Genomic DNA, 57,671 nt, shown 5'->3' on the forward strand with positions numbered 1-57,671 from the left:
ACGAGAAACAACGAGAAACACGCCCTATCCGCCCCTCTTGCTCGGCTGCCAACATTTCCCTCTGATAGTAAGCACCTTGAACCGCTGTAAGATAAGCCCCTTCCCATATATGCTTATAAGTCTCGGGGCGGTTTCTCAAATCATCAAGCCGTGCTTCATTTAAGATCTTGGGAAACTTCGGATTGTCTAACCAATTGATCTCTACACGCTTAATGGCTTCATTGTCTGAAAAGCGAAACCGCCTTTCAACCGGTGCATTATCGCGCAACGGGTTCCATGTGACCCATAACTCTGCTCTCCACCCCTCTCCCTCTTCACGTAAAGTCGGTATAAGCGTCTGCCAAGCTGTCTCAGTAACGGGCTCTGCCTCATCAACCCAACAAAGCAAAATACGCCCCATCGATTTGATACTTGCAATATTGCGGTCCAGTCCAGAAAACTGAAACGCTATACGACCATCATTTGACTTAATTGAAGCCTCCCCTACCTTGTAATAGCTCTTTAAAAAGTCATGGGCTTCAATCGCGCGCTTAATCTCCTCCAATGAACTTTCTGCTAGCGAATTTTGAAACTGACGCGCACAAAGAATAGTCCCTGATATTCCTTGCATACCAAATTGATAGCCTTTTAAAGCAGCCATCAAGGCAAATGATCTTGTCTTCCCAGACCCTCGTCCACCCCAAGCCGCTCGTACCAAAGCATCTCCTGTAAAAATCGGTATAAGTTTTGGTACAATCTTAATCTGTCTTGTCGTCATTCATTGTTAAAGGAGCAATTTCTACACGCCCTATGATCTTAATCGCCCCCCCATCTTCCCCTGTCACTTGCAAAGGCAAGATCTTGCCAAGCAACGCTAAATAAGCCGCGGGGCATCTTATTGCCTGCTTTTCCAGATAAGAGATTAGTCCTTCCTTGCCATACTTATTGCCTGCTAATTCAGCGGCTTTAAGAATTGCTTCTTTCAAAAGGCGTGTATTCTTATTTGGGACACCTTTGACACGCCCTTGACCTGCTTTTGGTGGTCTATATTTTTTCTTTGTTTGAGAAACCTGTTCTGTATTTTGTGATGTCATAAAATACACCCTCCAGATAATAAAAAACCCCGCAAATGCGGGGATTTTCGACTGTACATTTCCCTCTCTAGACACAATACGCCTAAGTACAGTAAGGTCATTAAATACGATTTGCTACACTTTGTCAACATAAAAATAACACATATTGATAATTTTGAAGGGAATCGGTTAGACAAATAAGGTGTAAATTAAAGGTAAAAAAATAATGTTTATAAAAAAATCTTTATTTAGAAGCGTACTAATTGTAGCACTTTTTACAACGTCTCTTATATCCCCTTCAAACGGATATGCTAATCCAAACGAGTTATTCTGTTCGAAAGAAATTATAGAACGAGAGAGCGCGCTCCGTAATTACATGTTTCATGTAGATAACTGGTGGGAAAGTACTTTCCGCAACACTTTATGGTTCGCGAATACCTCACGTTTGTCAAAGCATAAGATTGAACAACACGCCAGCATGATGCAACAATGGCATGATATAATCATAGAACGAATGAGAAAATCTCGTCAATTAATTGAATATATGGCAAATGAAATAACTGAAATAGAAAATTTAAATAAAGCAAAACAATCTAAAAACCATGCGGAGGTAACAGAAATTCTAGAACGCCTTTCCGGAATTCAAAATTTGATAGCTCAAACTAAGAAAGAAGTTGAGAAACAAGATTATAAAATGGAGATATTATATAAGCTTCTCAGAGATATTCGTCAATAATTACATAATTTTATGCAAAATGTTTCTGAAGCGTATTAAGAGCAACGCGTAATGAATTCACAAGATGCGGTAGCATTTGATCTTCTATCACGAGATACTGTAGCGCAGCATAAAGACTGTACTGTCTATAAAGGCATTGGGCTTCTTTTAGTGCCTCTTGCATGTTGATAAACTGCTCTGTTGCAAATGCTACCCACTTATCTCTTGCCTTATCATCAGATGATGACGGCATTTCGTCATAAATCGCATTAGGCAAGCCCTTTGCACAAAGGTAGTTATTTCTTATCTGTAAATACTGTTGCGCGGCGTCATATTGCTCTTGTGTAAGCACGCCTTGTAAACAAAGCCGACCTATATAAGACCCAGAAAGTGGATTTTTTGCCTCGTGTAGGGTTAAACCGAAGCGCTTTGCACGTATCTCTATTGCCAATTGATCAGCAGCTTCACGAAGTGTTTTAGAGCGCGATATACGCCCATTGGCTTCTCTTATTTGCCCTATGATTTTAGGGCGTCCCCTCTTTTTGTTTTTTTTCACAACACCGCCTTCGTTTAAAAAGGAACATCATCATTCATAACGATATGGGGTGTATCAAGAGGTCTGTAAATGCTTCTGTCATAAGCAGATGATGACGGCTCTTGATTATCATCATTTTTACCATCTAAGAGCTTTAAGTCGCCTTTGTACTTAGGCAAAATGACTTCTGTTACGAACCGTTCAATACCGTTTTTATCTTGCCATTTACGCGTTTGAAGCTGCCCCTCGATATAAACTTTGCTGCCTTTATTGAGATATTGAAGCGCTATTTTTGCTAAATGTGGATTAAACACCACAACGGAATGCCATTCTGTTTTGTCTACTTTCTTATTGGTAGCCTTATCTGTATAGCTCTCAGACGTTGCTATACGAAAATTGACCACCTCGGCGCCAGATGACATTGTTTTACTTTCTGGATTTGCACCTAAATGACCAATTAAAATCACTTTATTAAGCATATTTGTAAATTCCATTAAACGATGGAAAGATCATAACATACTTTAAGTATTTTTACAATATTTTCAATGATTAAAAAAGATATTTTCACATAAAAGATTAGAATTGACATTGTTTATTTTGTTGTTTATAAGCTACGTATGTTTATTATTAAGAAAACGATATACTTCACTAAATGGTTAAACTCTTTAAGAGACAAACAAGCGCAAAAGAAGATTGCTATGCGCATTTTGCGTCTTGAATATGGACTTTTGGGTGATGTTAAGTTCTTCAATGGCATAGGTGAATTACGCATCCATTATGGGGCTGGTTACAGAATTTATTTTGTAAAAAGAGAGAAAGAGATTATTTTATTATTAAACGCAGGCGATAAATCGACCCAACAAAAGGATATCGAAAGAGCCCTTCAATTAGTAAAAGAGATTAACAATGAAAATAACACCATTTGATGCTAGCGAATTTTTTAAAACCACTGAAGATTTTAAAGAATTATTACAAGATGCTTTAGAAACTAAAAACAGTGGGTATGTTTCATATGTGTTAGGAATTATTGCACGTAAACAGGGAATGACTGCAATTTCTCATGAGACAGGGTTAAATCGTGAATCTCTTTATCGCTCTTTAAGTAAAAAAGGTGATCCACGGCTTTCTACTTTCTTTAGTGTTTTAGACGCTTTAAATTTACAAATCAGTTTAAAACAAACCCATAATAATTGTGAAAAAACAACAGCTTTAGAGAAGCTTTAAAAGCGACTTTTCTCTTGCGTTTTGATATAAAACTATCTAATAGTTTTATTGATTTTGATAAGAATCCTCTATTATCATTACTCTATTGTGGGTTTGTATTAAAAGCCGCGTCTTTAAAGACACGGCTTTTTTTAATTATTGCATATTTCCGTAAATTTGCTCTCTTAAGCAAGCCAATCCTTTAGATGTAATCTTTGTTGACGGTACGGTTTTTTCTGTACCATCGTTTTTTTGAATAGTAATGGCTGTGCAATCCATTAATCCCTTTTGGATTTTATCTTGATATGGTAATAAAGGACTGCTTGGCATTCTTCTGTAAACCCAACCATATCTTCGCAAATAATCTGTTAAATCCTTAGGTCTTACTTCCAATATTTTTGCTGCCTCTGTAATACCAAACAAGCCGTCGGAACGCTTTAAACCATCAAGAGCTATTGCTTTTGGTTTTAACTCTGCAATTATGATGTCTTTACGCTCATTTTCGTTTTTTAGATGAGTTAATACACCTAACATTACCTGCGGACTTGAGTAATCGATTTGCTGTGATGTTACTGCCTGCTTTGCACGCCGCTCACACTCGATAAAGTATAAACGGGCTTGTTTTCCTTTTTCATTACGCTCTACCATGGCAAGCTCTTTTGCCATGTCTAATGTGAGCTGATAATTAATTGCAATAACAGCTCTAGATTTTGCGCTCCCCGATTTTGGGGACCGCAAATCTTGTGTTTTTATGAAATCTTTGCCCTCTTCAAATGCATACTGATTAATACGATCTTTAATCCAAGTAGAAAAATCTTTACCTACCTCTAAAAACGCGTGCAAATCACGAGCATTTACAGTTTGAACTAATTCACCATCGATTTGAGTTTGATTTATGTTAATTAAATATTGCGACATCTTTTTTTCCTTAAAAATTTAATAAAATTTAAAAAGAAGGCGCCCCCGCCGCGCCCGCGCGTCATTTAAGCAGCCTCATTTAGGCTATGCACATTATTCAAATCGGGACTATAAGCTTTCAAAAGAGAAGCTATTGATTTAATTGGTTCAGAATGACCAAACTCTGTAATGATTGCTAAAATTCTTGTAAAATTAGGAATTTCGTTTTGTAATTTAAAAACCAAGACCTTTTCAAGATCTGCCATAAGTTCCACTAAAGAAACATGATATCCATCTTCACAATCAATATTTTCACTATTAGCTTCTTTAAACACTGCCATCCACAAATCACATAAGAAATCAGTGGTTATTTTGATGTCGTTTTTTTCTTTAGAATGCATTTTAACACCTATTGGTTGGAGTTTTGATTGACAACCCATAAGGGCGCCGGGCGCTCAAAACACGGCCAATAGTCCGTTGCTACGCTTTTCCCATAGGGGTATTTTATGGCGTAACTACACCCGACATAATCGTTATATGCCAATGACAGCATAAAAGAAAGTCAGTATTTTAAAGAAATGGGAGAAACCTTTTCGTGGTTTATCCGCTATTGGTCAGTGTTTTGATCACTTGCCAACCTTAATAAACGACCTTTTCTTTAAAGTCAATACGTATTTTTTATTTTTTTCACTTTTTTTCATTTTGATATCTACACAATTGAATATCAAGTGCTTTTTCTAACTCACTGTCTATATCATCATAAGTTTTCACTGCTTTCACTGTACGTTTTTTGATTTTCGAATTCACCTCATCTATCAATGCCTCATAACTCAATACGCTTTTTGGTAAATCACCTCCGTATATCCACGCTTTCACTTGAGCCTTGGTACTGTAATCAACTTTGTCAGGCATCTTATGATCATGATACTGTCCACCATCAAATTCCTCATATTCTCTCTCTCCATCTTCGTATTCGTAAAGATTATAAAAATACTCTGCTACCCTCGTTCCCCATGGTGCATGCCCCACCGCCGTTGCTACAAACTTCTTTTGAATAGGCTGTTTACGTTTTTTTAAAAACATCTGATTTAATATCCCCTTGCTTAAATCCATAACTTTACCAATGGGTTTATTTGCCTCAAAATGGACCGTGCAGAAGCGTTTTAAATTTCAATATGGTTTTCATCATAAAATCTTTAAATCGCTTTGTACGGTACCTTTTTGACGATTTAAACGCATATCTATTCTCAAAACTATCAGCTCTTTTCACTATTTTGCTGTTTTTCGAATGCGATTAAATACGATTCCATTATTTAAGTGTCTTTAAGCATAGATTGCTGTTGGAAGTATGCTAAATCTTTTTGACTGTTTGTTTTCAAAGATGTTTGACAGTGGTTTATAGCATGCGTTTTCATATGATACTTTCACTTCTAATGCTTCTTTCAATTCTAATTCTACGTGTTTCTTAGTTGCCAATCCATATTTTGGATGCGTAATCCAATTATCCCAAGCAATTTGCCAATTGCGTTCATGTGCATTTCGACATGGATGGGCTTTTGAAAAGCGTACAAATTTTTTAAACTCTGATAACGCTTCATCATGCGTTAATCCTAGATCAATTGCGTATTGAAAATCGGGTTTGAAATCTTCTAGTATTCTTTCAACTTCTTGTTTTTCCCTCGTTTTCTTTGTTTCTTCAAAAAATTTTGCTTTCTCTGGAAAACAAGCAGGCATCACCTTGTCAAGGATTTCTGAAAGTTGTTTACCAACCTTTTTACTTTTTCGTGAAGGCAATTTCTCAATCATCGCTTCGTTAAGTTGCCATCGGTTGTTAGCTTCGTTTGAAAGATTGATATTTTGCTCGTGAACGATTGGTTGTTTGGTTTCTATCGTTTTGATTTGTTCTAATTGAACATCATCACTCTCGATTGCTTTTTCAACCAAATCGTTTGTTTCTAAATTTTCAAAATCAATTTCTTTTTTTGATAAAATAATATTTTTATCTTTTTTGTTATTGTTAATATTATTGTTAATGTGAATGTTATTGTTATATATATAGGCATCATTAAGCATCGATTTAGCATCATGCTTAGCATGCTTAGCATCATTAAGCATACCACAAGCATCATGCTTAGCATGCTTAGCATCGTTTTTATTAGTATTTTCAATAACTTGAGCATCATCACAAGCATCACAAGCATCATTTGCATGTTTATCCCATCTTGCCTGCGCTGCTTTCTTTGCTCTCTCCGATAATCTCTTTGACCGTGATGTTTTTGATGCCTTTTCTAAACTCTCATGAGAGTTAGTAAGCTCTTCCTCAACATCTAAATTCCACAAACGACCGTTTGCTAAACGAACAAGGTATCCTTCTTCAAGCAAAACATTTAACGCTGCTTCAAACTTCTTCACTGAATAACCAGTGTAATGAGATAAAACTTTAATATTATAAAAAAGAGGTTCACCAGTACGCAACATACGTAACCGTAATCGCATATAAATATTGCCCTCTACAGCAGGCAAATAATCAACAACCATTGCCCACTTATCTGCAAAAAACCTTGTCCATGGTAATTTACTGGACATACCCCAATTCCCTTTCTTTAACTAAATGTAAAATTGCTAAAGCATCTGCTTCATTGTCATCACAAGGCGCGTGACCCTTTGCACGCATTGCCTTAATCATTTCTTCTTTTGACGCATTCCCCTTCCCCGCCGTCGCTTTCTTAATCGTACTTACTGGAATGCCCTCATAAGGTATCTGATGATGTTCACACCACGCCGTTAATGTTGCTAATAAACCACCGTAAACGTGCGCTGCATCAGTTCCAACATGACGCCTCACTTCTTCAAAATACACCGCGTCAATATCACCTGCTGTATGCTTTATCTCATTAAGCCATTGCTTAAAGCGTAAATAACGCATTCCCCCGCCTTCAAAACGACGGGGTTGTAAACTCATCGTACCACTGAATATATGACCATTTCCCCCTCGTATCGCCCACCCCATCTTCGTACCTAGATCAAAACAAAGAATCGTGTTAATCACCGCACCGCTCCATACATAATGTGTTTTATAAGATTGTTTTTTCCTAAAAGCGGGTAAAGAAAGATGTTGAAGCGTGCAAACGTATATAAATACGGGAGTATATTCCTTACATTAATTGGAATAGTGATTATGTTCCTTAATTGGAAGGTATGCTTAAATTGGATAGAACAACACCCTACCCTTTTTTCTGCACTTTCTTCGGTTGGTGCTTTATTATCCGCAATTTTTTCTTTTCGTTCTATTAAACAGACATTGAATTTAAGAAATGAAGATCGAATAGAAGCTGCAAAATTGAGAAGAGAAGATCGAATAGAAGCTGCAAAATTGAGAAGAGAAGATCGAATAGAAGCTGCAAAGTTTAGAAGAGAAGACCGAGAAAAATTTGAAACAGAATTAGCCAATGCCGTGGACATAGCTAAATCAACTAAACAACAAGCAATATCAATGGAAAAGCTTGCCACAGTTCTGGAAAAACAATTAGAGATTTTAGAAGAAAAAAAGCTCCGTGTTACCACACACAGTTCATGGATAAGTGATAATCCTAATGATATCTTTCCAGTAATATATGTATCTTTAATCATTACAAACCCCACAAAACAAACAATTAAAATCAACTCTATCAGCATACAGGATAATAGCCTTTTTATCTTTATGTCCGCATGCTATCGCGAACTTTCGCCACAATCATTAGGAACACTACATTACATCCATCCTCAACAGGAAAAACACTTATGCTTAAAGAAACCTCGAGTCGATCCACCCATACATAGCGATATTGATCCATTTAGCCTCAAACCTTCTGGTCTATTAGGACTAATTATTCGTGTTTTTCCTATAGACAGAAACTCAGAAATTCCTTTAATATTGACTATGGAGCACACTGCCGTAAATCCTTTAAATCCACCAGAAAAAGTGACTTTTTGCCCCGAATATTTTAATATTAAACCAAGAAATAAACTATCCGATCTGTTGTATTCCAAGCTGTTTCCATTCAATAAATAACCGTTTTCCAACATGATGAATAACGATGTTGTTCCTCAGGGCTTTTTTCAGCCAACTCGGCCCATGTCATTGGCTTTGGTTTCATAAGAAGAAATGATAAATATTGTGCCCTATCCCATTGATTGGCTTCTGCAACTGTAACCGATTGTTTTGCCATAAACCATCTATTGAAATCTTCAATAATTTCAATTGCTTCATTCTTTGTCTGTTCATCCTTCCTCAATTGTTGCAATATCTTTCGTGCTCTATCATCATCTTTTTCATCACTATATTTATTTATAATTGGAGCTTTGTTTACAAACTCTCTTACAAGCGCACGAACATCTTCAGACTCTTGAAGATTGTCATTAATATTTTTATATGACGTCACACATTCTTGCTCTTTAGGATTCTTCTGTAAACGTTCCTGCTCTTTTTGTTCTTGCAATTCTTGTAACCATTTAATTTCTTTATCATTTTCTGCTAATTGTCCCTCCATCAACGCTTTTTGTGACGCTATTAACTCATCTCTTAATTCTATCTCTTTTGCCAGTTTAGAAGCTTTGAAATAATAGTAGAAAGCCAAAGTTATTGCTAAAATCACTAATATCGTTGTATCTTCCATCTCTCTCTCCTCACTTACTTTTCTTCTTATTTTTATGAGGCTTTTCTTTTACAGATTCACCACGCTGCTTAAGCTCGTCTTTAAGCCTCTCAATTTCTTCATCACGTGATTGAGCTTCTGCTGTTAGTCTATCTACGACTTTTTCTGTCCGTTTGAATACTTCTTCATACTCATCTATCTTTTGCTTCAGTTCTTTAATTTCTGTATCGTGTAATTGGGCTTCTGCTGTTAGTCTATCTATACGATAATTTTTCCCTTTTAATGTTTCTTTGGAATCATCTATCTTTTGTTTCAGTGTTTTAATTTCTTCACTACGTGATTTAACTTCTTTTTCTAAGGACCTTATAATTGCATTTTTCTGTTCAAACTCGTCTTTATACTTTTGTATATCCTCATGACGCTTATCAATGGTCTTCTTAGCTACGTTGAATTCTTCTTTTAAAACCCTAATTTGCAATTCTTGACCTTCAACTTTCTCTTTAAGCTTTTTAACTTGAGCGCGATAATACAAAGCAAAACGAAACATCACTCCGCATAAAAGCAATGCTCCAAATACGACACACACAACTATCGCTATCATTTCATTTAAACTCATTTTCATCTCCTTAATGCTGTAAACTATCGCCAGTGTGATCAACACCGCGGCTTTTAGAAATTGAAGAAAAATTCTCTTGATACCAATCGCTAGGACTTATGTAATTATCAGTAACTTCTGCTATTTTTTGTATTATCCTAGGATGCGGAAATCGCTTCTTATTCACATAGCGTGCTATAGATGCTTGTGTAACACCTACCAAAATCGCAAACTCGGCATAAGTAATATTATTCTTTGATAAATACAGTTTTAGTTTAGACATTCCTCTTTTTACCATATCGGTATTATTAAGACAAGCATATTTTACCATATTGGCATTTGAAAGGATATTTTTTTTAATTAGGATAAGAATCATGAATAATTTGAAATTTTTCAGACAAAAAGTAGGTTTAACTTCAAAAGAATTAGCCGAATTGGTAGGGACTAGTCAGCCACAAATTTTTCGTTTAGAAAATGGACAACGAAAATTAACAAAGGAGTGGGCTGTACGTTTGGCGCCACACTTAAAAATTACCCCCAAACAACTGTTGTTTTCGGGAAATAAGCCTAATAGCTTAGATGAACAAATTGAAGATATGTTAGAGCATCTAAGCTACGATAATAAGGTTAAACTTCTTGATCTCCTTTCTTCATTTTATCAAGATAAAAAAGAATAAACTCTCTTTTTTCATCTTCTGTCAATTTATCCCATAGTTCTAATATTTGCGTATTAATTGACCATTTTTCATCCATTTTTTCTACTCTAAAAAAATATAAAATAAAAAAATAACCATTTTGGTATTGACTTTAAATTACCGTTTTGGTATCGAATATCCCATATCGTAAAAAATAACCATTGCCAATAGGCTCTATGGAGGCGTTTGTGAACAAACCAGTGTTTATAAATTCTGATGAAATTCTCTTAGTCATCTGCGAAAATGAAGAACAAAATCTCGCGAAATCCGGTCCTTTCTTAGAAGAAAAGGACATGATCAAATTTATCGACCAAGCCGATAATGCTGTGCAAATTTTCCGTGTCGAACCAACGACTAATCGTTGTGAAGATATCTCTGAAGATCTTGCCGAATGCTATCTTAAAGAATGTGAAGAAGACTGCTTTAATGGAAACATACCTCACGACTTTGTTAAAGACAGTAGCGCATACGATTTTTTTTTAGAAGAAATCGAACAGCAGCGATATGAAGATGAAATATACGGGACTTATGAACAGCAGCACCGTTTAACTCTTTCAGATGTCATTCCAAATTACCCTCATTATACACACTACAGAGGGCGTTTTTAAGAGCGCCCCCTCTTTTCAAAAAATTACAACACAAACCAATGCCGTTCTTTTCAAGAGCGACAAAGGAATACTCTAACTTAAAGGAAATAAATCATGGAAAAAAAATACGAACTTACTGATGAGAAAATTCAACCTGGCTTTAAGAAACTTCATAGAATTAGAGCATTGAGAGACTTTGGAGATGTTAAAGCTGGTGATTTAGGCGGCTTTATAGAAAAAGAAGATAACCTATCCCATGAAGGCAATTGCTGGATTGGTGATAATGCTCGTGTTTATGGTCATGCACAGATTTTTGGTGATGCCTTGGTTTATGATGATGTCAATGTTTGTCGTCATGCCAAGGTTTTTGATAATGCCCGTGTTTATGGGAACGCATGGGTTTTTGATGATGCACATGTTTGTGGTAATGCCGAGGTTTATGACCATGCACGTGTTTATGGGGATGCCAAGGTTTATGGTGATGCTAAGGTTTTTGGAAATGCCGTGATTTCTGATGATGCCAAGGTTTATGAAAATGCATGGGTTTATAGCAATGCCGAAGTTTTTGGCAATGCCAATATTTATGGCAATGCGCGAGTTTTCGGTAAAGCAAATGTTTCCGGTAATACGAAGATTTACGACAAAGCTAGTATTTTGGGGAATGCCAAAGTTTATGGCAACAACTGTATTTATGGTGATGCACAAGTAACTGGAAATACAGAAGAATCCGAAAACGACTCTGTTTAAGGTAGGGGGTAATCATGGAAAAGAAGTACGAACTGACTGATGAGACAATCAAAGTTGGTAGAAAAACACTTCACCGAATTAGAGCATTGAGAGACTTTGGAGATGTTAAAAAAGGTGATCTAGGTGGATTTATAGAACATGAAGACAACCTAAGCCATGAGGGAAATTGCTGGGTAGCGGGTTCGCATAGACCATTTGACAGTGGATATGTTTTTGGAAATGCTAAGGTTTTTGGAAATGCCGTGATTTCTGATGATGCCGCGGTTTATGGTGATGCCATGGTTTATGACAATGCAGAAGTTTTTGGCGGCGCTAAGGTTTATGGTGATGCACGTATTTATGGAAATGCCAAGATCTATGAGACCGCCTTCGTTTTGGGTCGTGCATGGGTTTATGATCATGCCAAGGTTTATGGTTGTGCCGTGGTTCGTGGTCGTGCCAAGATTTATGACCATGCCAAAGTTTATGGTTTTGCTAACATTTATGGGAAAGCCCACATTCGCGACAGAACAAGAATTCTTCAAGATATAAAAATTTAACAACCAAACCAAACAACTTTTAACACAAGCGTGATTCACGCCACGGGGGAATTGCGCGCAAATCAAGGAAACAATAATGACAAATACACAATTAGCCACTATGGCAAAAAAATATGGGTTTTCTCATGATGAATTTCGTAAAACAATTATCAAAACATGTATCAATCATAACTTCTCTGATGAAGAATTCGCTGCTTTTATCTCTGTTGCCAATACTTATGGATTAAACCCATTAACAAAAGAAATCTATGCATTCCCTAAAAAAGGCGGCGGTATTATCCCTGTTGTCTCTATTGATGGGTGGATTAAAATCATTAAATCTAATCCTCAATTTGATGGCATGACTTTTCAAGATCAACTCGATAAAGATGGTAATCTCATTGCTATCAAATGCGCTATTCGTCTCAAAGGCATTAAAGATCCTATCGAGGTTACCGAATATTTAAAGGAATGTAAGAAAGAAAAAAGTGACCCATGGGACCAATATCCAGCACGTATGTTGCGTCATAAAGCAACTATACAATGTGCTCGCTATGCTTTCGGTTTTTCCGGTATTTATGAAGAAGATGAAGCGGCTCGTATTAATAATACCACACCAGTACAACTTATTTCTTATGACATGCTTGAACAAATCAAAGAATTAATTAAAGAGACTGGAACCAATGAAAATAATCTTCTCTCTTACACAAATGTAAAAAACCTAACAGATCTGTCTTGTGAAAAAGCACAAGAGGTTTTGGCGCTTTTGGAAAAAAGGAAAAATATTCAAAGAGAAAGAGCTCTACAATCTCACACGCAACAAGAGCAAATAAACGCGTCTATACAAGATGCCGAATATATTCATATCCAAGATATTGAATATGCACCAACTCAACAAGAACAAGAAATGGCGGTGTGAAATGGAACAAAGAACAGCAGAATGGTTTCAAGCCCGTTTAGGAAAAGTCACCGCTTCAAATATTTACAACGTTATTAGTAAAACAGCAAAGGGAACCCCTACAAGCAAATATGAAGATTATAAAATTAAACTCATTACAGAGCGCTTAATAGGCGAAGCAAACCCCTATTATGAAACTGAAGATATGAGATGGGGAATTGAACATGAAGAAGATGCTTTGAGAGAATATGCATTCATTTATGATACTGAAGTCACAAGATGCGGCTTTATCCAACACCCCACAATCCAAATGGCGGGGGCAAGCCCTGATGGGCTTATTGATAAAGACGGATTAATTGAAATCAAATGTCCAAGATCAACTACCCACATGCGTTTCTTTATCAATAATGAGATCAAACCAGAATATCTTGCACAAATGCAATTCCAAATGGCTTGTACAGAGCGCAAATGGTGCGATTTTATCAGTTATGACCCGCGTTTTGCGGGGGATTCATCTCACTTGCGTATGAAAATCAAACGTATCCACCGTGATGAAAAGCAAATTGAACAGATTAATCAAGCGGTTGAAAACTTTTTAGCAGAAATAGAACAAGAGATAATAAAGATCTCGACAAAAGCCGCATGAAGTTATGGGGGTGCTACGCGCTACCAGCACCCCCCACCCTTTCCTAACAATTTTAATCAATTCGTGACTCACCACACGAGTGAATTGCGTCTCAATGTAGGAGAAGAAATATGGCGCCTCGTAAAGCTATCATAACGCAAGCAGCCATTGCACGCGCTTTAAGAGAAGCTAAAAAGCAAGGGTGCGAACTCATAGAAATCAAACCTACCGGTGAACTGCTTATCTATCTTAAAGCAGATATTCCAATACCAAATTCAGTTAACCACCCAGACACACTTCTAGATTTGTCAAAGAATGAATATTACGAAATCGCACTCTCTAAGATGTAAAATTGCTTATGCCTAAACCACGCCCCCCCTATCTTCTAAAAGAAGTCACACGCCATAACAAAATCATATGGTATGTACGTATCGGTCATGGAAAACGTATTAGAATACGCGGAACCTATGGAACGCAAGAGTTTGTTGACAACTACAAAAGCGCACTTGCCGAATTACAAGGCATAATCCATCCAAAACCGAAAACCGGAAAACTGATTGAAGGGTCATTTGCATGGCTGCTTAAACAATATTTTAATAGCTCTGATTGGTATTGCCTTGCTAAAGCTACTAAAAGACAAAGAGAACTTCTCCTTATGAAGGTATGTGATAGCATAGGAAATATTCCATACAAAGCAATTGAAAAAAAACATATTATAGCCGGTGTTGAACGGCGTAAAGAAACACCATCAGCTGCTCAAAATTTTTTGAAAGCTCTTAATGGGCTTTTTAATTGGGCAATTGACCAAGGACTTTTGGAAAATAATCCAACAATAGGAGTAAAAAGACCAGCTCTTAGCAATAAAGATGGATTCGCTGTTTGGACGGAAGATGATGTTGAGAAATATTACCAACGCTGGTCACATGGTACCCATGAACGGGTTTGGATTGATGTTCTTTTGTATACGGGCTTACGCCGTGGTGATGCCGTTCGCATTGGTTGGAAAGATGTTAATGATAATATCATTCATCTGAAAACAGAAAAGAGCCAATTTAAAACAGATGTTTTTCTACCCATTTTGCCTGAATTAGCAGAAACCCTTAAAATTGGTCCTATTGGAAATGAAACATTCATTTGCGGGAAAAATGGAAATAAGCTCGTAAAAGAAAGTTTTGGCAACCTGTTTCGTGAAGCATGTAATACAGCAGGTATTAAAAAATCAGCCCATGGATTGAGAAAATTAGCAGCCACACGCGCAGCAAATTCTGGTGCAACAGTTTCACAATTGAAAGCAATTTTTGGCTGGACAGAAGATAAAATGGCATCTCTTTATACAAAGAGCGCAGATCGTAAAAGATTAGCTCTTGAAGCTATAAAAAAGCTCCAAAAAAGTTAGGGATAGAAGCAAAAAAAACTTAAAAAAAACAATACCTACAATATTCCCTTATATTTTATTAATATGTTGATTTTATTAAAATCAATTAGAACGGCCCGGGGAGCCACTTCTTTTTTAATCCACCCATAGAATCGTTTTTATTTGCATTTTTAAACGTGAAGGATGCGTAAATAAAAGTGAGAGAATAGGATTTTTGCAATAAAAATAAAGTAGAAATGCAATGTCCTATGGGGTCCTTTTTGTAATGAGCCAAAAAAACAATTGTGTCATTTTAAAGAGAAAACTATTGTATAAGTTATTTCTTATTGATTAATTTCAAAATAATTACTTTTTCAAACTACCGCTCCCTCTATCAGAGAGCACTGTAATTTTTAGCAGATTATAAATTACGATTTCTTTCATGAGAGAGAATTGTTCAATGCTACCAGTCATGAAAAGCTCCCGTATAATCTTTGTTTACCAACCCAAAAATAATTTTTACTCAATAAAACAATTAAGCGCAAAAATTTGCTTTTGAAGCAAGCATTTAAAAAAATGGAAGAACAATAATCAAAATCATCTATATTATCGCCATATACCCCGTAAATCCCCCCTGAAAGCAAAAACTCCCAACCAAAAAGTTTGTAAAACCCAGCTTCTTATCTAGAAAATTCCTCCTACTAATCAATTCATAAACTCTACAATTAGCCCCTTGCCTTGAATAGTCATTACCCTGTCATAAAAATACTGAATGCGTAAATTTTATGGGCTTTATATCACAGACTTAAACAAGAGTGTTTTTACAGTGCAAACAATATAATAATCTAAGTTGTTGAGAATGCTGTAAAAGCCCTCAAAAAATCATGAACATTTCCCCTAGCATTTTTATCCATTGTATTGTGCATCTACCATATATTGAGAGACATTTCTTAAATCCCCCAAACCCGTTTCACAATAGCTCCCGTAAATGGTATAAAAATCCATTGATGAGCACCATCTTTGACTTACAATAAAAGTCACTACCATCATACTATTTTCTAACGCTCAATGTTAGAAATATTCCTTGTCTTTGCAAGAAGTGACAAGAATCATTTTATTGATTGCTTAATTTTTTATCCATACGATAATCTCGTTTGTAACATGCAAACGAATAGTTTTAATGGATCAATATAAACAGATTCGAAATGAGAAAACTTCACAATATAGGTGGATTATTTAATTTATAAAACAATCAGTTATCATTACTCATATTTTTTAATGAAAATAATAAAGCAAATAAATAATTACCTCTACAATGAGACTTTCTTTTCAAAAGATTTTTATCAAAGGTTTTCATTTTTTAGAAATGAAAATCTCTCTTATTTTGGCAAGAAGGCTGTATATCTCTTTTTAATTGAAGAAAAATCAATAAAAGCAAAAAAACGCCCAAAACATGATCTCTTTTCAAGATTTTATTAAGCAGCCTTCTTGACTGACTTGCGGAAACGAAGGGACTTCGCACGCCTTACTGCTGCTTTTGCTTTTTTATGTCTCTCATTTGGAGATGAAGAATTCTTCCTCTGTAACTGTGCTGCATCATCTTTTCGACCTAAAAACCGCTTCTGACGTTTAGATTTTTTTAAACGACGCTCTTTATTGTTTTCTTTTTCCCCACTTTGGGGCACATTTAGCTTTTCTGGAAATGCTGCAAATTGTTCTGGAACAGATTCAGACACCAATTTCATACGAATCAAGCGCTCTACAGCACGTAACCTAGTCTTTTCTATCTTTTCGTCAAAAAGCGTAAGAGCTTCACCAGATGCCCCATTGCGTCCTGTCCGCCCAATACGATGCACATAACTTTCAGCTTCATCTGGTAAGTCATAATTAATAACGTGGCTTATCCCTGGTATATCAATACCGCGAGCAGCAATATCTGTTGCAACAAGAATCTGTACCGATCTTTCACGAAAAGCTTTTAAAGCAGATTGGCGAGCACCTTGTGATTTATTACCATGAATTGTTGCAACCAAATAGCCTATTTTTGCTAAATGACGGGTGACAGCATCAGCCCCATATTTCGTTCGAGTAAAAACAATAACCGAATCAAAAGCTGGATTTGTCAAAAGTTTACTTAAAACATTCTTTTTTTCACTGGTAGGAACACAATATAATTTCTGAGCAATCTCTAAAGCTGTAGTGCCTTGAGGAGCAACTTCAATCTTAACTGGATCATTGAGTAAACACTTTGCGAGCGCAGCAATTTCTTTCGGCATTGTCGCAGAAAAAAGTGCTGTCTGACGCTCTGGATGCAAAAGCTTTGCAATTTGCTTAACATCATGAATAAACCCCATATCCAACATACGATCTGCTTCATCCAAAATCAAAAAACGAGATTGAGAAAGATCAACACATTTGTCACGAACAAGATCTCTCAAACGCCCTGGAGTCGCGACCAAAACATCCACACCTGCTTCCATACGTTTAATTTGCTTTAAACGTGATACTCCCCCAAAAATAAGACATGTCGAAAGATGCGCCCCTTTCGCCACAGTGCGAATTGCTTCATCAATTTGAACAGCAAGTTCACGCGTTGGAGCTAAAATCAAAGCACGCGCAGTTTTAGGACAGCGTTTATCACCCAAAGTTAAAATTTGACTTAAAATAGGTAAGCCAAATGCCAAGGTTTTTCCAGAACCTGTCTGTGCAATCCCTAAAATATCGTGTCCTTTCAACATTACTGGAATAGCTTGTTCTTGTATAGGCTTAGGTTTACTCATTCCAGAAATGCGTAAATTTTTAACCAAAAGAGTAGGCAAACCTAACTTTGTAAAAACATCTTCTTTTTTTATAGACAAAATAAAATCTTCCCTCAACTGAAGCACTTTCACGAAGTAACCAGCTGAATTCTTCACTCAAGAATCCGCGCAAGAGAAATCCTTGACATTTTAAACGAAGCAACGCTTGAAAAGCGACCTGCGCAACTCATGAGCACCTTGAAATTAAGGTAAAGGTATATACTTTCACTTTACAAAAAGCCAACAAACCAGCTTAAATACCTTTATCCTTATTATCCTTTTATTATGATAAAAAAGCAAGGGCTTTCCCAAATACATTTATCACGACAAAAAATATTTAAATCGTTTATTTCTTGATAACTGTTTCCATTGGTAAATGTACCTTAATAAAATGAGGATAAATCTCGAGAAAAACTGAATTTTGTAAAGTTTTTTGACCTCCATAAATTAAATACCATTGGTCTTTATCAAAAATCGCCAAAGTTTTATATTGAATAATGCGATCCTTCATCTCAAGAGCCGTTGGAATTAAAGCATATAAAGTACCGTCATCTGTTTGAAGATACTCAATATTTTCTTTATCTAAACGATAAGCACCAGAAGGCAAATTCTCAAATTGCCTATGCAACTGTTGGAGAAAATCACTCCGTAAAGCATCCTCTGTTGTATTCAATCGACGTGCCATCTCTTTATAAAGCCGCTCAGGCATATAATGAGATATAAGTGAAAAATCCCCTTTTTTTATAGCATTATTGATATCAACAACTATTCTGGATAGTTCAGTTTTTTGTATTGTCGTTGGCTGAGATGCTAAACTCTGTTGATGAACAATCAAAAAGAAAAATAGATTCAGCACAAAATAAAAAATAGATTTCATTTTTATATTTCTCGTTTTCGTAAAATTTCAATTTCTCAAATAACAAAATCAAATAATGTTTGATCATCAGTAATATCACGATAGCGCCAACCTAACACTTGAAACTTTTCCTCTAAGAGACGAAAATTATCGTATCTTTTTGTTTCAATCGCAACCAAGACAGAACCAAAGTTTCTCGCTGATTTTTTAAGATATTCAAAGCGCACAATATCATCATCCGGTGATAATGTGGAAAGAAAATGACGCAATGCACCAGGATGTTGCGGAAAACTAAAAATAAAATATTTTCTCAAGCCTTGGAAACGTAGAGAACGCTCTTTAATCTCTGGCAAACGCTCAAAATCAAAATTACCTCCTGAAATAACGAGAATAATTTTTTTACCCTTTAACTCTTGAGGTGGAATACTGTTCAGCGCATCAATCGATAAAGCACCAGCCGGCTCAAGAACCACACCTTCTACATTAAGCATTTCAACCATCGTAGAACAAACGCGATTTTCAGGAACTGTAATAACACTATCAGGAGAAAAATGCTTTAAAATTGTATAGTTTAATGCACCAATTTCAGCCACCGCAGCCCCATCTACAAAAGTATCAATATTGTCCAGTTTGACCCGTTTTCCACTCTCCAAACAAGCAAGCAAACTTGCAGCTCTTTGGGGCTCAACAAAACGAAGCTTTGTGTTCCAACCATATTCACGTAAAAACTTACTCACCCCACTTGCTAAACCACCTCCCCCTACCGGTACGATCATTAAATCCGGCTCACTTTCTCCATTGAGTTTTTTCCATTGCAAAGCAGCTTCGCAGAGCACTGTTGCCTGCCCAGTAATAATGCGAATATCATCAAAAGGAGGCGCCATCACACCACCGCTCTCCACGACAAAGGATTGTGCAGCTTCATAACATTGATCAAATGTTTCACCAACCAAACGAATATCAATAAACTCTTTACCAAAAATACGTGTCTTCTCAATTTTCTGCTGTGGCGTTGTCATAGGCATAAAAATCACGCCTTTACGTTTAAAATAACGACAAACAAAAGAGACTCCTTGCGCGTGATTCCCCGCTGAAGCACACACAAATACAGAATCGGATGATATACTACTCAACATTTCTGAAACAAAATTGAAAGCACCACGAATCTTATAAGACCGCACCGGTGTTAAATCTTCACGCTTCAAATAAATTTCTGCATCATATTTTTGGCTTAGAAAATCATTTCTTTGAAGGGGTGTTTCAGCAAATACATGATGCAATCCCACCATAGCTTTTGTGACGTCTTGAATAAATTTACTCATAACACTGATCATTTCATACTTTGTTTACATTATACAAGCTTCTTCTAGCGATAAAGAAAACCATTGTCAGTCAAAATTTCACTTAAAAAAATGATTTTTTTTTCTTTTGTCATTAATTCTTGATTCAATAAAAGATATAGCTTATGAGAGAACACTCATCGCGGACGTGATGAAAACGGTAAACATAGCAGACTTAAAATCTGCCGGTCGAAGACCTTGCGGGTTCAAGTCCCGCCGTCCGCACCATTCTATGCATTTTTTATTTTCTAATCATTTGAATAGAAAAACAATTTTTAAACAATACTATAACGATATTATCAAATGAAACTGTAAGAATGCGAAAGACGAATCGTCCTTTTTGTGTAAGCAAATTTTGGCCATACCTTATGAATTAAAGAAAATTCATTCTTAATAGTTAAGAATCTGAGCAACTTTTCCTTACCTCCTCATCGTCACTCAAAGTCAAAGACTTCTTCTTCATCATAAAATAGCATTTAAAATGCATAAAATTTAAAAAGATAAAGGCCCTATCAAAGATAGGACCTCTTAAACTTAAGCTTCTTTATTTCCACATTTCCACAAAATTAGAATTTGTAAGCTATTCCTGCACGGAAATCATTCGTCTTATACTTAAGTTCAATCTCATCTTTAAATTTCTTTTTACCAAAATCCGAATAACGATATTCCGCACGTACAATAAAATTATCTGTCATTGCAAAATCAACACCACCACCAAGAGTATAACCAATCATCGTTTTCTTAGCATCCTCTGTCTTATTAAAAGGCTCTTCTCCCGTAATAACTGTAGATAAAATATCTTCAAACTGTCCATAAGCGACACCACCAGCAATATAAGGCATCACACGCCCCGCAGAAAATCCAACACGCACCCGTGTAGCACCCGTCCATTTTTGTTTGAACGTATGATTAAAAGTTAAACTACTTTTCTTTTCTTTATCCTCTGAAGCAGATCGAAAAAAGTCTTGCTCCTTTCCATTGGAAAAGCTTTCCTCTTTAAGACTTCTCTCTTCTGTGTCTTTAGAACCCGATCCATTAGGTTTAGTTCCTTCAACGCCCGATTTCTCAGCCTTAAATTTCGTTTTTGTATCCTTTTTTTCCGTTAAAAGGATATCCGTATCAAGCCCAGCAATAAAATTATTACCGAGATCAAAATTAACACCCGCATATAAACCACCTATAAACCCAGAAAGTTCAGGCGTATACTGTTTCTCAAGGGGCACCCATGGCTTATTTTTACTCTTCTCATCAGGAAAGAGAGGAATATCAACATCACGCGTTGTTCCAGAAGTCTTACTTGAAAACCCACCAATTTGACCTCCAAAATAAAAGCCTGCCCAAGAAAAAGGTGAAGAAGCAACAATTGCTGAAGCAACATGTACTGGCTCCTCCGGAGCCACCACATCTGCAGCCTGTAGTATAGAAGGTGAAATTAAAGAAAAAAAAGATGCTGTTACAATTTTTGTATTCATAAAATTATACCCCATTGCTAAATTTAAATATAATAAAAAATCACATTTAGAAAAACAAAGTTTTATAAAATATTATGCCTATTATGTTATGCCGCAAAATCGCCAGTACTCCTTATATAGTTAAGTACTCATTATACAGTTAAATTAAATAATAACTATATAAATATATCATTACATCAAAATTGAAGTTTTGCAAATAAATTTTAATAATTAAAATAGTAAATATTTAATGTAAACTATATATTTTAAATACAAGTAAATATAAAAACATTTTGTATTAAAATAACATAATAAAAACACAAAATAGAATATTTTTAGTTATTTTAATGATATAAATTCTTAAATTTTATAAAATAAATATTTATTAAAAGCATTATAAATATAATTCAATATTCTTATATCAAAAATTCATAATATAGATTATCTCTCTATATAAAATAACATCTATTTTATACTAAAATCATCTCTTTTTTCCTAGCATTTTTCAAAGGAATAAGATTACTAATACGTGGAATATCATTATTCTTTTAGAACTTATCTCTAAACAAAAGTTTTCAATCATTTCATTTAAAAATTGCTCTTCCCCTACTGATTTCTATATTATCGTCTGCTTTTATTACGAAACGGTCTTTATTAGGAAAAGTAATAAAGCATCCCTTCATACAAATTGTTATTGTTTGATAGGTATTTAAAGAAAATTTTGAAGGTACACTTCCTTCGACAATAATGAGAGAATGTATCTTTAAATCCGTATTCTTCACGGTTGCAGCAAAAGTCGTTATGGTAGAGATATTCAACAGAGTAACTGTCATCAAAGTATAAATATATCTCAACATTCTAAGATTCCTTCCTCAACAAAACGCTTATATAAGACAAATCGGAGAGTATTGGTTACATGAGAAGGTGCGGTAATATTAGGCACATAAATAGCCAAATTAAAGGAAAAGCTCTTATGATCAAATGCCGTAAAACTCACCTGTGGGATAGGATTTTTTAAAACGCCTTCTGTCGAAGCAGCAATCTCTAACAAAATTTCAACAACATGCTCTGGAGCAACCTTAGATGATACAGTCACTGGAATATCAATTCGTCCTACTTTATTGCGTCGTGTCCAATTACTAACGTTATTATTAATAAGGCTTGAATTGGGAATAATAATCGTTTTACGCTGAATGGTCTCAAGTTCTGTTGCACGCACACTAATACGCTTAACAACCCCTCCTACTGATCCGGATTCTATATAGTCTCCTATTTTAAATGGTCTTCCAACTAAAATAATAAGTCCAGAGACAAAGTTTTGAACAATATTTTGTAAACCAAAACCTATACCAAGTGAAAGCCCTCCAGCAATAAGAGCAAAATTTCTAAGATCCAAACCTGCCATTGATAATCCTGTCAAAGCAGACACAACAACGCCCCCATAACTTATCACTGTTTTGATAGAATTACGGATACCAGAATCAAATTCTCCCTGGGCCAACACCACATGATCTAACCAACCAATAAATCGGCGAATAAGGAACCAACAGACACAAAAAGAAATAATTCCTGTTACAAGAGAAATCAAAGAAAGAGTCATATTTCCGATCTGAAAACCGGTCACCGATTGCCACAAAACTGCTTTCAAATCAGAATAGGAAAATCCAAACTGTACAGCAATTAGCATTGCACAAAATACAACAACAATCAAATTGAGAAAAACGCTTATAACAATTCCCAATTGATTCATCATTTTTTCTTCTAAATGAAACCTCTGTATCAAAAAATGACCAACAGCTGTTTTCATAAATTGTCCTTTAGTTCCAAGTGATTGAGCACTTTTTATGCCTAAATACATGAAAATTAAAAATGCTCCACCAATCAGAATTTTCTGCATAATAAAACGTGCGAGACCAACATAGCCTAAAAAATTCAACACAAAGAGCAATAATCCCAAGCCGATAAAAGGAATGCGTATATAAAATGGCCAAAAATATGCTTCTCTTTTCTCTTCTTGAAAACGCCTACGACGAAACCGCAAAGGGATAAATGTTATTATAAACAGCAATACCGCGACAAGAAAAACAGCAATAAAACTTTTAGCAATTGTCAAAGATAGAGGCGCTGAAATAATTTGATAAATACTATCAAAAACAGCATCAAATGCCAAAACGCCCCCTAAAGAAGTGAATAAAATCACCAATTGATAAGCAGACGATGATGCAACATTGAAAAGACGGATATGGAGCATATTTGATGATAAAAGAACAACTGATAAGCGATTGATTAAAAATACTAAAATAATTTGACAACCGATCATATTAAAAACAGGGGTCAGCTTACCTGGATCTAAATTAAAATGACGAAACAAAAACAACACAAGATAAACGCAAAGAACACAGATAAGCAAAGGTAAGAGAACCGAAATAAAGGCGATTAATAAGCGTTGTAAATAAGATATTTCCTCGTTAGATTTGGTAAAATGGCGATATACATGGATAAGAATCTTACGAGAAAAATATGAAAGTCCCAAAGTGATAAAAAGTGGAATCAAAAAGCAAAGAAAAAGTTGTAACAATTTGAAATAAAATATAAAATCCCACCAAGAACTCAACAACAAAAGAAAATCTGATGAAGCCTCTTTTGTTTTCTGGACAAGATGTTTAATCATCGGGACTGAAAATTCAACCCTATCTGTCAGTGTGCGTTTAAAAAGCTCACGCGATTGAGAAATAGAAAGTTCCGCTATTCTATTTGTCGCCAAAAAAATTGCTTCAAACCGAAGTATAATACTATTAATTTTAGCTTTTTGCTCTATCAAGTAAGTGTATTCCTTCACTGAGCTTTTCAGTTGTTTTACATCATGATGAAGCTCGGTTAATTGATCAAGAAGTGCATTAATCTCATTGAGGGGCGACCGCAAAACAAATGCAGCCTCCAGAGCACGTTCACTGATATCTTGTGCACGTAAGCGTAGTTCTTCCAAAGCACGCTCATCTTCTAGTTTCCTGTCAAAATCTCTTTTTAAAGTTTCAGTATTTTCTTCAAGATTCTCAATAATCAACTGTTGTTGTTGAATAATTTCATCAACTGAATAAGAAGCTATTGTTTGTTCGACAATTGTATTTTGTGCTCCCCTATTTCCCCATGCGCCAGAATTAAAAACAAAGATAATCCCCAAAAGAAGGAAAAGTATATGGGTATTTTTTCTACAAAATGAATACATGTCTACCTTATATGCACAAAAAGGATTTTACACCTCCTCTTTTAGATATAGTATAAGGCAGATATTTTCAAGTTTTGTAGAATAATCTTATAAAAGCTTTTCCTTATCCTATAATACTGATAATAAGAGAAAAGAATAATCGTAAGCTGAACTTAATAAGATTAAAGAAGGCACCTCTTGTATGCTTTTTTTGTACCTCTATTGCAAAAAAGAAAATTTGCTCCCTTTTATGACTTGGTTTTTTCTATCCAGTCTGGGAATGTTTTTAACGAGCAACCTAGGAGCGCGTGCTTATTTAACCAAACAATCACACACCAATAATATCATTAAAGCAAATAGATTTGATTTACAAAACAAGCATGACCAATTGAATGTTATCATAACTGAAACCAAAAAGCTTGTAACACTCCATGCAGAATCTATTTTTATAAAGATCTTTCAAAAAATCCTAACATTAAATCTCTTTTTAATAAAGATTCCAGCTATTGACATACGGCTTCGTGATTTTCGAATGCAATATTTTTCAAATAAACGTGCTCCTCCCAATGAACACACCTAATCCTCTTCCTTGAATTATAAAACGATCATCTTATTTTACTTGTGCTTTTAACTTTGAATAACTGTTAAATTGCCTATTAGCGGAATACATCATGCGTACACCTAGTTGGTTAACTACCCTTTATTGCTTCATCCTTTTAAGCAGCATTTATGTTGCCTTACCCAATTTATTTTCACACGAACAAATTAAAAACTCCAGATTCTTGCCCGACACCCGTGTAACCCTTGGTCTTGATCTTCAAGGAGGCTCTTCTCTCCTACTCGAGGTTGATAGCAAAACATTAAAACGCGATCAATTACACATCGTTTTGAGCAACGTACGCAACACACTGCGTGAAAAACAAATACGCACATCAAGTGTACGTATCATTGAAGATAGTGTTGTTGCCCTTATTTCTGATCCATCACAAATCGAAACAGCACTCTCTGCTTTAAAAACATTAATAATCCCCATACACAGTAGCTTTGGCACAACAGAACATAATATCATGATCAGTGCTCAAAATAAAACTCTTCGCGTCACATTAACGGAAGCTGGTATAAAAGACCGTGTAAGCAACGCTATTGAACAAAGTTTAGAAATCATCCGTCGCCGTATTGATCAAGTTGGTGTTTCAGAACCAGCAATCCAAAAGGTTGGAAATGATCGTATTATGGTCCAATTACCTGGGTTACAAGATCCAAAACAACTGCGAGATCTTTTAGGCACAACCGCTAAGATGAGTTTTCATCTTGTTCCTGCTAATGTGGACCCCAATAATCCTCCTATAGGTGTTTCTATCCTTCCTGGATATACGGATGAAACACAACGTTATGCAATTTATGATCAAATTGCCTTAGATGGGAATGTCCTTAAAGACGCCCGCGCTGGTTTCGACCCGCAAATGCCAGGACGTTCTATTATTTCATTTACGCTCGATTCCGTTGGTGCAAAAATATTTGCCGATATAACACGACAAAATATTAACCGTCCTTTTGCTATTGTTCTAGATAATAAGGTTTTAACCGCTCCTACCATCAATAGTGTTATTCCCAATGGACAAGGTCAAATTACAGGAAACTTTGATGCCAAAGAAGCCTCAACTTTAGCGGCTCTACTTCGCGCTGGATCCCTCCCTGCCCCACTCACGGTCATTGAAGAGAGAACGGTAGGTCCAAATCTTGGTGCTGATGCCATCCAAATGGGACTTTACACTGGCATAATCGGCTTTATGCTTGTTGCAATTTTTATTTTTCTTCTCTACCGGATTTGGGGACTCATTGCCAATATAGCACTAGCACTCCACACGATTTTAACATTTGCAGCTCTCAGTCTGCTCGGAGCGACTCTGACCCTACCTGGTATTGCTGGTATTATCTTAGGCATCGGTATTGCCGTTGATGCGAATATTCTCATCAATGAACGTATCCGTGAAGAAAGTCGAAAAGGTGTAAGTGCTTTTGCAGCTCTAGATCGTGGTTTTAAACAGGCTTTTGCAACCATTGTTGATGCAAATGTTACGGCAATTATAGCAACTGTTTTACTATTTTGGTTTGGCACCGGACCCGTTCGTGGTTTTGCCGTAACAATGTTGCTTGGTATTATTATCTCCATGTTCACAAATATCACCATTGTACGCATCATCATGATTTGGATTGTTCGTAAATGGAAAATTAAAAAATTGCATATTCATTCTGCTTTCAACATTATCCCCCAAAATACAACTTTTCACTTTATGAAAGCGCGATTCATTGGTATCGGCGTCTCAATTATTTTATCAATAGCCTCAATTTTCCTCTTTTTTAAGCCTGGCTTGAATTTCGGAATTGATTTTATTGGCGGAAGCCAAATGAGCATTACCACGAAAGCACCAGCGGACCTAGCAACCCTGCGTTCCAAGCTTTCTACCCTTAATATTGGTGAAATTACCCTGCAAAATATCGATAACGAAAATACTGTACTCATTCGCATGCAAAAACAAAGTGGAAGCGAAGCACAACAAACCATCGCTATTGATAAGGTCAAAACAGCTGTACAAAATATCTATCCTGATACCACATTTGATCAAATAGAAGTTGTTGGCCCTAAAATTTCAGGAGAACTTGCTACAGCTGCGTTTACGGCTGTTATTCTCGCAGCGATTGCCATGACTCTTTATATATGGTTACGCTTCGAATGGTTCTTTGCTATTGGAGCCATTGTCACGCTCATTCTAGACACCACAAAAATGATCGGCTTTTTTGTTTTATTTCAATTTGATTTCAATTTAACAGCCATTGCTGCACTCTTAACAATTGTTGGATATTCTATAAATGATAAGGTTGTTGTCTATGATAGGATGCGTGAAAATATGCGCCTTTATAAAAAAATGCCGTTGCGCGAACTGATTGATCTGTCCATTAATCAGGTTCTTATCCGTTGCTTTTTTACATCAGCCACAACAATTCTTGCTATGCTTCCTATGGCGATATGGGGTGGAAGCGCCGTTCATAATTTTGCATTACCCATGGTCTTTGGGATTATTATTGCAACATCATCTTCTATCTTTATTGCTGCTCCTATTTTACTCCTGCTAGGAAATTGGTGGCGTGAACGGAATAGTCGTGTAAATATTAAAGCAAAATAAAAATGTCCTTTAATTTAATGCATATGATACACTGTTTCCTCCTCCTCAAAGAAATAAGAGGCATTTCATTCATTCGCTTTTTGATCAAGAATAGTAAATAATCCATGCTCCACGACACACCACTTATCACAACCATTGTTGCCGGTTTATGTTTAGCATTTCTCCTAGGAATGATTGCGAGCCGTTTACGAATTTCCCCCCTTGTGGGCTACTTGTTAGCTGGCGTTATTGTGGGGCCCAATACAGGCGGATTTAAAATAGATTCCGTTATTATCAACCAACTTGCTGAAATTGGTATTATTTTGCTCATGTTTGGTGTTGGGCTACATTTTTCTTTAAAAGACCTTTTATCTGTCAAAGCAATTGCTGTCCCCGCAGCTATTGCACAAATGGCATTTTCTACTCTTCTAGGCTTGTGCCTTGGTCTGATTATGGGATGGGGCCTTAGTGGAAGTTTGATTTTCGGCCTTGCTTTATCCATAGCCAGTACTGTTATCCTTCTCCGCGCTTTACAAGAGCGTCATCTTATTGAAACAGAAAAAGGACGCATTGCCGTTGGATGGTTGATTATTGAGGATTTAGCAATGGTCCTTATACTTGTTCTCATCCCATCCTTGGCAAGCACCCTTAACAGTACAAACAAAGAAACATTAGACCCTCTCGTTCAATGGTTGGATTTAAGTATTTGGGGTGTTTTTGGTCTCACCATCTTGAAAGTAATTATATTTATCGCACTAATGCTCGTCATTGGACGACGCGTTATCCCATGGCTCTTAAAAATGAGCGCACACTCGGGATCACGTGAATTATTCCGTCTTAGCGTCTTTGCTATTGCCCTAGGCGTAGCTTTCGGAGCTGCTCATTTATTTGGGGTTTCTCTTTCTCTTGGTGCTTTTTTTGCTGGTATGGTCATGAGCGAATCAGAATTAAGTCACCGTGCAGCTGAAGAATCCTTACCCCTGCGCGATGCCTTTTCTGTTCTCTTTTTTGTCTCTGTGGGCATGTTATTTGATCCAGAAAAACTTTTGACTCATTTTTTTCCTCTCTTAGCAACCTTATTCATTATCGTCATTGGAAAATCTGCTGTTGCTTTTTTCATCGTTAAAGCTTTTCGCTATTCTAATGCAACAGCTTTGACGATTGCTGCAAGCCTAGCCCAAATCGGAGAATTTTCCTTTATCCTTGCTGGTTTAAGTCTAAGCTTAGGACTTTTAAACAATGACGCTCATGATTTAATTCTAGGAGGAGCAATTTTTTCTATTTTGCTCAATCCTCTTGTTTTCATTGCCTGTAATAAAATTAAAAAACATCTAGAAAAGTTTTCTGCTTCTTTACAAAATGCCCAAACAATTATTGATATTGATCCACAAGATCCTGACCAAGATTTTTTACCAATGACCTTAAAAAACGACCATATCGTCATTATTGGCTATGGACGTATTGGTAAGTGTGTTGCATTATCTTTAATAAATAAAGATAAACCTATAGTGATTGTGGAAGAATCAAAACGCCTTGTTGATAAAGCAATTTCAGATGGCTTTGAGGCTATTTGCGGCAATATCATTCAACAAGAAATCATGAACGCAGCCAATATAAATAATGCACATAAAGTTGTTATTACAATGCGAAGTACCATTGAAGTAGGAGAATGTATCGTGAATATACGTGATATGAAAAAGGATATCCAGATAATCACCCATGCATTGTCCGACACAGAAACATCTTATCTCATTGATTTAGGTGCTAATGTTGTAGTAACGGATGATGAAGAAATTGCCAATGGCATTATAGAGCATATAACAGAACAAAGGTCTGTAAAAAATATGCATAATCATGAAAATTTATAGAAAACATAAAATGGATAAAGAAGCGTGAAAATAAAGCAATTTATATGGCCCTTAATTGGTATCTTAGCAATGCTGATATCTATTCGGATTCTTTATATAAAGCTCTCTGCCATTTCGTTCGAAGACGTATTGGGACGTTTGAGCGATTTAGATGCACAGCACTGGTTATTAGCCTGTTTATGTTCTCTCCTTGCTTATGCTGCTCTTGCTGGATATGATCGCATTGCCTTGCAACATCTAGGCCATAAAATTTCTTGGATTTTTATCGCTATCTGTTCATTTACAACTTACGCTCTTTCACACAATATCGGTGCTTCAGTTTTTTCTGGTGCTGTCGTGCGTTATCGCGCCTATAAAATGAAAGGATTAAATGGAACAGAAATCGCCATATTAGTAGGTTTTTGCTCTTTTACTTTTGCCATTGGCACAATCTTACTGTTGGGGATCGTTTTGGTTCTGCAACCGCAAATTATTACTCTCATTCATGAAGAGCTTCCTGATTGGCTTGGAACGATAGTCGGAGCAATTTTACTCGGTTGCATCGCACTTTATACATTTGGTAGCTGGCTTCAATTGAAGCCTTTACGTTTGGGCAAGAAAATTCAGCTTTCCTATCCACGGCTAAAAATCGTTATTCAACAGCTCCTCATTAGCCCCCTAGAGCTTTTAGGAGCAGCAGGAATTATCTATGCTGTTCTCCCCTACAATGCAGATATTCATTTTATTTCTGTTCTTGGTGTTTTCCTAGCATCTTTTACAATAACGCTTCTCTCCAATGCACCAGCAGGTGGCGTAGGCGTTCTTGAAGCGCTCTTCATAACAGGTATGCCCAATGTAAATCCGACCGATGTTATCGCAGCACTCATTGTCTTTAGAATACTTTATTTGATCATACCACTCATCATTTCATTATTTGTGGTCGCCATTTTTGAAGCGCAACAATATTGGAAAAGATCCGCCCAAAAACCGCCTGAATAAATAAAAGGCTATCAATGGTCTCTTTTTTGTGTACTTATAAATGATATATTCATGCTAAAGTTTAATTGCGTAGGTGAATTAATAGAATTATTATTTGTCTTTATCTTTTTTACCTTCAGACTTGGAATCCCCCCTTTATAAGAAGCTTATTCTAAGTAAAAATAGAGCAATATTTATCTATTTTCCCTCAAAATAATTCCCATAAACCTGAATATACCCGAGTAGAAAATAATCGTTTCTATAACATACAATATATTGATTTATAAATATAATTTATCGTTATTCAACTGGAACTAGAACCTTGAATACTGTAAGATTCTCTCATTTCAAATTTCTTCCATATTGAATCAATCAAAACCATTCACTTGCACGTTATAAGCGGGAAGAGCCGTGTGGAGCGAAACTGTACAAGGAAAGGGCTAAAAATGCCTCTTCTGAATCGTTTCAAAACCAAGAGCTGTCGAGATAACATTGGAGCCTAGCCAAAAGTGTATGGTGGTGTAAGCTTTCTCTTACTCCCGAATTTCATTTAGCCTCTTATATCTTAAAAAATTTTACGCAATCAATAAATTATTTATGTACAAAATAAATGGTGGGTGATGAGGGGATCGAACCCACGACCCGCTGATTAAGAGTCAGCTGCTCTACCGACTGAGCTAATCACCCATAAACTTCCCAAAAGATGAGAATGAGCGTTTCTATAACGCTCCTAAGGATGGATGTCTAGATATTTTGTTGTTTTTTATATAGTCTTATTGTCTGTAGGGTTTAAAATATGATATTCACCACTTGATCTTATATAAAAATAAACCCATTATAAGAGGCTCTATAAATAAATGTTCTGATTGTTATACAGAATCTATCGTTGGAGGATTATCGAGCATAATGCCCGAGCAAAATTTAGAGGAACCTTCTTGTCGTTGCCAGCGGAATGGGATATGGTTTTGTTTTGTCAATAATCATATGCGTTTAAGCAATATTTTTCTGTTTTTTCCTTTGAATATAAGTTTTTTACATTCAATGTTCATGATCCTACGCACGAATAAAATCCCATGTTTTTTTTTGTCAATCGCGCGCTTTTGAGCTTTTAAAGGGTGAGAAATGATGGAATGGATCACTGATCCCCATGCGTGGTTTGGTTTGATCACGTTGGTTTTTCTCGAAATTGTTTTAGGAATAGATAACCTTATCTTTATTGCAATTTTAGCTGAAAAATTGCCCTTGCATTTGCGTGACCGAGCGCGCTTGATAGGTCTTACTTTAGCATTAATCATGCGGCTTTTCCTTCTCACCGTTATTGGATGGGTCATGAGACTCGATACGGTCATTCTTTCATTTTCATCTTTTGTCTTTAGCTGGCATAGTTTTATTTTAATTGGTGGTGGAGCCTTTTTGCTAGCAAAAGGAACTTTAGAGTTGCATGAAAGGTTAGAAGGCGTATCGCATGAAAGAAAAGCAGGCGTTGCTTATGCTGTTTTTTGGCAAGTAATTGTTCAAGTCGTGGTGCTGGATGCGGTTTTTTCACTCGATAGTATTATTACCGCAACAGGGATGATAGCAAAAGAACAGGCAGCCGTTATGTATATCGCGGTCATTGCTGCTATGGGAGTAATGATGTGTGGCTCTGGCTCTCTTATGCGTTTTATTAATCGTCATCCCACCATTGTCATCCTTTGTCTTGGCTTTTTGATGATGATTGGCTTTACACTCATTGTTGAAGGGTTTGGTTTTCATATTCCAAAGGGATATTTATATGCTGCTATTGGTTTTTCTGTTCTCATCGAAGCTTTTAATCAAATTGGACGTCGTAACCGAGAAAAAATGATTACGACGAATGATCTACGCAGTAGAACCGCTGATGCTGTTTTAAGGCTTTTAGGAGGGGGAAGTAAAGATAGCCATCTTGCTGAAACTGTAGATGTCATTGCTGAACAGGCTGCAGCTTCTGAGTTGTTTAGACCAGAAGAAAAGGAGATGATTCGTGGTGTTCTTGATTTAGCTGATCGCCCTGTTCGCTCTATCATGTCCCCACGCAATGAGATTGAATGGTTAGATTTAAATGCTGATGAAAATGAAATGCGTGAAGAATTACAAAAGGTTAAACATAGCCGCTTAATTCTTGCACGTGAAAAAGTAGATGAATTTGTTGGCGTTGCATTGACAAAAGATCTTCTTTTAAATTTGGCTGAAGGTAAAAAAATTAATTGGAAAAAAGCGATGCGAGAACCCCTTGTTGTTCATGAAAACACAAGTGTTTTACGATTGATGGAGCAATTACGTCATTCTTCTATTCAGCTTGCAATTATTGTTGATGAACACGGATCTTTTGAAGGAATTGCAACACCAACCGATATTCTTGAAGCTATTGCAGGAGACTTTCCTGATGATGATGAAGAGCTCATGATCGCAGAACAACTCGAAAATGGCAGCCTTCTTGTAGAGGGATATGCTGATATCCGCCGTTTAAGTGGTTATCTTGGACGAAATCTTGTTGATGAGGCAGATCGTTATACGACTCTGGCAGGCTTTATGCTTTGGCAGTTTGGTCATTTGCCAAATGAGGGAGAAAGTTTTGAAACGGATGGTTTACGCTTTAAAGTGATTGAAATGGAACGCCGAAATATATCTAAAATTCTTATTTCTCCACTTGTTTCCCCAGAAAAAAGCTAATTCTTTTGATCCATCAGGTGATGTAAGAAATTTTTTCTTAATGATTAAAATAGGAAATTGATATCTTATTGATCTGGCATGCAAAAATAACAGAGGAAACAGCCAAGAAATTGTGTAAATGTAAAATAGTAGAACGATTTGCTATCGGTTATGACCAAGTAAATTACGAAGCGCTAAAAAACACGATATTGAATTTACCAACACCCTTTCTTGTATAAACGAAACCACCAACGATTTAGCAAAAAATATGATAAAACATGGCAAGAAAAAATCTTAAAATATTCCATCCAAAACATAAAACCATTGAGTTTGGAAAAATAGGAAAAGCAACATTAGGACGTTAAAATCTTTTGGGTTCAAAATTCTTGCTCTATGAGCAACATACTGATGAATGTCTTGCTAAATTACCCAATTTCAAACTTTTAAAAGATATGAATGCACGTCTAGAATAATCTGATATGGTATCATTACACAGCCCTCTTACCAACAAAACATATGGCAATGATTCATTCAAAACGCCTCAAAAAGAATAGGAAAAAAGCTATCTTTGTGAACCCAAAAAAATAAAATACTCAGCGATTTTAATTGCTTAGGAAAATATCTAAGCAAAAATCCTGAGTTCCACACATTCCTTAATGTTCTTCCCGTAGAGCCACCAATAGCCGCCCTCTCATTAAAGCTTGGAGAGACAATGCTGACTATTTATCATCAAAATTGGTTATTAATCTACATAATACATATTTTTTAAAATCACATATATCGATATAAGAAAAAATATTGTTTCCACAGTGATATCTTTTTTATATAAAAGGAAAAGAAAAACTTGGGGGTTTCCTATGATTAATAATATTTACTGCGTTGGACGCAATTATGTAGAGCATGCTCATGAACTTGGCAATGTTGTTGAAGATGAACCTGTTATATTTAGCAAGCCAAATAGTTCACTTGTGTTAGGAAACCAAATTGATCTTCCTAATTTTTCCAAAGAAATACATTTTGAAACTGAAATTGTGCTCAGAATATCAAAGGACACTTTTATGGTCAATGAGAGTGAAGCTAAGGAATGTTATGATGCGGTAGCAATAGGTCTTGATCTAACAGCGAGAGATTTGCAAACAAAATTAAAAGAAAAAAAGCTTCCTTGGCTTTTGTCTAAAGGTTTTAAAGGAGCCGCGTACGTCTCTGACTTCATAAAAAAAGAAAAAATGAATGACTCCATAACCTTTACAATGAAGTTGAATAACGAAACAAGACAAGTTGGCAATACGAAAAATATGATCTTTAGCTTTGAGAAAATAATATCATTTTTAAGTCACTACATTCAGCTAAGGCGTGGTGATATCATATACACCGGCACTCCACAGGGTGTAGGAAAACTCTCTAAATTTGACAGAATAGAACTCTATCTTGAAGATCAATTAATTTCAGAGCTAAAAGTAAAATGAGTCATCAAATACTGACCTTTTTCATTGTTTCATTTTTTTAGTCATCTCACCGGAACCAAACATGGCCCTTATCATCGATAAGGCAACGAGATTGGGAAAAAAGAATGCATTTTTGAACGTTTTAGGGTTGTGTACAGCAACATATGCGCATGGAGCATTTTCCATATTAGGTGTATCAGCACTCATTCTCAACAACAAAACGCTCTTCCTTTTAGTAAAACTCATGGGAAGCTGCTATTTATTATATATGGGCTTTAAATCGATTAAATCTGGAATACATAGCTTAAATTCAAAAGAAAAATATCAACGATATGAAAAAAGCATTGTCGGTAAAACAAAGCTTTTTACCAGCTATATGGACGGTTTTTTAACACAAATACTAAATCCCAAAGTATCAATATTTTACATAGCAGCCTTTCCAAAATTCTTAGCTTCTGGCGGTAGCATTAAAAAAGGCTTTGAACTTGTAACGATACATTCCTTCAACATCTTTGCATGGTTTACTTTAATGACCATTTTTATATCATTCGCAAGCGCCACTTTAAAAAAGAAAAAATAAAAGGATGCATTAATAGTGCAACAGGAACAGTTTTATCGCTATTTTCTTTTTTCATTTTCTTTGGATAACACTTCCTCTTTTGATAAAAGCTTGCAAAGCTAACAGAGTAATCTTTTCATGATGTTGTCTCTCACTATGAATAGTCAAACCTCTCACAGAGCTTATATAATCTTGAATTCTTTCTTATTTTCTCTGTAAAATTGAAAAACGTTGCTTTTTTATCGTCGTCTCAAAAACTTTTATGTAAGCGATATGAAATTATCGCAACGTTTTATCAATATCTAAATGAAATTCTTATTCACCACTTTAGAAGAAGAAAGCTAAAGCGTCCTTCTTTTCCTTTGTAAAAAAAGCCCCCCTTTTTACTTATGATAGCATCATAAAAATAAAACAGTGATTTTAGAAATCATTTATTTTCTATCACTAAAGACTTTTCTCTATACTTAAGATGACAACTCTCTAATGCTACTTTAGAAAACTTAAAACTCTCTCTATCATCAATAACAACATATTAATTATAAAAGATAAATTTTATAAAGTTATAAAAAACTAATAACTTTTCAAAATAACTTTAAAGGCCCCTTAAGATGAGGCCTTTTTTTAGCCATTTATTTGTTATCAAAATAACAAACAAACTCCCAATTCAAATCTCTGTCAGCTTATTTAAGAGGAATATATTATCTTTTTTCAAAACCGTATTCTTTTCTTTATCCACACAAAATCATAAAAAATGTTTTTTTCCTTTACACCTCATTTATATCATGCTTCGATACGAAATAATGCCTTTTTTAGCATAATTTAATCTCAAAATAATTAAAGGGAACCCCTAAAAAATGAACTGTAAAGAAAATTTAAAAGATGATCCTCAGAAGAAACTACAACGTGGTCTAGATAACCGTCATGTGCAACTTATAGCCCTTGGTGGGGCTATTGGAACAGGGCTCTTCATGGGATCAGGAAAAACAATTAGTGTAGCCGGCCCTTCCATCATACTCGTTTATGCTATTATTGGATGTGCCCTATACTTTGTCATGCGCGCAATGGGTGAATTATTGCTTTCTAATTCACAATATCGATCTCTCATTGATTTCTCAACCGATATGCTAGGACCGGGAATCGCTTTTTTTGTTGGCTGGAATTATTGGTTAAGCTGGGTTGTGACTGGAGCTGCAGATATTATTGCGATCATTAACTATATGCATTTCTGGTGGCCAACACTTAATCCTTGGATTGTTGTTTTTGCTTGCATTGGTTTCTTTTTAATCCTTAACCTCCTTGCCGTAAAATTTTTCGGGGAACTGGAATTTTGGTTTGGTCTTATCAAAGTCGTAGCAATTTTAGCGTTAATTATTGTTGGATTTTATATGATTACTACAGGCTTTACCTCTCCAAGTGGTACTGTTGCTTCTCTCAGTCACGTATGGAATGGTGGAGATATATTTCCCCGAGGAATTACAGGTTTTTTTGCCGGATTTCAAATTGCCATTTTTTCTTTTGTTGGGATTGAAATTGCTGGAACAACGGCAGCTGAAGTCAAAGACCCTAAAAAAGTTCTCCCTAAAGCAATTAATGCAATACCGGTGCGTATTGTTCTCTTTTACATCCTTTCTCTTGCTGTGATTATGTCAGTTACACCTTGGGATCAAATTGTTCCAGATCAAAGCCCCTTTGTCTCGATGTTTTGGCTTGCGGGCATTCCAATAGCTGCTGGGTTGGTCAATTTTGTTGTTCTCACTTCAGCGGCTTCTTCAGCAAACAGTGGTATTTTCTCCACCAGCCGCATGATATACGGACTTGCAACCCAAAAAGGCGCTCCTCCAATTTTAGGGAAGCTTTCCAAGTACCATGTTCCAGCCAATGCTCTGTTCTTTTCTTGCCTATGTATTTTAGTAGGATACACAATTGCATCATCATCTCCAAGCATCATAAGTGCCTTTACAATTGTGACAAGTATTTCAGCTATTGCATTTTTATTCGTATGGTCCGTCATTTTGATTAGCTATATTGTATATCGTCGCAATCACCCTCATCTACATGCTGAATCCGTCTACAAAATGCCAGGAGGTACCATTGTGTGCGGGGTTGTGTTAGTGTTTTTTGCTTTCATGCTCTATTTGTTGACATTAGAACATGATACCCTAATAGCTTTAAAATACAGTATCTTTTGGTTTATTTTCTTAGGCATAATGTATTTTATATTTATAAGGAAAAGAATTTCTCCAAAAAACAAATAAAATCTATACAAAACATCTCAAAAAAAGGGTAACTAAAGTTGCCCTTTTTCTCCTTAATCTCCTCCCCCCGCCTCAAAATAAAAAGTTTCCTCCCAGCACCGGTTTGTAAACAATCTGACTTGTTCAGGAAGAGATGCTACTAACCGCTGATATGGTTCACCTTAAGGCTCTATGGGTAAACCCTGCTCTAAATACACCACCATTCTAAAAATACTTCATAGGTAAAATGTTCTATGCCTTAGCACTGCTCTAAACAACACTGTTGTACGGCATAAATAGGATAAAGCACGAGTTATTTTCTAAAGATGCTATAACCTTCACTTACATCGCTTACTAAAAATATTTAGATTTTACCTAAAACACTCCCTTAAATTTTCTATATAGCTTTTTTCAAGATTTAAAATACACCTCTCAATGGAATATCTCCTAACTGCTATCTATAATAATAAAAATTTTTATTAAACTATTTTTTTCCTTTTAAAATAAATTATTATAATAAATATAGATATATTATTTATAATTAATACTAATTTATTAATATAATTATAATATATATTTAAATTAACTATGTATAAATATACAAAAATTAAATTTTATACTAAAATTTATATGACATTAAATTTCATAGAAATAGTTATAGCATTAATTAATAAAATTTTTTCTTTATTTATATAAAATAATAGAAAAAAATTCCTTTACTCCTCAAACATATCATGTTCCGATAGAAAGGATTACCTTTTTTAGGGTAATTTTTATCTTAAAATAACTAAAGGGAACTTCCCAAAAATGAACAAACAAAATTTAGAAAAAAAACCTAAGAAGAAATTGCAACGTGGACTACATAATCGCCACATACAACTTATAGCCCTTGGTGGAGCGATTGGAACAGGTCTCTTTATGGGATCAGGAAAAACAATCAGTGTAGCTGGTCCCTCAATCCTCCTCGTTTATGCGATTATTGGTTGTGCTCTATACTTTGTCATGCGTGCGATGGGAGAATTATTGCTTTCTAATACACAATACCGATCTTTTATTGACTTCTCGACTGATCTTCTAGGACCATGTGCTGGTTTTTTTATCGGCTGGACATATTGGTTGTGTTGGATTGTCACTGGAACAGCTGAAATTATTGCTATTGTCACTTATGCACAGTTTTGGTGGCCCGAACTCAATCCATGGATTCCTGTTATCATTGGTCTTATGTCCTTTTTAATCCTTAACCTCGTCGCCGTAAAACTTTTCGGCGAACTTGAATTCTGGTTTGGTTTTATCAAAATCGTAGCAATTTTAGTTTTAATTGTTGTGGGATTTTATATGATCTTCACCGGTTTTGTCTCTCCAAACGGTACGGTTGCTTCCCTTAGCAATATATGGAATGGTGGAAATCTTTTTCCACGAGGAATTACAGGATTTTTTGCTGGATTTCAAATTGTTATCTTTGCTTTTGTTGGCATTGAGCTGGCAGGAACAGCCGCAGCTGAAGTAAAAGAGCCTCAAAAAGCCCTACCGCAAGCCGTTAATTCAATACCTGTCCGCATTGTATTCTTTTATATTTTTTCACTCCTTGTTATTATGTCTGTAACGCCTTGGAATCAAATCAGTCCGGAAAAAAGCCCTTTTGTAATAATGTATGCATTAATTGGTATTCCAACTGCTGCTGGTTTGATGAACTTTGTTGTCCTAACAGCAGCCGCCTCTTCAGCAAATAGTGGAATTTTTTCTACCAGTCGTATGGTCTATGGACTAGCAACCCAAAAAGGGGCTCCTAAATTTTTAGGCAAACTTTCTCGCAATCACGTTCCAGCTAACGCATTATTCTTTTCATGTCTATGCATCTTATTAGGTTATGCGGTTGTATCGTTATCTCAAACCCTCATAGCTGCTTTTACAATTGTTACGACGATTGCTGCAACGTTATTTATATTCGTATGGTCTATCATTTTGATTAGCTATATCGTCTATCGTCGCAATCGTCCTCTCCAGCATACTGTCTCTCCTTATAAAATGCCAGGAGGTGTCATTATGTGTTGGGTGCTTCTCGTTTTCTTTGCATTTATTATTTATTTATTGTCATTAGAAGCAGATACTGCCATCGCTTTAAAATACACGCCAGCATGGTTTATATTTTTAGGCATTGTATATTTTCTTTTTGGAAGAAAGAATTATGCAAAAAATTAAAAAATAAAACTTATGTGCAAAAAAATATATAAAAAAGGGTAACTTGAGTTACCCTTTTTTGATATTTATCTATAAAATTATAAACGTGACAAAATATCTCTTTGAGAAACTTCAATTACGTTCTTTATCAACCAAAGCGTTAGATTTTATCCAAGGCATCATAGAACGAAGCTTTTTACCAACTTCTTCAATAGGATGATTATCATTTAAACGCCGCATACTTTTAAAATGAGCAGCACCTGCCTTATATTCTTGAATCCAATTCGATGTAAATTTACCCGTTTGAATATCTTTCAATATACGTTTCATTTCTGCTCTGGTTTCATCTGTAATCACACGTGGACCAGACATATATTCGCCCCATTCTGCCGTGTTAGAAATCGAATAATTCATATTTGCAATACCCCCTTCATACATGAGATCAACAATCAGTTTAACCTCATGCAAACATTCAAAATAAGCCATTTCTGGTGCATAACCTGCTTGTGTTAGAGTTTCGTACCCTGCTCTAATGAGTTCAACAAGACCACCACACAGAACGGCTTGTTCACCAAAAAGATCAGTTTCACACTCTTCTTTAAATGTTGTTTCAATCACCCCAGCGCGTCCACCACCAAGTCCACATGCATAAGATAATGCTACACTATGAGCATGCCCTGAAGCATCTTGTGCTACCGCTATTAAGCAAGGAACACCACAACCACGTTGGTATTCATGACGAACTGTATGACCTGGACCTTTAGGAGCAATCATCACAACATCAACGGTTTTTTTAGGTTCAATCAAGCCAAAATGAATGCTCAAACCATGGGCAAAAGCAATTGCTGCCCCATCACGTAAATGATCATGAATATGCTCTTTATAAATATCAGCTTGCAATTCATCGGGTGTTGCCATCATGATGAGATCTGCCCATTTTGCTGCTTCAGCAACGCTCACCACTTCAAAACCATCAGCCGTGGCCTTTTTAACTGTTTCCGCCCCTGCACGCAAAGCAATTTGCACATTTTGAACACCAGAATCTTTCAAATTTAAAGCGTGTGCACGCCCTTGAGAACCATAACCAATAATGGCCACTTTTTTCCCTTTAATGAGATTCATATCCGCATCACGATCATAATAAACACGCATAAAAACACTTCCTTCTTTTTCTATTTAAACTAAATTTCAGATAATTTTATTAAATAAGAAACATTATCTTCAGTGCATTACATACTCATAAAGACAAAAAACGCCGCTTATAAGAATACAGTAATTGAATAATCTTTAAAGTTTACATATTGTACAGAAAAACCTGTGGTCCCCAGACATTCCCAAAACATATACGGATCCCCAAATAAATTCTAACCACTGTCCTACAAAAATGGTACTTACAAAAAAGCAATATTTCTAAAGAAAATATATCTGCTAAGCTTCTATTTTTCTATCGCACAACAAAACATTATATCTTAAAAATTAAGATACAACATATAATTTATACAATTTCTAACATGAACCAAATCAATACGGATAGCAAGAAAAATTAGAAAATAACAAGTATTGTTTTAATACAACCTCTGAAAGCATATACAATAATATCTTTAGAATAATGGAAAAGATGCTTTTACTTTTTACATTCTTTAATATCCACGCCTCTCACGAGAAACAGAATGCTCCCATACCGCCATTGTATTATTTACGAAGCACTTTTATAAAAAACTTTTAATGCGCTCGAGCCTTTTTCAAAAAGCCTCAATAGCCTAAAACTTTAATAATCTAAGATTTATTGCTCAACATCCATCCTCTTTACTTCATAAAGCGATAAAACGATATCACCATTCGATTTGCTTGCTCTCAATGTTGCAACAGCTCTTATTGCTTTAAGCCTATTCACAAAAAGAAGATTTCAAAGCTTCCTCATAATGGATGCCAAGAATAAAAAAACATCTCATACACTCAAAAACAAAAAATAAAAAACGACCCAAAACAGAGTATTTATAATACACACTAAGACTATTTATCTAAACAGATATTATTTTTCTAAGATAAATTGGCAAAGCTTCATAAAAATTTCTCTTCCAATTTTATAGAGAGAAAAAGATTACGATAATAACCGGATAAAACGCTGAACAGTCTCATGCATTCCATATTCCAACGCATCAGCAATAAGCCCATGACCAATAGAAACTTCATCAAGCCAAGGAATATTTTTGACCAGAACAGGAAGATTCATAATTGTTAGATCATGCCCTGCGTTCACACCTAACCGCAATTCTTTCGCTCTTTTTGCAGCTAAAACAAGTTTATTAAGCTCTTGATCTTTTGTTGTTTTGTCCTGAAATGCAGCACCATAAGGTCCAGTGTAAAATTCCACACGATCAGCTCCTATTGCTTTAGCAATATCAAGACCATCGATAGTAGGATTAGCAAAAAGTGATACACGAATCTTTCTTTTTTTTAAACGCCGAATAATAGGGGCTAAAAACTCTGCATCATGAGCAAAATTCCAACCATGATCAGACGTTGATTGATCTGGATCATCAGGAACAAGCGTAATCTGGTCCGCATAGTTTTCAGCGATATCCAAAAACCGATCACTTGGATAACCTTCAATATTAAACTCAGCAGGAGGAAAAGAGTTTTTTATTAAGCCGTATATATCTGGCAAATCCGCAAAACGAATATGCCTTTCATCGGGGCGTGGATGAACTGTCAAACCTGCCGCTCCAGCGGCAAGCGCTATATGCCCAATATTCTTAATATTTGGCCACGGAAGATTACGTCGGTTGCGCAAAACAGCAACAGCATTAAGATTAACCGAAAGTTTTACCGCCATGCCCATTTCCATTTTTCTACAGTGTGTAATAAGATAGAAAAAAGGCATTTTCCATCTGAAACTTGGATGATACACATATTTTCTCTATCGAACAATCGTTAAACGCTCTGCTGCGCGGGTAATTCCCGTATAAAGCCAGCGTGCATACATATCACGAAATGCAAAGCTTTCATCAAACAAAACGACGTTATTCCATTGAGAACCTTGCGCTTTATGAACCGTCAACGCATACCCATAATCAAAATCATCATAGCGCTTCTTTAATTGCCATGAAATTTCCTGATCAGGATTTTCAAATGCTGCTTTTAAAAGTTTAATCTTTGTTACCCCACGCTCACTTTCTTCTGGTTTCACAAGAAGATTAATACTTGGTTTCACTGTTTCCTTCTGTGAAGTCATCACCTTCCATAAAGAGCCATTTAACAAACCTTTAGGGGGATCATTTCGCAAACACACAAGCTTATCTCCCGCTTGCGGATACTCTGCTGTAAATCCCTTTAACATACGCAAACGCTGATTATAAAGGTGGCGTGTACGATTAATCCCTACCAAGACCTGATCAGCATCCAAAACCAATTGTTGATTAACCTCTTTACGCGTCACAACGCGCGCTTCTCCATAATCACCATAAGCAATATCGCGTCCTTCACGCACATCCATAGCAAGACGTATAATCGGATTATCTTGCGCTTGCCGATGAATTTCTGAAAGAAGAAAATCTGGTTCTCCATTGGAAAAAAAGCCTCCTCCTGATATAGGAGGTAATTGACCTGGATCGCCAAGAACAAGAATTGGTGTTCGAAAGCTCATTAAATCACGTGCCAATTGTTCATCGACCATCGAGCACTCATCAACAATAATGAGTTTAGCTTGTGTCGCAGCACTTCTTCGATTTAATGTAAATGTTGGAGCAATAGACTTTTTTCCTGTAATCTCATCAGAAACTTCCTCTTCTCCACGCGGACAATAAATAAGAGAATGAATCGTACAAGCATTGCTTGCACCTTTAGAACGTAAAACCTGCGCTGCTTTCCCTGTAAAAGCAGCAAACTGGACAGAACCATCAACTGTTTCTGCAAAATAGCGCGCAAGCGTTGTCTTACCGGTTCCCGCATAGCCAAAAAGGCGAAAAAGAGGAGAACGCCCTTCCCTCAACCACGCAGCAACAGCCTTCAATGCATTATCCTGTTCCCGTGAAAACTGCATGATTTATCAAAATAAGATTCGCATAAAAAGAGCAAGCATTAAAAATATAATCAAAAAAACTGTCGTTAAGAATTTTTCATACATAGGCTATTTAACAACTTTCGTAGCACAATTATCAATTATTTACCCATTGCTTTTTCAAGATATTGTAACAATCTAAATTTTATCTATACATCGATCCCCTTGGTAACACCTTATACTTATCAAATAAAATACCATTTTTTACAACAGTACTACCAACAATGGAATATGTATATCTTAAATTAAAAAAACACCTATATACGCTTTTTCTAACCCAAATTGAGAATGAGAAAAAGAGCATTGCAATTGCAAAACCATCGCTAGAAAAAATGTCCTTAACAGGATAAGAATAATGTAACTTTATGGATAATATTTTACATAATCAATCAGCTTTCTTGCACATAAAAATAAAGTATATCCACTATGGCGAACTAATAATTAAATATATCAAAAATCTTTTGGCAGAAATAGAAATAGCTCTCAACAAAACGACTTAATCCTATGACGATACACCAATAAAGTTCCTCTCTTCCTCTTATCATGATTTTAATAAATTTACTCTTCATTCTACAAATAAGTTATATCGCAATGAATAAAGAAAGACATCACGCTTCTATGAGACACGCTTTATCTCGTACAAATATATCGCTTTTTCTGTTCAACAATAAAATCTGGTTCGTAAATATAGCCTTTTTGATAGTCTATGATAAGAAAACCGGGACACGGTTTCAGACCAGCGCAACACTTCAGGTTCATCCTCTAGAATATGAGAAAAGCGCAATTCTCCATCGACTAAGTCAAACTTTTCTTTCTGTCTTAATGTGTTAAAGTTTATAAAAACGAACTAATTAATGCTATTCTTATTGCTAGAAATAAACATGAAATTAAAGGGTATAATTTATTAAGAAACTTGGCGTTATGTCAAAATATCAGCAATGAGATTGCTTTTTTGTTATTTTAGCAATGAAATAATAAGCGCCAATATTTGATGAATGAAACGGAAGATTTAAATTGAAAATATTAATTCCAGATGACTATCAAAAAGCCACCCTAACATTACAGTCTATTACAAAATTGATGAAATCACATGAAGTGCTAGTTATAAATGATTTAGCTAAAGAATGTGATTTAGAAGATAAGCTCAAAGAGATCGATATTCTTATCTTAATCAGAGAACGGACTAGTGTTGATAGAAATCTTCTCCTGAAACTGCCAAATTTAAAATTAATCTGCCAAACAGGCCCTATAGGTTCACATATTGATATAGAAGCGTGTAGAGACTTAGGCATTGAAATATTAGACGGTGGTGGAGATCCAACTTCTGCTGCTGAATTTGCGTGGCTCTTAATGATGTCTGCGCGTAGAAAACTCTATAAATCTGTGTCTGATATGCAAAAAGGACAATGGCAAACAACATTTGGCAACCAAATGAAAGGGGCTACTCTTGGAATATACGGGTTTGGTCGTATTGGTAAAATGGTTGCTCAATATGCTGAAGCTTTCGGCATGTCCATCTTGGTTTATGGAAGCGAGCGTGCAACGCAAGAAGCAAAAGATTTAGGTTATCATTTTACGCATTCAAAAGATGAATTTTTTACACGTCCTGACATTATATCCGTCCATTTACGTTTAAGCGATAAAACCAGAGAAATCATTCAATTAGATGATCTATTGCGCATGAAACCTCATGCTATTTTTGTTAACACAGCGCGTTCAGCTTTGGTTGAAAAAGGAGCGATAGAAAAAATACTAAGTTTGGAAAATTCAATTTACTTTGCACTGGATGTTTATGACAGCGAGCCAGTATATGAGAGCAAATTATTGCAATCAGATAGAGTTCTTTGCACACCGCATCTTGGCTATGTGACTGAAGAAAGCTTTGAGAATTATATTGAAAAAGCTTGCCAAAATATAGCGTCTTTTATGAAGAGCGCTGAATGCCGGCTGAGCCAATATTTGTAAAATTCATCTTATAATGCTAGCGTATCAAATTTGCACGACACATAACAGCTTATTTCCTTCAATTAAGCATATTCCTTAGTTTTTTAATACCAATCGTATTGACAGATTTTTATATCATCAGCGTAAAATCCCTAATTTATTGTTGCAGTCATTATTTAAAAAGGCCTCTTTATTGGAATACACTTTAATTGGAGGGGAGCGTCGTGCGCAATAATAAATTTATAGAAAAAAGTTATTATAGATGGATTGTATTGCTTGTTGCCACGATCTCTCAAACATCAGCCTGCTTCTTTGTTCAAGGGATTGGTTCTTTAGCTGAATTTTTTTAAGAAGGATTTCTCGTTTAGGGACTCTCAGATAGGTTTGCTGTCTTCAGCAGCGCAGTTCCTACCTATTATTGGGTTACTTGTAGCGGGTGAATTATTGGACAAGTTAACGAGCGTTATATTGTTGGCGTTGGCGCGGTCGGCGTTTCTCTCGCTCTTTTGTTTGGAGCAATCGCAAATAACTATATTTCCCTTTTGGTTTGTTTGCTCATTGTAGGGGGATTTTACAGTTCTGCTCAACCTGGTGCTGCTCAATCTGTTGCTTCATGGTTTCCACAATCACAGCATGGACTAGCAACGGAAATAAGGCAGGCAGGACTCCATTAGGTGGGGCCATTAGCTGGGATAGTTCTTCCTGCTAGTGCACTTGTCTATGGCGTACAAGGTGCGTTTTTGGTCGGTTCCATAGTTTCTTTTTTAGGTGGCTGTCTATTTATTATTTTTTATCACTCACCAGCAAAAGTTGTCGCTATCATTCCAGAAAGCAAGGCAAGAGTTTCGTTCTATGCAAATGTAAGATCTCGTCTTGCAATGTTGGCTGCGCCGCATATGAAGAATATTATTTTTTCAGGCGTTTCACTTGTGATCGTTCAATATGTTTTAACCATCTTTATAACGATTTATTTTTATAGAATCTATCACCTGTCTTTAGACAAAAGTATTTATTTTTTTGTTTCACAGGCTTCTGGTGCCTTAGGAAGAATTATTTTAGCAGCGTGGAGTGATCATTATAGAAAAGAACGATTTTTTCCTGTCTTGTTTTACATGATTGCAGTCGTTTTTGGGTTTTTAAACTTAATTTTGGGCATGAGTGGATCCATAATTTATTTAACTATTTTATCTGCTTGGTTCGTTTTTTTGGAATGGGATGGTATGGCCCTTGGGTTGCTTATATTGTAAACTCTTCGCCAAAAGAAAGCGTTGGCTTTTCTCTGGGTTTAGCCATGTCTGTCAATCAAATCGCAATGATTACTGCCCACCATTCTTTGGTAATCCAAGATTTTACCGATAGTTATTTACGAACATGGCTGATTTTAATTATTGTTTTTTCACTTTTCTTAATAAAAAAGTAGGGAAATATAATAGGGGAGGAAACTATAATGATCAATGAAAATACTTTTGAATTGAGCAATGTCGAAAGAGACAAACTTTAGGAGGCTTTAGACCATGTTATTTATGATCCATACGGTGGTATTGAATATTCGCTTGAGCTAAAAAAAATAGCATTTTCGCTGCTAGCCCATAAAGTATTGACAATTCTTATGAATCAAAAGGTGTCTATGATCCCTAGACCATATTTAATCTTTGAAAACCTTCCAATTGACAGACAAATTAAGACGTCACCTAATCCTTATAATTTAGATACGTCTTGTAAAAGTGGCTATATTAGCAAAAATTTAATGATGATGTTTTCTTTATTAATCGGAGAGCCTTATTCAATGAAGTTTGAAGGCGAACATATAGTCACTAACTAAGTATCCTTTAGAGGATAATAAAAAAGATTATACAGATTTAGAATCTGAAGTTGAGTTAGATTTTCATATAGAAAATGCTGCACTAAAATTTATAAGTGAGGAGGATTTGAAGAGCTTAAGGGATAATTATATATAATCAATGTTCCCTATAGATGGAAAAAATGAGATAACCTCTACAAGTAAAGTGCCCCTCGTTCAAGGAGATAATGAATTCCCAGATATCAGCGCTATTTTTTATCTCGGCATGTTAGAGCCCCAGTCAAAAAAAGCTAAGGAAGCTGTTATCTTTTAGAATTGATCTACAACCAAGAAGACTATTATACATTGATAACAGAATGGCTCTACACTCTAGAGATAAATTTTTTGGATCATTTGATCGTTATGAAAATCCAATGCGGTGGATTCAAAGAGTGTTTGATTTTCAATATTAATGTCCTGATAATGATATGACATTGAGTATTATTCTGGTTTAGACATATCGACGATACATCTCATCTGTACAGATTTCCCCCGCATAATCAGGTAAGGTTACGACCTGATTATAAACTATGGTGGCCTATTGAGTTTCTATGGCTGCATTTAATCTTTGTTATTTTTGCCCTTCCTTTCAAGCCGCTAGGGGAATTCGATCAAAACTTTGAAAGAAAGATTTGGGGTAATTTCATAATGCAAAACCAAAACATAGTGATAAACTTTTCTATTTTTTTCATAGGCATAACGGTTTGCATGGTTGCACCCTTCAAGCACGGTAGCTTTTTTCTTGCAAAAATGTATTATCTAAAAAATGCAACGAAATCGCTATTAATGTGAACAGATGAATTTTAAAAAAAACATCGCGTACAAACAAATTCAAACATAATTGGACACACAACTTATAACATTTTTTAGATGAACAAATAATAAGATACCCCATGTCTTTAAACAAAGAATGAAAATCATAAAATGAGCTCTCAGGATAATAGGAGCTCTCTACAAAGAAGAGACAGAGATGAAGACTCTAAAGACTTCATCATCACCATCCTTCACCGTTTTTCTAACATATTCATTTTATACAAGAATTTTTCCCTCAGAAGAAACAGCATTTGCAACAGCTTCCTCACTTGCCTCATCGGGTAATAACATCTCATTATGGGCACATCCCGATGGGATCATAGGAAAACAATTTTCTAAATGATAAACACGACAATCGAAAAGAACAGGCTTATCACAGTCAATCATATGCTGAATTTTATCATCAAGTTCATCGGGTTTTGAACAATAAATTCCCACCGCTCCATAAGCTTGTGCCAATTTCACAAAGTCAGGCATCGATTCCGTATAAGAATGAGAAAGACGATTACCATGCAGTAATTGCTGCCACTGACGAACCATTCCCATATACTGATTATTTAAAATAAAAATTTTCACAGGTGTGTCATGCTGAATAGCTGTTGCAAGTTCTTGAATGTTCATCTGAATAGAAGCATCACCAGAAATACATACAACAAGTGCATCAGGATGCGCTATTTGAACACCAATCGCGGCAGGCAGACCATACCCCATCGTTCCAAGACCACCAGAAGTCATCCAATGTTTTGGTTCATCAAAGTGATAATACTGCGCGGCCCACATCTGATGCTGTCCGACGTCCGTTGTAATATAAGCACGAGCATCTTTGGTCAAAGTATAAAGCCGTTCAAGAGCATATTGTGGCATGATAACATCTTTTTTTTCCATATATGCCAATGACTTGCGTGATCTCCAGCGATTAATTTGCAGCCACCATGTTTTACGACTTTCTTGATCAAACTTTAATTGATGCTCATGCAAATATTGCATTATATCTGCCAAAACATGTGCCACATCGCCAATAAGTGGCACTTCTGCTTTGACAATTTTATTGATTGAAGAAGGATCAATATCAATATGAATAATACGCGCATGAGGTGCAAATGCATCAAGGCGCCCCGTGATACGATCATCAAATCGTGCTCCAACAGCCAACATGACATCACAATCATGCATAGCCATATTCGCCTCATAGGTTCCATGCATTCCCAGCATTCCGAGCCAATTTTTTCCAGAAGCAGGATAAGCACCAAGTCCCATTAAGGTTGAAGTAATCGGAAAATCCCCCAATTGAACCAAATTACGCAAGAACTGTACAGCTTCCCCTCCCGATGAAATCACACCACCACCAGAATAAATAACAGGGCGTTTTGCCTCCATTAAAAGAGAAACAGCCGATTTGATAGCTTCACAATTATTCCCTTTATTCCCTTTCAGCGATGGAAAAGAATGTAATGTTTTCTGAACTTGAGGCGCTCTATAAAATCCTGAAGCAAATTGAACATCCTTAGGAATATCAATCAAAACCGGTCCTGGACGCCCAGATTGAGCAAGAGAGAAAGCTTCATGAATAATATCCGCAAGATCATTGACATTTTTAACCAGCCAATTGCCCTTCGTACAAGGTTTTGTAATTCCCACTGTATCTGCCTCTTGAAAAGCATTGGTTCCAATCAGCGTTGTCGCTACCTGACCAGAAAAACAAACAAGAGGGATCGAATCCATGAGTGCATCTTGCAAAGGTGTCACAGCATTCGTTGCTCCTGGACCAGAAGTCACAAGCATAACACCAACCTTTCCAGTACTGCGTGCATAGCCTTCCGCCGCATGCCCTGCAGCTTGTTCATGGCGTACCAAAATATGCTGGAGTGTATCTTGGTGATAAAGAACATCAAAAATAGGCAAAACAGCCCCACCAGGATAACCAAAAATATGTTTAACGCCTTGATCTATAAGAGCCTGAACGACTATTTCAGCTCCCGACATCATTTTTTCATCTGCACTCTCTTGCTGTCTTGGATCATTTCTCATTTTTCCCACTCACCTATTTGATAGGACAATAAAAAAGCCCCTAAAGGAGCCCATAAAAAAAGACCCCGAAGGAGCCTATTACACAACACATATTGTATGATCACCCCCACTATTCTAATGCATAAAATATATAAAAAAATTCCTTATAGAAGAATTTCTAATTCCATTGACACCATTCGTCAATAAAAAATTAATATTTTTTAAAAATTTCTTCTTAAAGCTCCAGATCTTTCATCAAGAAGTCAGTACCCATTCTTCATCAAATTGATGACGAAACCATGTCATTTGTCTTTTTGCATATCTCCTCGTTTGTGTTTTCACTGCTTCCAGAGCATTTTCAAAGCTTCTATGTCCATCCAAATAAGCCATGAATTCAGATACACCTATCGCTTTCATCGCAGGTAACGAAGGGGAAAGCATGAGTTTCTTCATGGCCACCACCTCTTCTAAAGCACCTCTTTCAACCATAGAGTCCAAGCGTTTATGAATGCGTTCATAAAGCAGAGAACGTGGAAGCATGAAAAGAATTTTTTCAGCACAATGAGGAGCAATGAGAGGTGTTGTTTTTTGCTTCTGCCACCAACTAAGCTTCTCACCGGTTGCATCGTAAACTTCCAAAGCACGAACAATACGCTGTCCATCTTGCGAAGAAATCTTTTCAGCAACAACAGCATCAATCTGTAACAACTGGCGATAAAGATTTTCAGCTCCCTCTTTATCAAGCAGCAAACGCCATTTCTGCCGCACAACATCTGGAACATGAGGAATTTGCGAAATCCCCTCCAAAAGAGCACGAAAATAAAGTCCTGTTCCACCAACAAAAATAACGGATCTCGACGTAAAAGTAACCAACAGCTTCTCAACATCACACAACCATTGTCCTACTGAATAATTCAAAGTAGGACTCACATGACCATAAAGATAATGGGGAACAATTGCGGTATCAGCCTCGGGAGGCCGTGCCGTTAAAATATTTAAAACGTTATAAACCTGCATTGAATCAGTATTAATAATGAGAGCATTTTTTTCTTGAGCCATTTGCAAAGCAAATTCTGATTTCCCACTTGCCGTGGGCCCTGCTATCAATGTAATCGTTCTCTGTGTCATAAATAGCACTTCCTACCAAGCAGCAGCTTATTGCAATATACATGACTGCCCGCAAAGCCCCTATATTTTCTCTCCATTATCATAAAGTAAAAACTTTGAACAAAAACACGAACAAGACTTCTCCTTCAAGATAAAGAAAACCCTTATGAAAATTATAAAAAAGAGAAAATGGGCTTAATAACAACATCAAAGGAATTTTCCAAGCATCTTTTGTTATCATACTTCAATAACAAACCATAGCCATAATCATTATTGTCTATTAGACCATTAAAACAGCCCTTTATCTTCGTGTACGAAAATAATACTAAGCTAAACCTACACAATCAAACAGATTTATTTTTTTCCTATAAATACAACATACTGCTCTGGCTTATAATAAAATAACTTTCTTCTTCACACTTTCTTTTTTATCACTATTTTTTTCATTCATTATAAAGAAAGATGTCAATATATCGATAAGCGATTGTTTCTCATACGATTTTTATATGGAATGACTTTTTTCAAACTGAAGAGAAAAACTCCTCTACAGTACAAAAAGTACAATCACACAGCACTGAAAATCTCTTTCACATAAAACATTATTTATAACCGTTGAACATTTTGCATTCTGCATGCAAGCCCCCAATATCATAAGACTTACGCATTTTTCTCCCTCTCTCATAAGGCGTTATATCAACACCATTCACCTGCACAACTCCAAAGATATAAAAACCACCTTAAGAAACGGCAAATATCCCCCCTATAACATTTTAAAGAAAAGGCTTTTCCAATATTGAAAATCGGCACATACTACTGTCCAACCTGCACTTTTATTCAGCTGCAAAAATAAAGCCGTCCAATGGATTTTATGTTATACAATCCATACTCTTCATCATGAAATGGGCTTTTAAAAATAGTAGATACTCCATGAGTAAGTAACCTAAATACCCATATATTAAGGCTAATAAAAAACTCATTTTTAAACATCAATCCATTGGGATCGTTACAAACCGTAGCTCTCCATCTGGACGCGCCACGATGAATAGAGCATTTTTGCGCCCAGCTTCACGTAATTTATGAAGACGTTTTTTAGCTTCATCAATTGTTGTGACAGCACTCTGATTGATATCAACAATCACTTCACCCACGCGAATACGCTTTTTATCCGCGGCACTATTTTGTGCAACAGATGTCACCACGAGTCCTCGAAGTTTATCTGAAATTGAATAACGATGACGCAAATCCTCTGTCAATTCAGATAACGTCATTCCCATCAATTGCATTGTCACGCCTTTCGGCAAATCATTATTCGTTTTATCATCAACTTCTTCTTCTGCATCTTCATTGGCATCGGTCTCAATCAAACGTCCAAGCTTAACTTTTACTGTTTTCTCTTGCCCATTCCGTAAAATAGTAACATCCACAACTCTTCCTTCTGAACTCTCCGCGACTAAACGCGGCAAATCACGTGCATGCTTAATTTTGGAATTCCCAAAAGAAAGAATAACATCTCCAGTTTGCAATTGGCTATTATCGACATTATTTTCTTCTGTTTGTTCTATTTTACCAGCCACCAACGCTCCTACAGCATTGTCTAGTTTTAAACTTTTTGCAATATCCTCTGTTACCGGCTGAATACGAATAGCCAACCAACCACGTCTTATTTCTCCAAAATCACGCAATTGATTAATAACAGAAAGTGCCATATCCGACGGAATAGCAAACCCAATACCAATAGACCCTCCAGAAGGGGAAACAATTGCTGTATTAATGCCAATGACTTCACCATTTCTATCAAATAACGGACCTCCAGAATTGCCTCGATTAATCGCTGCATCCGTTTGAATAAAATTATCATAGGGACCAGCATTAAGATCACGGTTACGTGCAGAAATAATCCCAACCGTCACACTCCCACCAAAACCATAAGGATTACCAATAGCCATAACCCAGTCACCAATACGTGCTTTTTCTGAGTCACCAAAACGCACAGCTTTTAATTTTTTACTTCCCGCATCCACTTGAAGCAACGCCAAGTCCGTTTTGCTATCCTTTCCAAGGAGCTTTGCCTTTAGTTTTGTCCCATCGGTAAAATTAACTTCAATATCATCAGCATCAACGATAACATGATAATTTGTAACAATAATCCCTTTTTGCGCATCAATTACAAAACCAGACCCCAAAGAACGAACCTTTTGAAATTGACTATTTTTTTCCCCCTCTTTAGGGGTAAAAAAATCATTAAAATATTCCTCCAGCAATGAATCTTTGGGAATAACGGGTATCGAAGTATTTTCATCCTGTTCTGTTCCTTCAACGGTCTGTGCCGTAGAAATATTCACAACTGTCTCCAAAAGCTCAGAAGCTAAATCTGGAACAGAAAGCAATGTCTTATTTGTCTCTGCCCCCCAAGACAAACTTGCTGATCCTGATAAAAACAAAATCACACAAACAACAAACCTTGTGATAAAAGACTTTAAAAACTCACTTTTACTCACGACACTTCTACCCATGACATGCCTTTAAACCAAAGCCGCAAAGAGCCTTATTCAATATTTATTACGCAAAATATGCAAAATCAGTATGGCTTAACATTCTCTTACATCCATCATAAAAACAAGCAACGATAGAGCATACTTTTCATACGCGTATCCTCCACACATTGTTTCATCCTATTCTCCACTGGACTTTGAATCAGTTTTATTCAAACTAGGACTCATTGTTGATGAAAGTCTTTTCTTTGCTTGCGAAGAATTTCGAAAATAAAAAAAGAAATCCTCATTTGGTGAAATCACCATCGGAGTTTTCTCTAAATTCTTATACTGTTCCATCGCTAACCAAAAATCATAAAAAGATGGATTAGCTTCTCGTGCATTTAATAAAATGCGAATACTTTCAGCCTGTCCTTCACCGCGCGTAATTTCAGCATCACGCTTTGCAGCAGCCACAATTTCTTCATATTCACGATTTGCTTCTGCTACAATACGATCTCGCTCTTGTTGACCTCGAGCCCGAATATTTTCGGCAGCTGCTTCCCGTTCTGCTGCCATTTGTCGGTAAACATCTTCTGAAACAGCATCTGTTAAATCGGTTTTTCGAATACGCACATCAACAATCCTAATACCCAGTGAACCTGCATCTATAGAAAATTGCTTTTGGACCTCAGCCATCATTGCTCCTCGTTCATCCGATAAGGCTGCTTTAAATTCTCGCTTACCATAAACAGCCCGCAAAGCGTCAATAAAGCGTGGTGCAAGATTTTCACGTGCAGCAATTTGCGGGCGCCCTGAAGCAATCCGCTGTAAAAACAATTTAGGATCTGTAATACGATAAATAAAGAACGCATCCACTTCGTAATAAGCGCCCCCACGAACTTGCACAGATTGCGTAGGAACATCGTAACGCAACAACCGATTATCCACCACAATCATCTTATCCAAAAAGGGCATTTTAAAATAAATTCCAGGATTAGACTCTACCTTAACGATTTGTCCAAAACGCTTAATGGCGACTTGTTGACGAGGATAAACAATAAAAAATGACATCCCCAAAACAACTAAAAGAATCATTATAGTACTAAAAACAAACAAAAAACGAGACTGCTGCATTATTAACGTCCTCCAGAAGTCTGATAATCCAAGAGCGATGTGGAACGTGCTGATTTTATTTTTGCTTTTTCTGATAAATTATTACGCAGCAATTCATTCAAAGGAAGATAAGGCACCGCAGGAGAATTAATTTGATCAAGCACCAATTTATTTGGTGAAGAAAAAATACGCCCCATCGTCTCCATATAAAGACGGTAACGCGCCGCTTCTGGCGAAATTGCAGCCTCACGGGCTATGGCTTGGAAACGTTCAGCACGCCCCGTTGCCTCTTCAACCATTTGTGCTTTTTCACCTTTTGCGATTTCCCGTGTACGGGAAGCTTCACCATTTGCTAAACCAATCTTCGTAAAACGCACACGATTTCCTTCTTCAATCATTCGTCCCCGTTCCTGCTCTGCCTGCTGAACAGAATTAAACGCCGCAGCAACTTTGGTAGGAGGAGCTGCTTCACTGATCGATACACGACTTATCTCGACCCCGAGTTGATACTTATCTACAGTCAACTGAGTAATCTTTCTCACATCATTAGCAACTTCTTCTTTTTTATCGCGTAAAACATCATCAACAGGTCTTGAACCAATGACCTCTCGCATTGCACTTTCAGCAACCTGACGAACAGTTCCTTCTTGATCATTTACATTGAATAAAAACTGTCCTGGCTGTGAAATGCGATAGTAAACAGAAAAATTGACATTCACAATGTTTTGATCACTCGACAGCATCAAACCTTCACTTTGTTGTCTCTGTCCAGGCTGCCCACCAATTGCAATTGTTTTTTCCGTTAAAGGCACTTTCATATAAGTCTCAATTGGCCAAAAATGAAAATGCAAACCATCACCGATAATTCCTTCCTTAGGCACACCGAAACGCAATTCTACCGCTTGCTCATTTTGTTGGACAATATAAAGTGACTTGTAAAGGAAAAAACACACAGCAAGCAGAAGGAACAAAATAAAAGCTCCTCCTCGATTAAATTGTTTAAACTGATCCTGTCCTTTACGCAAAATATCATCAAGATTGGGACCACTTCCGCCACCATTATTGCCACCAGAACCAAAAAGATTCTTAGCGGATATTTTTTTGTCACCATTGTTCTTGTTTTTATCGCCACTCCAAGGGCCACCACCATTTTGATTTGTCCAGGGCATTATCACCTCTTTAACTGACTACCATTCATTCAAATACCGACCCTACACTTAAAGCTTATAGGGTTCCTCTTATCTCTAATCACGCAACTGATAAACCCTTTCCACTTCATATTACAAAAAACTATTTCCGCTCATAAACAACAAAACGTGTCGGATGGCTATCTTTTTCTCCTTTTGGAATATCTTGTGTTTGCACAATAGTCCACTTTTCTTTATCAACAATAGGAAAAAAACAATCACCTTCTATAGAAGCTAAAACTTCTGTAAGAAATATTTTATCAGCAAGACGAAACCCTTGTTGAAAAATTTCACCCCCTCCAATAATAAAAATCTCCTCTAGGTCATTTTGAGAAGCAACGCTTGTTGCAAGAGAACAAGCCTGTGATAAAGAGTGCGCAACAACAGCCCCTTCAGCACTAAAGGTACAATCGCGCGTAATGACGATATTCGTGCGCCCTGGTAAAGGTTTTCCGATAGAATCCCAAGTTTTTCGCCCCATTATAATGGGCTTACCCAACGTCAACGCCTTAAAGCGTTGCAAATCTGTTGATAAATGCCAAGGCATCGCACCTTCACGACCAATAACACCATTTTCTGCAACAGCAGCAATTAAACAAATAGAGATCGTCATATTGCTACCGGCGCTTTAATATGAGAATGCGCTTCATAATTAAGCAATTCAAAATCCTCAAATTTAAAAGAAAAAAGATCCGTTACCGCTGGATTTATGCGCATACATGGCAAAGCATTTGGTATACGAGATAGTTGATGTTTTGCCTGTTCAAAATGATTAGAATAAAGATGAGCATCTCCCAGCGTATGAATAAAATCACCCACTTTAAGGCCACTGACTTGCGCAATCATCATCGTTAACAATGCATAGGACGCAATATTAAATGGAACCCCTAAGAAAATATCCGCTGAACGCTGGTAAAGCTGACAGGACAATTTACCCTCAGCAATGTAAAATTGAAAAAGACAATGACACGGAGGCAAAGCCATTTCTTCTATTAATGCGGGGTTCCAAGCTGATACAATCAAGCGACGAGAATCTGGCTTTTCCTTAATCATCTTTAAAAGATTATTAATTTGATCAATATGGCGTCCATCATGAGCAGGCCAAGAACGCCACTGATATCCATAAACAGGACCAAGATCTCCCTTTTCATCAGCCCATTCGTCCCAAATAGAGACACCATGCTCTTTCAACCACGTAATATTTGTATCGCCTTTAAGAAACCACAAAAGTTCATAAATAATTGAACGTAAGTGTAACTTTTTTGTTGTTAACAATGGAAATCCCGCTTGTAAATCAAAGCGCATCTGATACCCAAAAATAGATCGCGTCCCAACACCCGTTCGAT

General features: G+C 36.3%; 53 protein-coding genes and 2 tRNA genes (1 of these 55 running past the window's edge). 26 read left to right on the forward strand and 29 right to left on the reverse strand.

The genetic code is table 11. The annotated features are described in order from the left end of the window. The coding region (locus CER18_RS01665) for a phage terminase large subunit (protein WP_210199630.1) at positions 1-757 on the reverse strand (757 nt) is incomplete at its 3' end. Next, entirely contained in the window at positions 738-1,073 is a 336-nt protein-coding gene (locus tag CER18_RS01670) for a hypothetical protein (RefSeq protein ID WP_100128384.1), read from the reverse strand. The genes CER18_RS01665 and CER18_RS01670, both read right to left, overlap by 20 nt. A 205-nt stretch (positions 1,074-1,278) precedes the next feature. On the opposite strand from CER18_RS01670, the gene CER18_RS01675 reads away from it, so the two are divergent. Continuing rightward, on the forward strand, positions 1,279-1,788 hold the full coding sequence (locus CER18_RS01675; protein ID WP_100128385.1) for a hypothetical protein: 510 nt from the start codon (positions 1,279-1,281) through the stop codon (positions 1,786-1,788). Between the two features lie 10 nt (positions 1,789-1,798). Here CER18_RS01675 and CER18_RS01680 read toward each other — a convergent pair whose 3' ends face one another. Next, entirely contained in the window at positions 1,799-2,323 is a 525-nt protein-coding gene (locus CER18_RS01680) for a hypothetical protein (RefSeq protein WP_100128386.1), read from the reverse strand. Positions 2,324-2,337: 14 nt separating this feature from the next. Further along, a complete protein-coding gene (ssb, locus tag CER18_RS01685) occupies positions 2,338-2,781 on the reverse strand; it encodes a single-stranded DNA-binding protein (RefSeq protein WP_100128387.1) in 444 nt (147 codons plus the stop codon). A gap of 138 nt (positions 2,782-2,919) precedes the next feature. Here ssb and CER18_RS01690 point away from each other — a divergent pair, with 138 nt between their 5' ends. Continuing rightward, on the forward strand, positions 2,920-3,228 hold the full coding sequence (locus CER18_RS01690; RefSeq protein WP_100128388.1) for a type II toxin-antitoxin system RelE/ParE family toxin: 309 nt from the start codon (positions 2,920-2,922) through the stop codon (positions 3,226-3,228). After that, complete coding sequence (locus tag CER18_RS01695) at positions 3,209-3,526, forward strand: addiction module antidote protein (protein WP_100128389.1); 318 nt, start codon at positions 3,209-3,211, stop codon at positions 3,524-3,526. Before CER18_RS01690 ends, CER18_RS01695 begins: the two co-directional genes overlap by 20 nt. Positions 3,527-3,661: 135 nt before the next feature. Here the strand turns inward: CER18_RS01695 and CER18_RS01700 are convergent, their stop codons facing one another. The 5 genes from CER18_RS01700 to CER18_RS01720 form a co-directional block, all read right to left on the reverse strand. After that, complete coding sequence (locus CER18_RS01700; RefSeq protein ID WP_100128390.1) at positions 3,662-4,423, reverse strand: antA/AntB antirepressor family protein; 762 nt, start codon at positions 4,421-4,423, stop codon at positions 3,662-3,664. 65 nt (positions 4,424-4,488) lie between these two features. After that, entirely contained in the window at positions 4,489-4,803 is a 315-nt protein-coding gene (locus CER18_RS01705; protein ID WP_100128391.1) for a hypothetical protein, read from the reverse strand. A 286-nt stretch (positions 4,804-5,089) separates the two neighbouring features. Next, on the reverse strand, positions 5,090-5,485 hold the full coding sequence (locus tag CER18_RS01710) for a hypothetical protein (protein WP_100128392.1): 396 nt from the start codon (positions 5,483-5,485) through the stop codon (positions 5,090-5,092). Between the two features lie 240 nt (positions 5,486-5,725). Further along, a complete protein-coding gene (locus CER18_RS01715; protein ID WP_100128393.1) occupies positions 5,726-6,988 on the reverse strand; it encodes a DUF1376 domain-containing protein in 1,263 nt (420 codons plus the stop codon). After that, positions 6,978-7,451 (reverse strand): crossover junction endodeoxyribonuclease RuvC, encoded by a 474-nt coding sequence (locus CER18_RS01720; protein ID WP_100128394.1) that lies wholly within the window; start codon positions 7,449-7,451, stop codon positions 6,978-6,980. Before CER18_RS01720 ends, CER18_RS01715 begins: the two co-directional genes overlap by 11 nt. A 63-nt stretch (positions 7,452-7,514) precedes the next feature. On the opposite strand from CER18_RS01720, the gene CER18_RS01725 reads away from it, so the two are divergent. Continuing rightward, positions 7,515-8,453, forward strand: coding sequence for a hypothetical protein (locus tag CER18_RS01725; RefSeq protein ID WP_100128395.1), 939 nt, complete (start codon positions 7,515-7,517; stop codon positions 8,451-8,453). On the opposite strand, the gene CER18_RS01730 is transcribed toward CER18_RS01725, so the two are convergent. Genes CER18_RS01730 through CER18_RS01740 form a run of 3 tightly spaced genes read right to left on the reverse strand, consistent with a single transcriptional unit; the run spans position 8,443 to position 10,007 of the window. Next, positions 8,443-9,057 carry a hypothetical protein gene (locus CER18_RS01730; protein WP_100128396.1) on the reverse strand — a complete coding sequence of 205 codons (615 nt, stop codon included), beginning with the start codon at positions 9,055-9,057 and terminating at the stop codon, positions 8,443-8,445. The genes CER18_RS01725 and CER18_RS01730 overlap by 11 nt on opposite strands. 10 nt (positions 9,058-9,067) lie before the next feature. Next, a complete protein-coding gene (locus CER18_RS01735; RefSeq protein ID WP_100128397.1) occupies positions 9,068-9,652 on the reverse strand; it encodes a hypothetical protein in 585 nt (194 codons plus the stop codon). Between the two features lie 10 nt (positions 9,653-9,662). Further along, a complete protein-coding gene (locus CER18_RS01740; RefSeq protein WP_245410026.1) occupies positions 9,663-10,007 on the reverse strand; it encodes a helix-turn-helix domain-containing protein in 345 nt (114 codons plus the stop codon). Here CER18_RS01740 and CER18_RS01745 point away from each other — a divergent pair. The 8 genes from CER18_RS01745 (at position 10,006) to CER18_RS01780 (ending at position 15,097) form a co-directional block, all read left to right on the forward strand. After that, on the forward strand, positions 10,006-10,308 hold the full coding sequence (locus tag CER18_RS01745) for a helix-turn-helix domain-containing protein (RefSeq protein ID WP_100128398.1): 303 nt from the start codon (positions 10,006-10,008) through the stop codon (positions 10,306-10,308). The two genes, CER18_RS01740 and CER18_RS01745, sit on opposite strands and share 2 nt — an antisense overlap. Positions 10,309-10,514: 206 nt before the next feature. Further along, positions 10,515-10,934, forward strand: coding sequence for a hypothetical protein (locus CER18_RS01750; RefSeq protein ID WP_100128399.1), 420 nt, complete (start codon positions 10,515-10,517; stop codon positions 10,932-10,934). Positions 10,935-11,027: 93 nt separating this feature from the next. Continuing rightward, positions 11,028-11,660 carry a hypothetical protein gene (locus CER18_RS01755; protein WP_100128400.1) on the forward strand — a complete coding sequence of 211 codons (633 nt, stop codon included), beginning with the start codon at positions 11,028-11,030 and terminating at the stop codon, positions 11,658-11,660. 14 nt (positions 11,661-11,674) lie between these two features. Next, positions 11,675-12,199 carry a hypothetical protein gene (locus CER18_RS01760; protein WP_100128401.1) on the forward strand — a complete coding sequence of 175 codons (525 nt, stop codon included), beginning with the start codon at positions 11,675-11,677 and terminating at the stop codon, positions 12,197-12,199. A 76-nt stretch (positions 12,200-12,275) separates the two neighbouring features. Further along, entirely contained in the window at positions 12,276-13,097 is an 822-nt protein-coding gene (gene bet, locus CER18_RS01765) for a phage recombination protein Bet (protein ID WP_180299363.1), read from the forward strand. Between the two features lies 1 nt (position 13,098). Continuing rightward, positions 13,099-13,722, forward strand: coding sequence for a lambda exonuclease family protein (locus CER18_RS01770; RefSeq protein ID WP_100128403.1), 624 nt, complete (start codon positions 13,099-13,101; stop codon positions 13,720-13,722). Between the two features lie 110 nt (positions 13,723-13,832). Then, on the forward strand, positions 13,833-14,051 hold the full coding sequence (locus CER18_RS01775; protein ID WP_100128404.1) for a hypothetical protein: 219 nt from the start codon (positions 13,833-13,835) through the stop codon (positions 14,049-14,051). Between the two features lie 8 nt (positions 14,052-14,059). Next, the gene (locus CER18_RS01780) at positions 14,060-15,097 is read left to right on the forward strand and encodes a tyrosine-type recombinase/integrase (RefSeq protein WP_100128405.1); all 1,038 of its coding nucleotides are present in this window, start codon (positions 14,060-14,062) and stop codon (positions 15,095-15,097) included. Positions 15,098-16,530: 1,433 nt separating this feature from the next. Here the strand turns inward: CER18_RS01780 and CER18_RS01790 are convergent. The 3 genes from CER18_RS01790 to ilvA all read right to left on the reverse strand — a co-directional run bounded on the left by CER18_RS01790 (position 16,531) and on the right by ilvA (position 20,043). Beyond that, a complete protein-coding gene (locus tag CER18_RS01790; protein ID WP_100128407.1) occupies positions 16,531-17,946 on the reverse strand; it encodes a DEAD/DEAH box helicase in 1,416 nt (471 codons plus the stop codon). Between the two features lie 253 nt (positions 17,947-18,199). After that, positions 18,200-18,730 (reverse strand): hypothetical protein, encoded by a 531-nt coding sequence (locus CER18_RS01795; protein WP_100128408.1) that lies wholly within the window; start codon positions 18,728-18,730, stop codon positions 18,200-18,202. 35 nt (positions 18,731-18,765) lie between these two features. Further along, entirely contained in the window at positions 18,766-20,043 is a 1,278-nt protein-coding gene (ilvA, locus tag CER18_RS01800) for a threonine ammonia-lyase IlvA (protein ID WP_100128409.1), read from the reverse strand. 148 nt (positions 20,044-20,191) lie between these two features. Between ilvA and CER18_RS01805 the strand changes: the two genes are divergently transcribed. After that, positions 20,192-20,277 (forward strand) — tRNA-Leu (locus tag CER18_RS01805). A gap of 338 nt (positions 20,278-20,615) precedes the next feature. Here the strand turns inward: CER18_RS01805 and CER18_RS01810 are convergent. The 3 genes from CER18_RS01810 to CER18_RS01820 form a co-directional block, all read right to left on the reverse strand. Then, the gene (locus CER18_RS01810) at positions 20,616-21,521 is read right to left on the reverse strand and encodes an outer membrane protein (RefSeq protein ID WP_180299364.1); all 906 of its coding nucleotides are present in this window, start codon (positions 21,519-21,521) and stop codon (positions 20,616-20,618) included. Positions 21,522-22,084: 563 nt separating this feature from the next. Further along, positions 22,085-22,357: a hypothetical protein gene (locus CER18_RS01815; RefSeq protein ID WP_100128411.1), complete on the reverse strand. Its 273-nt coding sequence runs from the start codon at positions 22,355-22,357 to the stop codon at positions 22,085-22,087. Further along, positions 22,351-24,726: a mechanosensitive ion channel domain-containing protein gene (locus tag CER18_RS01820; protein WP_100128412.1), complete on the reverse strand. Its 2,376-nt coding sequence runs from the start codon at positions 24,724-24,726 to the stop codon at positions 22,351-22,353. The genes CER18_RS01815 and CER18_RS01820 overlap by 7 nt, the downstream gene beginning before the upstream one ends. Before the next feature lie 181 nt (positions 24,727-24,907). Here CER18_RS01820 and CER18_RS10220 point away from each other — a divergent pair, with 181 nt between their 5' ends. The 4 genes from CER18_RS10220 to CER18_RS01840 all read left to right on the forward strand — a co-directional run bounded on the left by CER18_RS10220 (position 24,908) and on the right by CER18_RS01840 (position 30,715). Continuing rightward, positions 24,908-25,285, forward strand: coding sequence for a hypothetical protein (locus CER18_RS10220; protein ID WP_100128413.1), 378 nt, complete (start codon positions 24,908-24,910; stop codon positions 25,283-25,285). A 91-nt stretch (positions 25,286-25,376) separates the two neighbouring features. Further along, positions 25,377-27,890: a protein translocase subunit SecD gene (gene secD / locus CER18_RS01830; protein WP_100128414.1), complete on the forward strand. Its 2,514-nt coding sequence runs from the start codon at positions 25,377-25,379 to the stop codon at positions 27,888-27,890. A gap of 104 nt (positions 27,891-27,994) precedes the next feature. Then, the gene (ybaL, locus tag CER18_RS01835) at positions 27,995-29,737 is read left to right on the forward strand and encodes a YbaL family putative K(+) efflux transporter (RefSeq protein ID WP_100128415.1); all 1,743 of its coding nucleotides are present in this window, start codon (positions 27,995-27,997) and stop codon (positions 29,735-29,737) included. 24 nt (positions 29,738-29,761) lie between these two features. Continuing rightward, positions 29,762-30,715 carry a lysylphosphatidylglycerol synthase transmembrane domain-containing protein gene (locus CER18_RS01840; RefSeq protein ID WP_100128416.1) on the forward strand — a complete coding sequence of 318 codons (954 nt, stop codon included), beginning with the start codon at positions 29,762-29,764 and terminating at the stop codon, positions 30,713-30,715. A 590-nt stretch (positions 30,716-31,305) separates the two neighbouring features. Here the strand turns inward: CER18_RS01840 and CER18_RS01845 are convergent. Then, a tRNA-Lys gene (locus tag CER18_RS01845) sits at positions 31,306-31,381 on the reverse strand. 435 nt (positions 31,382-31,816) lie between these two features. Here CER18_RS01845 and CER18_RS01850 point away from each other — a divergent pair. From CER18_RS01850 to CER18_RS01880, 6 genes are all read left to right on the forward strand, one after another. Then, on the forward strand, positions 31,817-33,385 hold the full coding sequence (locus CER18_RS01850) for a TerC family protein (RefSeq protein WP_100128417.1): 1,569 nt from the start codon (positions 31,817-31,819) through the stop codon (positions 33,383-33,385). Between the two features lie 110 nt (positions 33,386-33,495). Next, positions 33,496-33,603 carry a hypothetical protein gene (locus CER18_RS10775; protein ID WP_432417131.1) on the forward strand — a complete coding sequence of 36 codons (108 nt, stop codon included), beginning with the start codon at positions 33,496-33,498 and terminating at the stop codon, positions 33,601-33,603. A 618-nt stretch (positions 33,604-34,221) separates the two neighbouring features. Continuing rightward, on the forward strand, positions 34,222-34,830 hold the full coding sequence (locus tag CER18_RS01865) for a fumarylacetoacetate hydrolase family protein (protein ID WP_100128419.1): 609 nt from the start codon (positions 34,222-34,224) through the stop codon (positions 34,828-34,830). Between the two features lie 61 nt (positions 34,831-34,891). Beyond that, positions 34,892-35,389, forward strand: a complete 498-nt coding sequence (locus tag CER18_RS01870) for a LysE family translocator (RefSeq protein WP_245410028.1) — start codon at positions 34,892-34,894, stop codon at positions 35,387-35,389. A gap of 833 nt (positions 35,390-36,222) precedes the next feature. After that, entirely contained in the window at positions 36,223-37,623 is a 1,401-nt protein-coding gene (locus tag CER18_RS01875; RefSeq protein ID WP_100128420.1) for an amino acid permease, read from the forward strand. Positions 37,624-38,409: 786 nt separating this feature from the next. Further along, a complete protein-coding gene (locus CER18_RS01880) occupies positions 38,410-39,801 on the forward strand; it encodes an amino acid permease (RefSeq protein WP_100128421.1) in 1,392 nt (463 codons plus the stop codon). Between the two features lie 111 nt (positions 39,802-39,912). Here the strand turns inward: CER18_RS01880 and ilvC are convergent, their stop codons facing one another. From ilvC to CER18_RS01895, 3 genes are all read right to left on the reverse strand, one after another. After that, a complete protein-coding gene (gene ilvC / locus CER18_RS01885) occupies positions 39,913-40,932 on the reverse strand; it encodes a ketol-acid reductoisomerase (protein ID WP_100128422.1) in 1,020 nt (339 codons plus the stop codon). A 949-nt stretch (positions 40,933-41,881) separates the two neighbouring features. Then, a complete protein-coding gene (locus tag CER18_RS01890; protein ID WP_100128423.1) occupies positions 41,882-42,616 on the reverse strand; it encodes a pyridoxine 5'-phosphate synthase in 735 nt (244 codons plus the stop codon). Positions 42,617-42,700: 84 nt separating this feature from the next. Continuing rightward, positions 42,701-43,822, reverse strand: a complete 1,122-nt coding sequence (locus CER18_RS01895; protein WP_100128424.1) for an ATP-dependent DNA helicase — start codon at positions 43,820-43,822, stop codon at positions 42,701-42,703. A gap of 1,032 nt (positions 43,823-44,854) precedes the next feature. Here CER18_RS01895 and CER18_RS01900 point away from each other — a divergent pair. The 3 genes from CER18_RS01900 to CER18_RS10355 all read left to right on the forward strand — a co-directional run bounded on the left by CER18_RS01900 (position 44,855) and on the right by CER18_RS10355 (position 47,031). Continuing rightward, on the forward strand, positions 44,855-45,805 hold the full coding sequence (locus CER18_RS01900) for a D-2-hydroxyacid dehydrogenase family protein (protein ID WP_100128425.1): 951 nt from the start codon (positions 44,855-44,857) through the stop codon (positions 45,803-45,805). A gap of 485 nt (positions 45,806-46,290) precedes the next feature. Next, positions 46,291-46,458, forward strand: a complete 168-nt coding sequence (locus CER18_RS10660) for a hypothetical protein (protein WP_246787100.1) — start codon at positions 46,291-46,293, stop codon at positions 46,456-46,458. Beyond that, a complete protein-coding gene (locus CER18_RS10355) occupies positions 46,459-47,031 on the forward strand; it encodes a hypothetical protein (RefSeq protein WP_245410029.1) in 573 nt (190 codons plus the stop codon). A 1,622-nt stretch (positions 47,032-48,653) separates the two neighbouring features. Here CER18_RS10355 and CER18_RS01915 read toward each other — a convergent pair. The 7 genes from CER18_RS01915 to CER18_RS01945 form a co-directional block, all read right to left on the reverse strand. After that, the gene (locus tag CER18_RS01915; RefSeq protein WP_100128504.1) at positions 48,654-50,465 is read right to left on the reverse strand and encodes an acetolactate synthase 3 large subunit; all 1,812 of its coding nucleotides are present in this window, start codon (positions 50,463-50,465) and stop codon (positions 48,654-48,656) included. A 234-nt stretch (positions 50,466-50,699) separates the two neighbouring features. Beyond that, positions 50,700-51,572, reverse strand: coding sequence for a tRNA (adenosine(37)-N6)-dimethylallyltransferase MiaA (miaA, locus tag CER18_RS01920; RefSeq protein ID WP_100128426.1), 873 nt, complete (start codon positions 51,570-51,572; stop codon positions 50,700-50,702). A 965-nt stretch (positions 51,573-52,537) separates the two neighbouring features. Further along, positions 52,538-54,064: a Do family serine endopeptidase gene (locus CER18_RS01925; RefSeq protein WP_100128427.1), complete on the reverse strand. Its 1,527-nt coding sequence runs from the start codon at positions 54,062-54,064 to the stop codon at positions 52,538-52,540. A gap of 159 nt (positions 54,065-54,223) precedes the next feature. Beyond that, positions 54,224-55,159 (reverse strand): protease modulator HflC, encoded by a 936-nt coding sequence (gene hflC / locus CER18_RS01930; RefSeq protein WP_100128428.1) that lies wholly within the window; start codon positions 55,157-55,159, stop codon positions 54,224-54,226. A 2-nt stretch (positions 55,160-55,161) separates the two neighbouring features. Then, positions 55,162-56,307, reverse strand: a complete 1,146-nt coding sequence (gene hflK / locus CER18_RS01935; RefSeq protein ID WP_100128429.1) for an FtsH protease activity modulator HflK — start codon at positions 56,305-56,307, stop codon at positions 55,162-55,164. A gap of 121 nt (positions 56,308-56,428) precedes the next feature. Then, entirely contained in the window at positions 56,429-56,938 is a 510-nt protein-coding gene (locus CER18_RS01940; RefSeq protein WP_100128430.1) for a dihydrofolate reductase, read from the reverse strand. Further along, a protein-coding gene (locus CER18_RS01945) for a thymidylate synthase (RefSeq protein ID WP_100128505.1) crosses the window boundary here: on the reverse strand, positions 56,935-57,671 show its 3' portion. Its footprint extends 58 nt past the window's final position; only the last 737 of its 795 coding nucleotides appear in the window; its start codon lies off the right edge, out of view; the stop codon is at positions 56,935-56,937. The genes CER18_RS01940 and CER18_RS01945 overlap by 4 nt, the downstream gene beginning before the upstream one ends.

Source organism: Bartonella tribocorum, from assembly GCF_002777915.1.
GTDB lineage: Bacteria > Pseudomonadota > Alphaproteobacteria > Rhizobiales > Rhizobiaceae > Bartonella > Bartonella tribocorum_A.

Excerpts from the sequence above, each read along its gene's own strand:
- hflK (WP_100128429.1), bottom strand. The coding sequence starts at position 56,307 with ATGCCCTGGACAAATCAAAATGGTGGTGGCCCTTGGAGTGGCGATAAA.
- CER18_RS01770 (WP_100128403.1), top strand. The coding sequence starts at position 13,099 with ATGGAACAAAGAACAGCAGAATGGTTTCAAGCCCGTTTAGGAAAAGTC.
- CER18_RS01735 (WP_100128397.1), bottom strand. The coding sequence starts at position 9,652 with ATGAGTTTAAATGAAATGATAGCGATAGTTGTGTGTGTCGTATTTGGA.
- CER18_RS01755 (WP_100128400.1), top strand. The coding sequence starts at position 11,028 with ATGGAAAAAAAATACGAACTTACTGATGAGAAAATTCAACCTGGCTTT.
- CER18_RS01690 (WP_100128388.1), top strand. The coding sequence starts at position 2,920 with ATGTTTATTATTAAGAAAACGATATACTTCACTAAATGGTTAAACTCT.
- bet (WP_180299363.1), top strand. The coding sequence starts at position 12,276 with ATGACAAATACACAATTAGCCACTATGGCAAAAAAATATGGGTTTTCT.
- CER18_RS01890 (WP_100128423.1), bottom strand. The coding sequence starts at position 42,616 with ATGGCGGTAAAACTTTCGGTTAATCTTAATGCTGTTGCTGTTTTGCGC.
- CER18_RS01710 (WP_100128392.1), bottom strand. The coding sequence starts at position 5,485 with ATGTTTTTAAAAAAACGTAAACAGCCTATTCAAAAGAAGTTTGTAGCA.
- CER18_RS01880 (WP_100128421.1), top strand. The coding sequence starts at position 38,410 with ATGAACAAACAAAATTTAGAAAAAAAACCTAAGAAGAAATTGCAACGT.
- CER18_RS01865 (WP_100128419.1), top strand. The coding sequence starts at position 34,222 with ATGATTAATAATATTTACTGCGTTGGACGCAATTATGTAGAGCATGCT.
- CER18_RS01745 (WP_100128398.1), top strand. The coding sequence starts at position 10,006 with ATGAATAATTTGAAATTTTTCAGACAAAAAGTAGGTTTAACTTCAAAA.
- CER18_RS01780 (WP_100128405.1), top strand. The coding sequence starts at position 14,060 with ATGCCTAAACCACGCCCCCCCTATCTTCTAAAAGAAGTCACACGCCAT.
- CER18_RS01915 (WP_100128504.1), bottom strand. The coding sequence starts at position 50,465 with ATGAGAAATGATCCAAGACAGCAAGAGAGTGCAGATGAAAAAATGATG.
- CER18_RS01940 (WP_100128430.1), bottom strand. The coding sequence starts at position 56,938 with ATGACGATCTCTATTTGTTTAATTGCTGCTGTTGCAGAAAATGGTGTT.
- ssb (WP_100128387.1), bottom strand. The coding sequence starts at position 2,781 with ATGCTTAATAAAGTGATTTTAATTGGTCATTTAGGTGCAAATCCAGAA.
- CER18_RS01695 (WP_100128389.1), top strand. The coding sequence starts at position 3,209 with ATGAAAATAACACCATTTGATGCTAGCGAATTTTTTAAAACCACTGAA.
- CER18_RS01815 (WP_100128411.1), bottom strand. The coding sequence starts at position 22,357 with ATGTTGAGATATATTTATACTTTGATGACAGTTACTCTGTTGAATATC.
- CER18_RS01795 (WP_100128408.1), bottom strand. The coding sequence starts at position 18,730 with ATGAAATCTATTTTTTATTTTGTGCTGAATCTATTTTTCTTTTTGATT.
- CER18_RS01895 (WP_100128424.1), bottom strand. The coding sequence starts at position 43,822 with ATGCAGTTTTCACGGGAACAGGATAATGCATTGAAGGCTGTTGCTGCG.
- CER18_RS01850 (WP_100128417.1), top strand. The coding sequence starts at position 31,817 with ATGATGGAATGGATCACTGATCCCCATGCGTGGTTTGGTTTGATCACG.
- CER18_RS01875 (WP_100128420.1), top strand. The coding sequence starts at position 36,223 with ATGAACTGTAAAGAAAATTTAAAAGATGATCCTCAGAAGAAACTACAA.
- CER18_RS01715 (WP_100128393.1), bottom strand. The coding sequence starts at position 6,988 with ATGTCCAGTAAATTACCATGGACAAGGTTTTTTGCAGATAAGTGGGCA.
- CER18_RS01705 (WP_100128391.1), bottom strand. The coding sequence starts at position 4,803 with ATGCATTCTAAAGAAAAAAACGACATCAAAATAACCACTGATTTCTTA.
- CER18_RS01925 (WP_100128427.1), bottom strand. The coding sequence starts at position 54,064 with ATGGGTAGAAGTGTCGTGAGTAAAAGTGAGTTTTTAAAGTCTTTTATC.
- CER18_RS01740 (WP_245410026.1), bottom strand. The coding sequence starts at position 10,007 with ATGATTCTTATCCTAATTAAAAAAAATATCCTTTCAAATGCCAATATG.
- secD (WP_100128414.1), top strand. The coding sequence starts at position 25,377 with ATGCGTACACCTAGTTGGTTAACTACCCTTTATTGCTTCATCCTTTTA.
- CER18_RS01700 (WP_100128390.1), bottom strand. The coding sequence starts at position 4,423 with ATGTCGCAATATTTAATTAACATAAATCAAACTCAAATCGATGGTGAA.
- CER18_RS01725 (WP_100128395.1), top strand. The coding sequence starts at position 7,515 with ATGTTGAAGCGTGCAAACGTATATAAATACGGGAGTATATTCCTTACA.
- ilvA (WP_100128409.1), bottom strand. The coding sequence starts at position 20,043 with ATGATCAGTGTTATGAGTAAATTTATTCAAGACGTCACAAAAGCTATG.
- CER18_RS01730 (WP_100128396.1), bottom strand. The coding sequence starts at position 9,057 with ATGGAAGATACAACGATATTAGTGATTTTAGCAATAACTTTGGCTTTC.
- ilvC (WP_100128422.1), bottom strand. The coding sequence starts at position 40,932 with ATGCGTGTTTATTATGATCGTGATGCGGATATGAATCTCATTAAAGGG.
- CER18_RS10220 (WP_100128413.1), top strand. The coding sequence starts at position 24,908 with ATGCTTTTTTTGTACCTCTATTGCAAAAAAGAAAATTTGCTCCCTTTT.
- miaA (WP_100128426.1), bottom strand. The coding sequence starts at position 51,572 with ATGACACAGAGAACGATTACATTGATAGCAGGGCCCACGGCAAGTGGG.
- ybaL (WP_100128415.1), top strand. The coding sequence starts at position 27,995 with ATGCTCCACGACACACCACTTATCACAACCATTGTTGCCGGTTTATGT.
- CER18_RS01675 (WP_100128385.1), top strand. The coding sequence starts at position 1,279 with ATGTTTATAAAAAAATCTTTATTTAGAAGCGTACTAATTGTAGCACTT.
- CER18_RS01670 (WP_100128384.1), bottom strand. The coding sequence starts at position 1,073 with ATGACATCACAAAATACAGAACAGGTTTCTCAAACAAAGAAAAAATAT.
- CER18_RS01775 (WP_100128404.1), top strand. The coding sequence starts at position 13,833 with ATGGCGCCTCGTAAAGCTATCATAACGCAAGCAGCCATTGCACGCGCT.
- CER18_RS01760 (WP_100128401.1), top strand. The coding sequence starts at position 11,675 with ATGGAAAAGAAGTACGAACTGACTGATGAGACAATCAAAGTTGGTAGA.
- CER18_RS01810 (WP_180299364.1), bottom strand. The coding sequence starts at position 21,521 with ATGAATACAAAAATTGTAACAGCATCTTTTTTTTCTTTAATTTCACCT.
- hflC (WP_100128428.1), bottom strand. The coding sequence starts at position 55,159 with ATGCAGCAGTCTCGTTTTTTGTTTGTTTTTAGTACTATAATGATTCTT.
- CER18_RS01870 (WP_245410028.1), top strand. The coding sequence starts at position 34,892 with ATGGCCCTTATCATCGATAAGGCAACGAGATTGGGAAAAAAGAATGCA.
- CER18_RS01820 (WP_100128412.1), bottom strand. The coding sequence starts at position 24,726 with ATGTATTCATTTTGTAGAAAAAATACCCATATACTTTTCCTTCTTTTG.